Raw genomic sequence first — 57,671 nt, forward strand, 5'->3', positions numbered from 1 at the left:
TAGAACTAATTGTGGACGAATTCCCTTCCATTTGATACCACGCAAAGTTCCCAAAATACCACGAGCCATAATACATGAATTGTTTTTTAACCAAATTTCTTGTGATGACCATTTTTCAGATGATTTTAATTCACCAAAATCTTCAATGATGGCTTCATTATTTGTTAATTCAGCTTTTATATCATTCATTAACGAAACTGCTAAATCATCTGATGCAGATAATATAAGAATGAATTGGATACGCTTAAAGAGAATTAAATGTAGTGGAGTTAAAAATGATACAATTGTCGATTTACCGTGATTTCGAGGAACAGCATTGATTAATCGCTGTCCTTCTTTTTTCAATAATTCATCTAATTCTTTTAATAGTTCACGTTGAAAATCACCGAATTCACGCCAAAATATTTTCGGAAAGTAAGCTAAAGCAAAATATTCTGCATTAATTTCAGCGAGTTTCTTCCGTAAACCATTTTGACCAGTCAAATTATGCTTATGTTTAAGTAACAATTGCTTTATTTCATCATCATTGAAATGTTTTTTCAAATATTTGAGTAGCAGTTCTTTTTCTTTTTTATTCAAAATCTCACCTCCTATTTTTAAGGGTCTAAAAATACCACAAATTTTTTTAAAGCACATGTTGCAGGGACTTTTGTTCAGAATTAGAAGGTACCCCTACCCCTATTAATCAACACAAAAGAAAAAGGGCTTGTCTAAAAAGTCCATAAAAACAGAGCGAATGGAGAAAACAATGAGTTTTTCCATTCGCTCTGTTTCCTTATTTTTGAAATTGGTTTGGGAATTTGCGGCCCATTTCAGTATGTTGTGGGCCATTGCCACAATCCCGAATTCTGTTCGGACTTTATGAAGCCCCCGTAACAGAAATCGAGTGAAACGCAAATTGCCCTTGATGTTACCGAACACACTTTCGACATCCACTTTACGCTTCGCATAAAGAGCTGCCTTTTGTTCGTCACCAAGAGCTGCTTTGGCTTTCGCTTTCATTTCTTCATAAATCGTGTTCCAATATACTCGACGATTTCCTTTGGCTTTCGTACACCCATTCTTCAACGGGCAATCCGTACAATCTTCACACTCGTACACTTTCAAATCTTGTATGTATCCAGATGCATTTTTTCTTTTTTGATAATACTTGAATACGACTTTCCGATTGTTCGGACAGATAAAGCAATCGTCTTCTTCGATGTATTTCCAGTTTTGTACTTTTGATAAATCCTTTTTAAACTTTTTACTTTGTTCCTTCAAATAGGTTTGGTATGGGGCTAATAATTCAAAACGAGGTTCTTTTTCTTCGCCAATCGCATATAAATAGTTTTCTTCACTCGCATATCCTGCATCGGCAATGACATACTTGAGTTTCTTTTCCTTCGGCATCGATTCCAATAACTTTTCCATAAATGGTTGGAAACAGCGAGTATCTCCTGGATTTTGATAAATTTCAAATCCCACGATAAATTGATGTTGTGTGGCGAGTTGAACATTATAACCCGCCTTGAGTTGGCCGTTTTTCATATGGTCCTCTTTCATTCGCATAAAAGTGGCCTCATGGTCGGTTTTCGAGTAGCTATTTCGTTCACCTAGAATCTGTTTTTGTACTTTGTATTTTCGTAATCGTGGAAGATAATCCGTTTGAATCGTTTTCAGTTGTTTGGTGAGTTGGGATTTTTTAGAGCGAAGTTCTTTTTTTCTTTCTTTGTCTTCTTCCTGTTTATAATCTTTTTCCAAAGCTTCTATTCTCTCAGAAAGTTGTGCCGATGATTTTTCTAATTCTTCTTCTAATTGTTCTTCTTTTAATTCCTCCAAGGCGATTTGGTGCGCTTCTTGTAGAAACGATTGAATTTTGGCTCGTAGTTTCTGATCATATTTTTCTACGGATTTTCGCCATACAAACGTATATTTGTTGGCATTCGCTTCTATTTTCGTACCATCCACAAAAATATGGTCGAGGTCGATAAGTCCTTGTTCTACTAGTTGAAGGACAAATTGTTCAAATACAGAATCCATCATGTTTGACATACGAACACTACGAAAATCATTTATTGTGCGATGGTCAGGGGTTTGCAATCCCGCCAACCACATCATCGGAAGATTTTCTTTCACCATTTGCGCTATTTTCCGACTTGAATAAACATTTTGAGTGTACGCATATAAAATCACTTTCAATAACATTTTAGGGTGATAGGGTGCACGACCCCCACCAACATAATGAGTATACAACACTTCATCCGGAATCGATTCCACCATTTCATCCACTAAACGGGCGACATGATTTTCAGGAATATACATTTCGATATCTAAAATGCTCATGACTTGACGATTGCAATAAGGTTGGAAAACTAGTTTTTTGCGTTTCTTATTCTTTTGAACCTCTATTTTTTGAATACCCTCTAGAGTCATTTCTAATTGCGTGTTATAATTTTCTTGAATAGTCATTTGATTATTCATAAGAAATCGTCCTTTCTGTAGAATGTTTTTTGGTCAATTTCATTCTATAAAAAAGGACGATTTTTTTGTACCCTAAAAACAGAAAAAAGGGCTGAGCCCAAGGTCGATTCAATCGACTTTTCGGACAGCCCCTTTAATTTCAATTTCTTTTTTGCTCTGATTAATGTGCTTTTGCTAATACCAGTCATTCCTTCTACTTGTTTATATGAATGATTCTCTAATAACTTTAGAGCATGTTCTATTTGTTTTTTACTGTATTTATTTGGTCTACCTTCTCTAAAGTCTTCACGTTGTCTCGCAATTGCTTTTCCTTCTTGAGTACGCTCAACAATTAAATCTCTTTCAAATTCAGCAAAAGCACTCATCACATTAAATATCAATCTTCCTGTTGGTGTATTCTCTACCAAGCCCATGTTTAATACATGAACTTTAACTCCTTTATCAAACAGTTCTTTAACTGTTTGAATAGCATCTGTAGTAGATCTTGCAAACCTATCTAGCTTAGTTACAACTAAAGTATCTCCTTCTTTTAAGATGGATAATAATTCTTGAAACTTCGGTCTATCTGCTTTTGTTCCGGTGAACTTTTCAGAATATATTTTCTCACAACCTTCTCTTTCCAATAACTTAATTTGTGATTCTAAATCTTGATAAACAGTTGATACCCTCGCATAGCCATATTTCATGAGTGTAGCCTCCTATCAGTCCAATTTATGACACTAAGTTATGACACTTCTTTATATACTGATATTACTACACTCATGAATCGGTGTCAATACTTAAAAGTTATGACACCAATAAACCAAAAAAAATTTACTCATTCCCTTTATCTTCTTTTATTTCTTCTTGCTTTTCTTTTAACATTTCAAGCAATTCATTGTAATCCTCATCATTCGCTTTATTTTCTTCAATAACAAGCGTTTTACTGTTAAGACCAGCTTTTTCTAAGACATTCTGCAAAGCATTCAATTGTGCATAAACGGTCTTAGTATTGCTAATATTACCTTTCGCAATATCAACAATAACTTTAGATAACTCTCTTGAATTAATTCTTAGTGTTCTTAATGCTTCTTTTAGTGATTCATTCGCCAATTGATCTATATATTCTTGAGCTTCTTGACGCTTTAACAATTTATATATAGATGATCTATTTTTCCATCCACACTCATGAGCGATTTCCTCAACGGATTTACCGCCTTGATAATACAATTGAATTGCCTTCATTTCACGTTCATCAAGCATTTATTACACCCCCTTACACATGTGTAACATCGTGGACAGATTTTTAGTTATTTTCCATAATATCTTCTAATTCTTTTCTTGCAATTTCCATTAACTCATTAATGCTTTTGTCTAAACAATCATTATCAAATACCATACCAAAATATTTCGTCTTTCCATCTATTTCAACATTTCCTTTTAAACCAAAAGCGTTATTAAAGTTTTTTTATCTCATCATTGAGCATTTCTATTCGTTCTAAATAAAAATTATAATTTTTACCCATTATTTCACCCACTCTCTTTCACTCCCCTAATCAACCCAAAAAGTCACACACATTGCAACAATACTAGCCAAAACAATTGATGTATAATGCACTTTGTTCTTACTCAATGTTTCACCGATTAATCCCATTAGTCCAATTATCATCAGAAAAATTAATACTATCTGAAACGCTAACATCATCATTTATTCCCCCATATCATCATTTAATCAGGCTTATCATCTAATTGAATATCCCCATCTGAATAATAACTAACTGTTCCAGCATATTCCCAATCATTATTGCTATTTTTCTCTCTAATAAAATGAGCAACCGTCAAACATTCTTCATTTTGATTTAATATTGCATGTCTAAATTCCCATTGTTTAATTTCCATATTTTCACCCCATTAAAAAAGCACCTTGACGTAAATATCAAGATGCTTCTACATTTTCATTATTTTTCTTTTTCCCCATTTCTTGATAATATTCATCAACAGTCTTTTTTAATTCATCAGTTAATATATAAAGATAGAACACCTTCAAATTTCTAATTGAACGTGCTTTAGTTATGTATCTAAATCCTTTTAAGTTCAAATACTGACTTAATTTTTTGTTATAACAATAAAAGAATTTTACATTATCCACTACAATTCCCCTCCTAAAATTTCATTGAATTTACATTAAATCTAAACAAGCAAACTTCTCCATCTGAATTAACAATTTCTACATATTCTTCTTTTTCATTTTCTAATAAATTGCTTTCTAAAAAGTGAACACCTTTTAAGGTCAATCCAATTGCCAGTTCATTGTCTGATTCTCCGACAACTTCAATCATTCCGTCAGCTTCTAATACATCAAAATCAAATCTGTTTTCATCATAAAAGGATATATCAAACAATCTACAGCTCCACAAACCGTGTTTTCTTGCAACTGTGTAAATATATTTCAATATCTTCAATCTATTCTCTAACATATAATTTCCCTCCTAAAAATAAAACACACCCATCGTAATGATGAGTGTGTTAGTTTTTAAATTTCCATAAATTATCTTTTTATTGAAGCGACTTTCGTAATTCAAAATACTGTTCGATATTCTTTTTTGCATCTTGTAAGTAAATTTTAGTTAAAATAACAACATTTTTAAAGCTGTAATCTTTGTTCTTGGCAACAACTAAAACATTATGAACATCTGTAATAGCAGATTGCAAATGATTATGTAATTCAGCTAAACCTTCAACACTACTATCAGGGAAACCGTAAAAATCAAAAAAGCTACCATTTAAAGCATCTTCTAATCTAAGTATCTCTGATACGTATATATTGAATTCAATTTTATTAGAAATTAATTCTGTGAATAATTTCGCAAAATTTTCATAAGTATCTTTGATAAAATCAAACTTTTCATCTGAATATTTCAAAAACTCCTCTTTACCTATTTCATTTTCTTTAATTATTTGATCAAAGAATTTGAATTCATCTTGCCACTCGATTAATATGCTATCACCAACAATTTCATCGTATTGTATTTTCATAGGCTTATATTTACAATTATCATCAATCCATTGAACTCTACATAATGGAAAACCAAAATTTACTTGACGTATATTACTGTACAACAATAGATATATAACTTCATATGGCTTATTACCAAATTTAATTATTGTTTTTTCTTTTGCATAGTCAATATATTTTAGTTCTTCGGTCAAAGTTTCTATCAAATTCTTCAATTCATCTTTTTTAGTACTATCAACAAGTATTTTTACACTTAACCTCTTTGCACTTTGAGAGATATCTTCCATCTCAATAACTTTATATTTAATCTCATTATTCATTTTTTTAATATTCATCATTATTCCCTCCATGTTCCCATAGATAAAAAGCACCCCAGAGGATGCTTTTAGTTGGTTATAATCCCATCTTTTTTAAAATGTGAATTTCTCCAGCTTTTCCTTTCATTTCTTCCCATGAAGTAAATTGAGTTGTCTCTGAGATATATTTGTTAAATTCCTTTTCATCTAAATTTTTAAAATCTTCTTGATTTTCAACTTTAAAAGGACTTTTTTCAAAAAACTCTTCAATTGTACTAAATTTTGTGTACTTCTTCATAAATGAAGGATTAAACAGCTCAGAAAAACCTATTTCCTTACCTGACTCATATTCTTCAAGATTTTTTTGCATTTTATTTAATGTTTTTTCTAAATTTCTAAACCCTTTAATTTCCAAGATATTTCACCTCCTCCCACCTACCATAATTCGGCAGAAGGAGACGAATTCCTTCTAAATTATGTATTATATTACAAATTTTTAACCATTACCCAACCTTGCCCATAAATTTCTTTATCTCTTTTTCTCTTTCCTTCCTAATTCTTTTAACACTTTCACTCGGCAGCCATTTTTTCTCTTTGTTCTGTATCACTTGCCTAATCTTGTGAACACTAATCATATTCAATTTCAAATCCTTTATTTGCTGAATCGTTTCAGCCCCAAGCATTTCGCAACATTTCAAGAACAACAAAGTATCGCTATGCCTTGTTTCCTCGAATTTCTCTAAGCAATATTCAACTAACTCTTTCACCGTTTTGAATTCTTTCTCAATATTCACCATTCAACCATTCCCCTTTCTCATTTTCATCTTCATATATCGCTTCCCATTCAGCTTCACATTGACCACATTCCACCTCTAAAGCCTTCTCATACTCAATTTCTAATCCACATTTGTTGCACTTGAAACAGTGCGGAATCTTTATGCTCATTGAGATATCACAACCTTTTTGATGTCGTACTGAATCCACTCGCCTTTTTCAAGTAGCTTTTTAGCCACATAAAAATAGAACCCATCATCAAAATCGGGTTCTTTTTTAGTGATTATGTATTCAATATATAAATCTCTATATGTATCATTGTCTTCAAAAAACTCATTAACGTTACTCAACCAGAACTCAGACAATTTAGATTCATCATATTCAAATTTCTCAAAAACATCTTCTCTTAATCGAATTGGCAATCCTTCTGCAAATATAAATCCTTTTTCATCGCAATAGAATCTTTCGTTGAAACTCATATTGATTGCTTTATCATTAACAAAATCTCTAAATTGTTCTTTTGTACTCTCTCTATTTGCTATATTATTCAAAACGAATTCTTTGATTTCATCTTCATCTGTTAAATCCTTTTCAACAAAAACAATCTCAACATCATTTTTCTCTAAAACATCCTTTGGATAACAAGCATATACATCCATTTCTTCTGGAACATCAATCTCTTCTAATGTCCATAGTGGCTTTTGTATATTCATCCAATATAATCTCGCAAATTTTACGAAATCTTTCTTAGCAATGTACTGAATTGCTTCATTATAGAAAGGTTCAATTTCTTCAAGCAACTCTCCAAAACATGTATCGTCAATCAAATATTGAACAAAATCTTCAACATTCTGTTCACATATATATTCAAATGCTTTCTCTTCATTTTCAGCGAAAAACACTAAAACATCTTTTTCATCATATATATCAACATAATACGCTTTATACAGTTTCATTTAATTCCTCCTATTCCATTTACTCTTTTAATCTTTTAATTTTGGGATTTTCGGTTTCTGCACTTGAACCCGATTAACATACTGACCAGTTGTTAATACATTTTTTAACTTTTCTTTCGTCTCATCATCTAGTTTTGAATAAATATCAAAACCATTTTTGCCATCCCCTAAAAACTCATTTTCTTCAATAACATTACTTTCATTTTCTTCTTCAACTTTCTCGCTAACTTCATTCACATCTATGGCATTTCGAACTTTCAACAACGCTTTAATATTTTCTAATTCTTCGAGAATCATTCGATTGTCTTCAAGCAATTGATTGATAAATTTAAACAACCCTTTAAAAAGCTGGTCATTTGCTCTTCTACTTTTTTGATATGTGATATAGTCAATTAACTCCAAGAACTCTTCTTTAGTCATTTCACTTACTTTCTTATCCATTTACTTCACCTCATCAATATTTTTTTAACGCACGAACAAAAAAGCAGACCTCAACAATTGAAGTCTGCTGCTCATGCGTAGGAGGAAACAAAATATGAGACTACAGTTATTGAGGACACTTCTGATGTCTCAAATGTCTATCCATATATTTATTGACCGTGAATAGACGAGGCACTATTTAATAGTGATGCGGTCAAGTAATTAATCCATGAAAAACAACGACACACCGAACAGTTCCTCGATTTTCTTTGCAACAATCTTTGATGGCTTTCGTTTTCCGTTCTCAATCATTGAATACATTGCTTGTGTAACTCCAATCCTTTCTGCTACATCTTTTTGCGTCATCTCTAGCAAAATTCTTATTTTCTTTATTCTTGACATCACCTCTCACCTACCCGTGTATTTATCGTAAAGTTATAGAATATAACCAAAAAAACAAGACAGTCGAACGCTCCGACTGTCTTAAAAGGAAAATGGAGGAATTAAACGACATCGTTACTGTCGCTTCTGCTATTCGTGGATTGGCAAAAGCAAAACAAGAATTAATTAATATTTATTGATACAATTAAATACCTTGATTAAATTGCTGATGAAATTGTTAAACAAAAAGTTGGTGGAACAAAAAGCACATACAAGTTATAAAATATAACCTGTCGTGCTTCCGTTACCCTTAAAGACTATTATCGTATTTCATAAAAAATAACCCCAAATCCCTTGCTACTATAAGGAATTTAGGGTATAATGATTTATTTACCTTTGCACAAAGTTACAAAAACTATTGAAAAATAATGATTTTTTGCACTTTTATTTTCGTTCAACTTTTTTCTGTTTCTGTCTCAATCGTTTTACCCTCTCACGTTCACGCTTCTTGGCACACTTTTCACAGTACTTTTTCGCTCGTTTCTTCTCAATCCGTTCGCCACACATTTCACATTGTTTCGTTCCCTTTAAGTTACGTTCTAAGTTTTTCAATATTATATCTCCAAAACTTGCCCAAAGAGTTGTTTTAAACGGACTATCTTTCAAATGTTTCACTAACACATCTGTTACATATTGCACATCGTCATTAACTTTCAATAATTCTTCTCTAATACGCTGATAAACGTACGGCATTTTATAAGATTCATGTTCTTCTTGATCGTTCATCAACTGCTTTTTGTTTTTGTTTAATTCCTCATATTTGCTAATAATCTCTTCATCTAATTTAACTCTTTTATTCTTCATTAGCATTTTGTAATCAAACTTACTTGCAATCTTCGTAAAATTAATTCTCTTGTCGCGGATAATTTCATGCAATCTGTTCACCGTACTATTATTGATTGGTTCAACTTCCTTTTTCTTCTTGAATGTGAGCGTTCTTTTTTTGCCGTCCTTCGTTATTTGAACTTTTTTTGTTTCTTCTTTTACATATTTAAAGAAATGTGGCATCTTACTCTTAGCATAGGATTTCAGTGTTTGTCTTACATCTTCAGGTGGTTCAGGCATAAATAAAGTTTTTGCATAATCAATCACAAAATTGTTATACATTGTTAGCCACTTAATCGCATCTAAATCCACTTTTTCACTGTTCCAAATCTTAGTTATGTCATTGCTAATAACTCCAATATTAGCCTTATAAGCTAATATTAAACTTTTATAAATATTCTCTGAATTGATCTCTTCTGCACCTGCTTTAGCCATTTCATAATACAAAGGAACAATGCCTTGCATATTTCTTTCTGCAACTTTTACCAATGTCTCATCTTGAATCACAAGAGCTTTATCACCATCATTATCAAATTGCAGCATTTTGCTAATTGGATCATGAATGCTTGTGTAAATTCCTTCCGTAATAAACCATTTTTTCTTTTCATCATCAATTACATTGTTTCTAATAGCATGTTCACGATAAAGGTGAGGGGAGCGCAGCACATCAACTTTACCTTTATCAAATAATCTGCAATAAACTTCACCGTTAGCAAGCAAGCCTTTTGGATTTTCTTTTCCTAAAAACAGTCTCTCACAAAATGCATATAAATCTGGGCAAAGAAAAGTGTATTTACCATTCACATTAAGTTTTCCGGCTCTAGCTTCTTTAACTAACTTTCTCTTTTTATCTTTAATAACTTGTCTTGAATGTGGATCATTCAATAATTCAGGGTAAATTAATAATGCTTGTTGAAACCAATTTTTCTTTTTATTTTCTTTTGTTGCACCCAATACTCTCAGCATTGTTTCTTTATCGCTACCCACATTCAAAATGTCTTGAATTGTATCTTCAGCAATCTTTTTTAACTCCTCATCAGTAATATCAGTTAGAGTCTGCAACATTTGATAATTTAATTTCCCTTCGCCAGATGTATCTTCTTCATTTAGCTTTGCTGCTTGGCAATTGTATTTAATAAATTTATCTTTATACTCTTGCCAATCGTTGTAATACTTCCACATTTTAAATTGGCTTTTAGTGAAAATTATTTGTATATCATCTTTAATAATATCCCATTCCTTACCGTAAATATCTTTTACAACAAATGAGCCATGTTCTTTTGCAAACTTATCAAAAGGGAAGGGGACTAATAGCCCCTTAATCCAAGGTAATCTAACCATGAATGATTTTTTACTTTTCTTAGGTAAAATCATTCCACAACCATCTGTGTGTTCAATGGGGATGCCCATTTCTTTTCTTGTAATTTCATATGTATCACGATCAATAAAATCTACTATACTATGTACTGTTGTTTCTAAATCATCAACAACAATTGACTTATGTATGTTAAAACCTTTCCATTCCTCTGTAGCACTGTTTGTTAAAGCTAAATATGCTTGGTATTTATTAATGTTAACTCCGCCTTTTGAATTAATTTCTTCTACACTCAAGCCACAAGTGAGCGAATTCTTATGTTTTTCCCATAAGGATTCACGAAGAAATACTGCTCTCTTCGTTCTAATCTGACCTGCGGAGCTACTAAAATATATGTATTTTTCATTGTTATGTAAAAATCCATTTTTGATTAAGTCTTCTAATATTTGAAAATAGTAGACTTGTACCACTATGATATCTTCTGATAATTCATTTTCTTTAATGCCTAGTGTTCTTGTTAATACGGATTCAAATAGACCAATTACTTTGTTTTCTTTGAGTGCGTCTTTTCTTAGGTGGCGGATATTTTTATTTTCTACAAAAGATTTATGTAATTCGTTTTTTAACTTTGCAATGCGTTGACTTATGTATTTTTTATAGTATTTATATCTTTCTTCATTATTCTTATATTTTTTATCAGAAAGCCTTTTTTTCAAAACATCCCTATGTCGATATAATTTCAAAAGCTTCTTATGTATTTTAATCTCGTTATCATTATAAAACGCAGAAGTATCAACTGAATAGATACGCACCAATTTTTCTAATTTTGCTGTCATACACATTCCTCCATTTTCTTATAATTTTTCTCACCCCAAAAGCCCAAACAACAACATCAACCGATTTTTGCTTTCTTCTTGTCGTTATCATTGCCATTCTGATTGCATTTGTCATTGTCATTGTTCATCTTCTCCTTTTGTTCACATTGTCTATTGTTTTCCTTTTATTTTCTTTGTGACTGATTGTTTCTTGAACATACTTTCATTTTGAAAAGTACGTTAATGTTATTGTTCATTTTGCATTGTCATAACGCAACTTTGCGTTATCCTGTTTCAACGACAAGAAGAAAGCGAATTATTTACCCTCATAGCCCATCACCTCCTTTCAAGTTTATTGTTGTGGGGGTGCTACCTAACCATCTTCTACAACTTTTGTTTCGTTCCTTACGTCACTCCACAAAAGTTGTAGAACCTGCCGATGCACCACCCCCACACCCCCTCACATCGGCAATTATTAACTTTAAGAATTAATCCAGAAACCCATTTACTGTAAATGATTTGCAAACAATCTGTCAAAGTGAAGAAAATTTCTATATATAATTCTATATAGAAAAATTCTTCACTTTTTCTCGGCTACATTCTCAAAAACTCCATCATCAACTAACATGAAATATTTGTATCCATTCTTTTTGAGAATGATTTTTATATTAAACTTTGAAAATATGGTTATAAATTCTGTTTTATGCTGTTCCCAGTTTTTATTAATAAAGTCCTTAAAAGGTTGACCTCCTACCTTTTTTGCTGTAAATTCTCTGTTCGGCTCACTCCGTAAATATTCATATACCCGTTCAGCCCACTTGTAACATTTTTCCTTTAACTTTTCATTCTGTTGCAACGGAACTTCAATAATGTTTTTATTTGGTATATGAAATACTTCTTGTAGCAGCTTGTTTGTTTTTGGTTTATTATGATATAATGTAACTGTTACTTTTGTGTCCGCATTAATGTTTCGAATGCTTGTTCTATGTATAATTTGCGAAAGATCGGCTTTAATTTGCTGTTCAAATAGCCTTTGCAATCTTGAATCAACAAACCATTGTTCTTTGTAGAGTTTCTCTTCTTCTTTATCAGTCACATCACGAACTAATCGTAAATCAATATCTGTTCCATACAGTGCAATAGCTTGCAATTTATATTGTTGCGGTGGTAATATAGGTAAATTCAAAAGGGCTATGTGATTGTATTTGTTTAAATCATTTTTTCCTATAAGATTGCGTATGTTAATGGCTAACTGATCATTTTCATTGATTTTCTCTTTGAAAAACCGTTCATATTGTTCTGATGTAATGGCACCGGATTGTATGTAAAAATTCGTATCTTCTTTGGATGGAATAGGCAAAACGTCTATTCCATTTTTTCTTTTCGATATGATATCAGATGCGATTTTTTCTTTGATTTCCTTATCTTTATCGTTTCTTGCTGAACTAGAAGTATTAATTTTGCACCATTCGATTGTCAACCGATCTTTGTAATTGTGATAATTTTTAACCTCTACAATGTCATATCCTCCATGACGATAAACTTCATTTGTATGTATTGCCGTTCCATCTAACACAAGTATGTTTCCAAATGAACCGTAATCTATGTATTTTGAGCAAAGGATGACTGTTTTCTTACCATTCCGATCAATTGCCCCAATATCATCTTCAAACAATAAACGCTTGAACCATTTGAATTTATTTAAATGCTCTATTTCTACACCATGAGTATTAAGTGAGTCTAAAATATATCGTAAGACGTTTTCAGTATCTGTCCCTTCGTATTTGCGGATTAGTTTTTTTGTTGTTTTGCCGACTGAATGGAGTAGTTCGTAGTTAATTAATTCGTTGATGAGCCCTCTTCCCTTCGCTTTGTAAAAGGAAATCAGTTTCCCATTGTCGGTGTTTTCTGCAAGCGCATCAAACCAATCCACCGAATTATTTTCAGACGATATATCAAATACTGCCGTGTCAAAGAAAATAGGCATTTCGTCTGCAATAATGGTTCTAGGTATGTATTTACGCTTCAGTTTTATGTCTGACGGTAATCTACCCCAATATGCTTTTTGTGCATATTTAGTGAAGAGTTCACGATTTCCGTAATCTAATGCAAGATCCCTAAAACGTTGCTGTGTAATGCAAAGCATTTGATACTCTTGAATCACGGGTTTGACGGTCTGTATATTTTCATCATCGACCGTAAGAATGGTCTTTGGAATATCGGTATATGTATAGATGTTCTGAACAAAAGCGTTCATCGTATCACCATTATTGAATACCAGCAAGAACGGATGTTTTTGATACGCATCTGTAATATTCATCTTTATGATCGCTTGTAAAGCCGTCGTTTTTCCTTGTCCGGGTGGTGAATTAAGCACCCGTTTTATGTATTTTATTTCGGATTCAGGATGTTTCTGTAAGTATGTATAAATTGCTTGGGATTGCTGCACAAAATCGTATATATGATTAAATGTTTCAAGAAACGCTTCTGGATGTAAATTATTAAGTTGACTCGAATCAATAAAAGGCTTTAAATCTTCTAATTCAAATGTCATATAATTCCCCCTTATTCTTTAAATAAAATTCAGTTTTTAATGCGGTTATCGTGCGTTTCGATATACTGACGATAAGCTATTAGATTTTCCTTTGACAAATTCATCTTTCCATTTTCGTATTGGCTAATGGCAGCACTCGTAATTCCGATTGCCGAAGCAATTTCTTTAATTCTTATTTTCTTTTCCTTTCTCCTGAGCATGTATAAATGGCGTTGTTTGATGTTCACGGTTCATTCCTCCTTTTGATTAATAAATTAAGCCTTTCGAGGGCAAAAAAGAGTTACCCTCGAAACGAAGGTCAAATATAGTTAAAGTCAAAGTATATGTATTAAATTGCTTTTTTCTTTGGTCTGCCACGTTTCTTTTTCTTTAGTGGCTGTTGATTCGTCTTATGTATAAGATCGTCAATGGTGAGTAATTTCTTTTCTAGTTGCGGTTTCTTGAAGTGTTCTGGGTGTTGCAATGGAGTTTTCATATTTTTCCATTCATTAAAAAATAGTCTGATCGAATTCTCCCAGTACGTTTGATTCATTACATTCCCCCTTTCATTTTTTAAAAAATTATTGTTGACACCTTCATTTTAATGATGTATCATTTAGTTAGATTAAAAATTCAATTTAAAATGGGTATTTATGCAAAAAAAGACATGAAGGTGTCGTTTCCATCTTAACATTTTATTGAATCTATGTCAATAGTTTTCTATATTTATATATTAAGAGATGCGTTTAAAGAACGTGTCTTTTTTATTTTTTCACAAGTCGTAATTTCGGTTTCATTCGCTCAATTTTAACTGGTTGCAGATACTCATCATATGTTGCTTTCACCATCGGTAATTTTCCTTCAAAAATCTCGTCAATCTTATCCAGCATTCGTTGTCTAAGTTCAGGATCACGGTCTTTTGCAATCATCACTGAATCGAATATCATTTCCCCGAACGTATCGTTCCATTCATCTTCAATTTTGTCTACAAAAACAGCATCTAAAAATGTATCACGGTCAATACGTTCTGGAAGATTGCGAATAGTATCTTGACTCCGTTTTGAATGGTCTAGCGTTAAAAGGCTCAAGAATTCATTCTTTGAGATAGTTGCATCGCTAATGAACATGTATTCGAGATATTTGCGAAAATCAATTGTGCAAAGTTCCACTGTCAATGCTTCAAGTGCCTGATAATGGAGATCATGAAGCGTTTCGAGTGCTTGCATAGTGCGTTTATTTTTCTTCGGCTTTGCTTTGATTTGCTCAATAAGTGTTTTCAATTCCCCGAGATCGTCAATCAGCTTGACACGCAATCGCTTAAATTGTCTATGTAGCTTCTTATATTGCGACCATATCCGTTTCAAATAAACAATCACATTGAAGATAGAATAAGAATCTGTATTTTCAGCGTAATATCGAACCATATGCCATTTTTGATCTCGTCCCTGCATTGTTTGTTCAAGCAGTTCATTAAATCCTTTCGGTGACATTTCCTTTTTGTTCATTAACAAAAGGTATGTCATCATTTTTTCGTAAATGGTTTCTTCCCATGCAAGGATTGTTTTGTTTCCGTGAAGTACATGCTGATGAAAGTTCGTAATATCGTCTTGAATTTTTGATTGGATAGTTAAAAGCTCATTTTTCAATTGAATAGAGTTCATTTAGATTCCCCCATTTTCTTTTTTCGTTTATACTCATCAATCAATGCTTGTCCGGCATGTTGTTTTAAAAATTCCACATACTCGTCAATATCATCCCATGCGATTAGAAAAAGGTTATCTGATTGCATTAAATCGCTTCCTCCTCAATTTATTTTTTACCAAATCAAACCACCAACCTCCTAAGCTCATACAATCAATGGCAACACCTCCTTAAAGTTTGACCATATTTGACGTTTAGATCTAATCGCATTATTATTTGACCTTCAAGTGATTTTTTAAAATTTCAAAAAAACAATTTAGTTGTCAAGGAATGATATATATTTTTTGAGTTTATTTTCATTGAACTTACCAGTTAATAAAGCATCGAAAAATTTATCAAGCAGTTCCAGTTTCAGTTCATTATTTTCTTCAATTAATTTCAAAAATTTATCTGTCCTGAAGATAAACTTTTCTTCCTCTTTAGAGACCTTTTCAACCTTTTCAAAGACATTTTCGCAATTTTTATATCGTTCAACTTCTCTTTGATGTATTTGCATTAACATACCTTCTAAACGTTCTAAATTTTTTAAATGTAATTCCGTCCTTTTATTAACAAGTTCTAAAACTCTAACTTTCTCTTCAATTTGTTCCTCTGTTTCATTTTGCAATTTCAATAGATGGCGATATAAATCCATTTGTGATTCATGATCCAAATCTTTTGTAAATATTTCTTCATCCAATTGATATTTTTCGGAAAGAACTTTTAACCATTTTTTCGGTATAGGTCTCTGACCTTTAAGCCACGAATTTAATTGCTGTTTGGATACTCCAAGCTCTTCAGCAAATAGTGTTTTCTCTACATTAAAAAAATCAATAATGAACTCCAACCCAGTATACATGGATATCCCTCATTTCGGTTTACGGTAAATCACTGTACCTTTATCTTACAATATGGTTTACGGTAAATCAATACTATTTTTAATTTTTTCAAAAAATTTTAATCAAATTTCATCATTCAAAAAATCATACAACAAATGCCTATTTTCCCTTCTCTTTTCAACTACAAAATTGCTATATAGCACAGTGTAGAAATAACCTTCAAACGTTTTCTTTATTTTTCCCATCTTTTTCGCAAATATGGTTGTTTTAAATGATTCGACAGCTATATCAATCAATTCATCTAACGGTCTATCAAATTTGCATTTTTTATATGCAATTTGAACACGTTGAAATAGATCGTATATATGCTTTGCTGAATTGAAGAACGGCTTGACTGTATCTACGAATTCTTTTGAAACGCTTGCTGGTACAAATGTTGCGTCTAGTTCTTTTGGTTGATTATCTGCTTGTTGACTTTCTGTATGTACGTTAGTACGTTTAGTATTTCTCATAACAGAGTGATCTTGATTCTTCTTGTTTTCAGTGGTGACATCAGCAGTGACAAGCTGCGGTGACATGTTGTTATTTAACGTTTTTTCACTTGGTATAGATAAATCTGTTTTCTGAATGACAATGATATTGATACCACGCTTCCCATTTGGTCTAGTAGTCGGAATTCTTTTAATAATTCCCATTTCTTCAAGTTGGTTCATGGCTCTAATGACTGTTCTACGACTTATATTTGCTATTTCAGCGATGTAATCGTATTTTGCAAAAGAAACCCCTATAACCTTAACAGAATGCGTGTATAGCGTTTTTAAGACGTTTACAGTCGATTCAGATAGCTTTGATTTGTTGTGATACAAAAAGGCTCTGACATGCTTGTTCATTTCTTCAACAGATTTAAATGATTGATATTGTTTGATCAAATCATAGCTAAATTGATTTTTCATTTCTCGTCTCCCTTTCTTTTGGGGACACAATTCCAACATCTAAAAAAGACAATACGAAATACACCTCGAAACGCTTGATTTTTTCGAGATTTTGAATTAATATGTAATTAGCTTATAATTTGGTTGATGGACGTTGGAAAAGCGTCCTTTTTTGTTTTGGTAATGGGTTACTACTCGAAGGGTAGTAACCCTATTTTTTTAATTAAAAACAGGCAAAACTCGGCTTAAAATAGGGGTTTATACTTATTAGTCCTCACATGCTACTTTTGTTTCAGTTGTCCAATCATGGACTTCTGGTTCGATTATTTCCCCATCAGACTTAACAAGTTTTAATTGTGCATCAACAAAAAGCAATTCATGCAATTGATTTTCCGCCATTCTTTTTGCTTCATCTTCATTTTTCGCTTTGACATTAACAGACACTGACAATTTCACTTCTCCAAAAACTTGAAATTGATTCATATAAAGATTCCTCCTTAGATTAGATTATTCAGCAAAGTTTAATGCTTCAAATGCCTGTTGTGCATCTTGAAGTATTTGCTCTTGAAATGATGTATCTTTCCCTTCACGCTTTGCTTGTTTAATGTCTTTGCGAATGTGCTGCATATGCGAAAACAGTGCATTTTTAATTGTGATAAGTTCATTTTCATTGATTTTGATTGTTTTCATCACGCTACCGCCTTTCTTTTAATTCTGCATTCTGCTCCTGCATAAAGATGCCAATCTGGAGCATCAGAACAAAATGTATTAATTACTTGATCATATGTGATTGTTTGATATTGACCGCCTGCAAAAACTTGAATAATGAATGAATCATTGAGCTCAATTAATTCCCCGATTTCTAATTCAAGAAATGCTTGTCCATTTTCGATGATTAATGTGCCGAGCGTGTAATTATCAAGAAATGCGTCAATTTTGCGGACAGTTTGTTTTATGTGATCGCTAAGAGTATCCATTATTTTTGATTACCTCCTTAAATATCTAAATTGTTTAGCGGTGAATGTTTTTGATATTTTCTTCCAATTTCTTGATCTGTGAAATCCAGATAAGCCTTTTGCGTAACTTCAACACTTGAATGTCCCAAAATCCGAGATAGCGAAACCCAGTCTCCACCATTTAATAGGTAATATTTAGAAAAATTATTTCTTAGCTGATGCGGATGTATTTCAACGCTAACTTTTCTTCCAGCTTCACGTAGCGCACGTTCAAAATTTCTGACGTCTAGTTGAGTTCCTCTTGTTGTTGGAAAAAGATATGGACTATCAGAAAAACGATCTCGATATTTCATCCAACGTTTTAAATCTGTAGACATTTTGTATGAAAAATACACGTACCGTTGTTGCTTGTTCTTTGGATTTTCGATTAGTATTGATTTTGTATCAAAATCAACATGTTCAGGGCGCAATGCACAGCATTCGCTTGCACGAATTCCTGTGTCAAGTATTAACCTTGTTTGAATCCATGTACGATAGCCGTGAAATGTTGTAATGTCCATTGCGTTAAGTACCTTTTTTATCTCTTCTCTTGTCAGCAAAGGCTTTTTCTTCCGCTGCGGTTTAATATTCTCGATGTTTTCGCACGGATTAACTTTTATTTCACGTTCTCGATACAAAAAGTTGAAAAATACTTTGATATTTCTTAAATAATTCGCAATGGTTGTATCACTAATTTTTTTCCCTGCATCATTTCGTCTGTCGGGATAATTGATTTCTTTGCTTTTTTCATTTGCGACAACCGTATATTTTCCACGCTCCCGTAAATATCTAATGTATTGCCGAATATGAACCGACTTCACCTTGTCAATACTCGTGATTTTACATTCACGTTCAAGGAAAATAAGGAACAGTTGTAAAGTTTGCTGATAACTGGCAAGTGTTTTTCGAGATAAATTTTTTGAATCACAATACAGTAGGAAATTATCTAAATGCATTTGAAGATCATTCAAAATAAAAAACACCTCCAGATTTTATTGTTGGTCAATAAAATCTGAAAGTGTTTTTATTAGTTGATATTTAATTCTGAATTTATAGGTATAGTTAAGAAATTTATTGGTCAGTGCCATCAGTATGGAATATTTTTACTATACCTTCAAACCCTTGATACACTTACTCTCAACTCGCCTTATGCTCCAATCTCAATTTATCTGCCACCATTGCAATAAATTCCGAGTTCGTCGGTTTGGCTTTTGACATGCTGACTGTGTAGCCAAACAGCGATGAGATAGATTCAATGTTGCCGCGGCTCCATGCTACTTCAATAGCATGGCGGATAGCACGTTCCACACGGCTTGCCGTTGTGTTAAATTTTTTCGCAATATCTGGATAAAGCACTTTTGTAATCGATCCTAACAGCTCGATATCATTATAAACCATGGAAATCGCTTCTCTTAAATATAAATATCCTTTGATGTGCGCAGGAACCCCGATTTCATGAATAATGCTTGTAATACTAGCGTCTAGATTGTCATTTTTATTTTCAGAAACAGCAGAGCCAGATTTATGTAAAGATATATTTTTCATTAGAGGCGAAGGCTTTCCACTCACTTGACGAATATTTCCAGCCAGCTGTTCCATATCGAACGGTTTTAAAATAAAATAAGCAGCCCCTAGGTCGACCGCTTTTTTCGTTACATCCTCCTGGCCAAAAGCAGTTAACATGATTACGTTCGGCTTTTTCGCTTTGTTTAGCTCCTTGAGCTTTTGCAGTACTGCTAATCCATCTAAATGGGGCATAATGATATCCAAAACAAGGACGTCCGGGCTTTTTTCATTCAAAATATTTAAACATTCCTGACCATTGTAAGCAACGCCGATTACTTCCATATCCTCCTGGCTGGATAAATATTCATCCAAAAGGGCAACAAGCTCTCGATTATCATCAACGATACATACTTTAATTTTTTCCACACGCACTCCTCCCAATCCTCTTTACAAAATTATACATTGTTTGATCTACAAGATATTTTCGACAACTTTACAGAGAATCCTTTTCCTTTTTTAAAAAAAGTGAAAAATTATGTGTTTTTTCAAAGTTCTTCTTATTATGAATAAAGTTTTCGATTTCAAGCAAAATTCTCCTCTAACAAACATAAACAGCGTTTTTGTAATAAATATGTATGTCGAATTAAATAAGTTTATACATAAATTTTCGCTTGATTGAGCCAGTACACTTCCCTTGCTTTTAAAGCAAACAGCCCACTTCACAAAATTCCTTTATGTGAACGTGACGTTTTTCGCAAAAGGATTTATGTCAGATCGCTGCATCATGTAATAAGAAAAAGCGAGTGTGTTAACTCGCTTTTTGCTGCTTTTCGTCCATACTAATCCCTGCGTCTTGCAGCATCCATTCAATGTGAACACCGTAACCAGATGTCGGATCATTGACAAATACATGAGTCACAGCGCCAACCAGTTTTCCATCTTGAATGATTGGACTGCCGCTCATTCCTTGAACAATGCCTCCTGTTTTCTTAAGCAATTCCTTATCTGTCACTTTTATGACCATGCCTTTTGTTGCAGGAAACTTTTGATTAACGGTACTGACAATTTCTACATCAAATGCTTCCACTTTATTTTGATCTACCACTGTTAAAATTTGTGCAGGACCTTCTTTCACTTGATGTGAAAAAGCAACTGGTATCGGTTTGTCCATAATTCCGTTTTTCACTTCTTGATTCAGCCTGCCAAATATGCCGAATGGACTGTTTTTTGAAATAGAGCCGATCACTTCATGTTTTTCTGAAAATCTTGCTAATTTTTCACCTGGACTTCCGCCTCTTCCTTTTTCAATCGACGTTACCGTAGACCGGACAATTTTTCCGTTTTCAACCACAATCGGTTTTTTTGTATCCATATCTGATATAACGTGCCCAAGAGCACCGTATTTTTTTGATTTCGGATCATAAAACGTCATCGTTCCAATGCCTGCTGCAGAATCCCGTATATAGAGACCGATACGATACGTTTTGTCGCTTTTGTCTTTGACTGGTGTCAATTTCGTGTTGAGAACTTTGTTGTTGCGTTTTACTTCGATCGCTAAAGGGCGGCCTGTTCTTCCTGCTTCTTGTATAAATGGAATAATATCACTCATTTTTTCTATTTTTGTCCCATTAATTTTTGTTATCATATCGCCGACTTCTACACCTGCCGATTCACCCGGTGATTTTTTTCCGGCTTCAGTTTCAATTTGGTGAAAGCCGACTACTAAAACACCAAGTGTATTTAACTTAACACCGATCGATTGGCCTCCAGGAATTACCTTTAATTCCGGGAGAACTTTGACATTCACGTTTTTAACCGGCATGCCTTTTATTTCATAGAGAATTTGTCCATCTCCAGATTTCGTGCCTTTTAGCTGCAATTCGTCCCCGCTTTCCGACACTTTGAAAGCGTTTTGAACATCCTGAACTTGAGCTTGAGCTGGAATAACATTTTTTTCTATTGTATAAACGTCATGTTCAAAAATGGTGATTGTTTTCGGAATGTGTAAATATTGTCGCACCTCTTTTGAAAAGCCTAAACTGATTAAAGAAACAAGGAGAATCGTACCAATTATTTTTCTGATGTATTCTAAAGTCATTTCTTCACTCTCCTCGCTCCTAACCCACACCATATGACTATTTCACATGGCTACATCTAATAATTTTTCCTTGAGCGAGGTCATTTATAACTTTTTCTTAAAGAAATTATTTCCGCTAGGAGGATTTCACCGATATAGCCAGATCCAACAGCTCTTTTGCATGCTGCTTCGACAATTCCGTCACTTCTGCTCCAGCAATCATCCGGCCGATTTCTGCAATTTTTTCTTTTTCAGAAAGCGGAATAACCTTTGTTTTCGTTCTTCCCTCTTTGCTTACTTCCTTAGCAATTAATAGATGGTTGTCAGCCATCGCTGCAACTTGAGGAAGATGCGTGATGCATAGCACTTGAGAGTTAATCGACACCTGATAAATTTTTTCTCCGATCGCTTGGGCGACACGGCCGCTTACACCAGTATCCACCTCGTCAAATATGATGGAAGTAATTCCTTGATGCTTGGAAAAAATCGTTTTTAAGGCAAGCATGATTCTTGATAATTCCCCGCCGGAAGCAATTTTCGCAAGAGGCTTAAGAGGTTCGCCTGGATTGGTGGAAATGTAAAATTCCACAAAATCCATGCCGTCACTTCCAAATTTCGCTGGAATTCCATCGATCAAAGCGGAATCTTGGGCCTCTTTCTGCGAAAATTGAACCTTAAATGTAGTTTTATCCATGTACAGCTGTTTTAATTCAGATGTGATTTGAGCAGTTAGCTTGTTTGCGTATTTTTTTCTTATTGCTGTTAAATGTTGGGATTTTGTCAGCAGTTCTTCGACGACAGATTTAAGCTCATTTCTAAGCGTTTGAATATGGCTATCACGGTTTTCAATCGTATCGATCTCTTTTTCAATTTCATCTCTATATTGCAAAATGTCTTTGATTGTTTGCCCGTACTTTCGTTTTAACCGATGAATGACATGGAGGCGGTCCTCTATCATATTTAACCGATCAGGATTAAATTCCATGCGTTCTAATTCATTTCTAAGCTGAAACGTTAAATCCTCTACAACGTAAAAACTGTTCGACAGCGTTTCGGACATTTCTTTTAACTGTTTATTAAATTCTGCTGCTTCTTCTAAATGATTCATGGCAAGTCGTAAAAAATCAAGCCCGCGCTGCTCTCCCTGCAGCGATTCATAGCTATTTTTCAAGGCTTCATAAATTTTTTCAAAATTTAACATTTCCTGCCGTTCTTCCTGAAGCTTTATATCTTCATCCATTTTTAAATCGGCATCGTCAATTTCCTTTAATTGAAACTTCAATAAATCCAATCGATGCGCCATCTGCTGCTCATTTTCTGAAAGGGCTTTTAACCGCTTTGTTAAGTCCGTGTATTTTTTATAAAACTTTACGTATGCATCCTTTGCTTTTTTCACTTCTTCGCCGCCATATTCGTCGAGAAGATGAAGATGCTTTTGCTCGTCCATCAGCTCTTGATGATCGTGCTGTCCATGTATATCGACTAATGTGCTCCCAATATCCCGGAGAATTCCGATTGTGACAAGCTTTCCATTAATTCTGCAAATGCTTTTTCCGTTAGCGGAGATATTCCGGTTTAAAACAATCATGCCTTCACTAGCATCTATTCCTAATTCATGGCACTTTTTCAAGCACGGATGGTCCTCTTCTTCCAATATAAACAACCCTTCCAATTCAGCGCGCTTTTCACCGGCTCGGACAAATTCAGAAGAACCGCGTCCTCCTACAAGAAGAGATATTGCATCAATAATGATCGATTTCCCAGCACCTGTTTCTCCCGTCAGCACTGTCAGCCCTTTTTCAAAAGAAAGAGATAGGGATTCAATAATGGCAAAATTTTTAATCGACAATTCCGCTAACATCGCATTTTCACCCCAAACTTGTTAAAGCATGTCCAAAAATTTTTCCGTCAACGTTTTGGTGTCTTCATTCTTCCTGCATATAATTAAAATCGTGTCATCGCCGCAAATTGTCCCTAATATTTCTTCCCAGTCCAAATTATCAATTAATGCACCGATTGCATGAGCATTTCCCGGCATTGTTTTCATCACAAGCAAATGTCCGGCAGAATCGATTTTAACAAATGCATCCATCAATGCTCTTTTCAGCTTTTGATGGGGATTGAAGCGCTGATCTGCGGGCAGGCTGTATTTATAACGTCCATCAGATGTCGGAACCTTCACTAAATGGAGCTCTTTGATGTCGCGGGATACGGTTGCTTGGGTGACATTAAAACCTAAATTTTTCAGCATTTCAACTAGTTCATCCTGCGTTTCGATTTCGTAATTTGTGACAAGCTCTCTAATTTTAATAAGACGCTGTCCTTTTGTCATTAGCGACCACCCCTATTCTCTTTCCTGTTATGATATCTCATAGAAAAACAGGAATAACTTGTATTCGTTATCCCTGTCTCTTTATTTTTAACGTCGAATGAGCGTTTTTCACAATTTCTTCAATTGTTTCCGTAAATTTTATGTCACCTTTTTCTTTTGCCCCTCCCCAATACAAATGGAGCAAAAACTCTATATTCCCGTTGCTGCCAGTGATCGGAGAGTACGATAAATGTAAGCAATCAAATCCTTCACTGATTGCAAAGGCCGTTATGTCATGCAAAACTTCCTCATGAACCCGAGCATCCTTCACAATTCCTTTTTTCCCGACTTTTTCTTTTCCTGCTTCAAATTGCGGCTTAATTAGCGCTACGCATTCACCAGTGGGCACCAAAATGGTTTTTAAAACAGGGAGGATCAATTTTAAAGAGATAAACGATACATCAATGGTAGCAAATTCCGGAAGCCCCTTTTGAAAATCCTCCGGCTTTACATAACGGAAGTTTGTCCGTTCCATCACGATGACACGTTCATCTTGACGCAGCTTCCAATCCAATTGATTATACCCGACATCCACCGCATAACATAATTTTGCGCCGTTCTGCAAGGCGCAGTCGGTAAATCCTCCCGTAGAAGAGCCGACATCTACCATAATTTTTCCTGCCACACTGATTTCAAATTGTTTCAACGCCTTTTCCAGCTTTAAACCGCCTCTTGAAACATAAGGGATCGCATCTCCCTTTACAGTTAACGGGATGTCGCGATCAATTTTTTCGCCAGGCTTATCCAATCGTTTTTCATTTGAATAAACAAGCCCGGCCATAACGGCCCTTTTTGCTTTTTCTCTCGTTTCTGCAAGTCCTCTTTCTACAAGCAATACATCTAAACGTTCCTTTTTACCCATATTTGATTCCTTTTTCTTTTTTTGGTATTACTTCGAGCACATTTTTGATTATTCCTTCTTTTGTTAATCCAATCTCTTCTAACAGTTTTTCCACGCTTCCATGCTCGATAAAGCGATCTGGAATTCCCATTCTTTTCATTGTAAGATTTGTAAAGCCATGCTTTTCAGCAAATTCTAATACCGAGCTGCCAAAACCGCCTTCAAGAACTGCTTCCTCTACTGTTAAAATCGGTATTCCTTCGTTGAAAATCTCAAGAAGCATTTTCTCATCAAGCGGCTTTAAAAAGCGGGCATTGACGACTCGAACGGAAACATTATTTTTGGCAAGTGCTTTCGCTGCATCCAATGCCATTTTAATCGTCGTTCCAAATGTTAAAATGACAGCATCTTTACCTTGTAAAAGAACTTCCCACGTACCGATCGGAATTTCTTTCAGCTCAGGATCAAGAGGCACACCCAATCCTGTTCCTCTCGGATAGCGAAGAGCGATCGGCCCTTCATCGTACTTCAGAGCCGTATAAACCATATGCTGTCCTTCATTTTCGTCTTTCGCCATCATTAATACAATGTTTGGTATATGGCGCAAAAAAGCGATGTCAAATACTCCCTGATGGGTTTCTCCGTCAGCTCCGACGAGTCCTGCGCGGTCAATTCCGAAAAACACATTTAAGTTTTGTCGGCAAATGTCATGAACCATTTGGTCATAACCGCGCTGCAAAAAGGTTGAATAGATTGCCAAAAACGGCTTCATATTGGCAGCAGCAAGTCCTCCTGCAAGCGTCACCGCATGCTGCTCGGCAATACCGACATCAAACATTCTGTCCGGAAATTCTTCTCGGAATTTTTCAAGTTTCGAACCAACCGGCATGGCTGGTGTAATTGCAACAATTCTTTCATCGTTTCTCGCTAATTTTCGAACTGTTTCACTTACTAATTCACTCCAAGACGGAGCCGATATTTTCGGTTTAACAAAATCGCCTGTTTCAATTTTATACGGGCCTGTTCCATGCCATGTTCCAACCTTGTCTTTTTCGGCAGGCAAATAGCCCTTTCCTTTTTTCGTGATAACATGCAGCAAAACAGGGCCTTTTGTTTTTTTGGCATAACTAATGTTTTCCATCAATGCCTGAAAATCATGTCCGTCAATCGGTCCAAAATAGGTAAAGCCAAGCTCCTCAAAAAACATGCCCGAAACGAATAAATATTTCAGACTGTCTTTAAGCCGTTCTGCTGTTGAGGCAAGCTTTCCTCCGACAGCTGGAATTTTTTTCAACAAGTATTCCAACTCTTCTTTTACCCAGTGATATTTGCCTGTTGTTCTTAATCTTCCAAGTATATGATGAAGAGCACCGACGTTTGGAGCAATAGACATTTCATTATCGTTTAACACAACAATAATATCCTTTTGTTCATGGCCGATGTGATTCAATGCTTCAAGCGCCATGCCTCCGGTTAAAGCACCGTCGCCGATAATCGGCACAATATATTCATCCGTTCCTTTTAAATCGCGGGCAATAACCATTCCCATTGCCGCAGAAAGTGAAGTTGAACTGTGCCCCGTTTCCCAAACATCGTGCTCGCTTTCTGAACGCTTCGGAAAACCGGACAATCCTTTATACTGCCTCAACGTATCAAACTCTTTCGCCCTGCCTGTCAAAATTTTATGAACGTACGCCTGGTGACCTACATCCCAAATAAATTTATCTTTCGGGCTGTCAAACATTTTATGTAAAGATATTGTCAGCTCAACTACTCCTAAATTTGGTCCAATATGTCCGCCGGTCACTGACAGCTTTTCAATTAAAAATTGGCGAATTTCCGCGCTCAATTGCTCCAGTTCTTTTATTGAAAACTTTTTCAGAAATTTTGGATTTTCGATGGACAATAGATCCAAAACGGATCACTCACTTTCGCTTTTTAGATATGCTTGCTTTTTTATGATTCTTTCCTTTTTTCTCTTTCATCAAAACAATATTAAATCTTTTTTCAAAAAAATAAAATATCTTTCCGACATAAAAAATAATCGGAGTTGAAAAACGGATTGCAAACGCCTTTCCAAACGCTTTTCCTCCGACAGTAAGAGCGGCTACAATGCTTGTGAATACGATTGAAATCGTAAACTCAAGCGCCGAAGTTTGACGGTCGGCAAACGTCACCGCCAGCTGCACTACGACAACAGCCGAGGCTGTTCCGCTGATTATGCCGGAAATATCGCCAATAACATCGTTGCAAAAGTTCGAAAAGCGATCGGCATTTCGGATAATTTGAATGGCATGCTTGGCACCGCTCACACGCTTTGACGCCATCGCATGAAACGGAACCTCATCTGCTGATGTGGCAGCAATGCCGAGCATATCAAAAAAAATGCCGATTAAAACGATCACAAAAACGATCATCATACCGGCAGCCCATCCGACGCCTTCCAGGAGAACAGTTGATACAATTGAAAAAAGAGCCGCTAACACGAATGTGATAACGGCAATTCCTAAACTCCATCGTATTGAATATCGAATTAGCTCTTTCATCATGAAATGCATAACACCTGATTTCTATGTAAAAACTATATATAACGAAATGGAGTGGTCATATATAGAGTAAACATTACGGCTTAGGTCCAGTAGGTTTTCCCAGTCAAGTACCAGGCGTTGCCGCCCCGGCGGTTTCCCTTTAAACCTGACTTAGCGCTGTCGCCAAACGCTAGACTGGATTGCCACTTAGTCCGTACTACAATCCTCTATATATGTCATGTGAACAGTCTAGGAGTTTTCCTCAAACAGCCTTTAGCCGGTTCCTAGCCTCTTTTGCAGAGCCGATTTCATATGTCAAATAAGAAACTCTTTCATTGGCCATATGAAAAAGTTCCTTGTTTCCATAATCCCCTCGGCCTCCACTCAAGGCAGGCTACGCTGTCCGCGCCTCATTGCACTATGAAGCGCGTAGACAGGTTCATACCCATTTTGCACATAAAATGGGCCTCCGCGGAAAGAGGGTCAACGCCCACATGCCATTGTGGATCGCCCTCTAACCTTAACCCCCAGCATCAACCCAAGGCTGGGCGCCTCAAGCCAACACCAGGAACTTCATCGATGTGCCCTTTAGCGGATTTTTAGGCCCGCCTTCAGAACCGGAGGGCTGACTAGAATACTGCACCACTCCATCATGTTTTCTGACAGAATTATATCATATAAGAGTGTTTTCCTCAACTTGTTGGAGAATGCACACATTCAAATGCGAATCCCGTTCCTCATTTTGTCGACCCGTTGGAGGTGCACTGAATTTTCATCGTTTAATGTTCGCGCTCACCAATTAAATCACAAAACGATAATAGAAGCTCATTGTTTATGGAGCATGTTTGCAAAATAGCCTTTGATGTTTCAATATGCTCCGACAATTTTTTCTTTGCGCCTTCCAAAGACAGTACGGACAAATACGTTGTTTTTTTATTCTCTTCATCGGAACCAACAGGCTTTCCGATCTTTTCTTCGTCTCCTTCAACATCTAATATGTCATCTTTAATTTGGAAGGCAATGCCTATATGGTATGCGAATTCCTTTAATTTATTTATTTCTTCAATCGACGCCTCAGCAATGATGGCACCTGCAATAATACTGAAAGCCAGAAGCTTTGCTGTTTTATGCTCATGAATATATTCAAGCTGTTTTAAAGTTAATTGTTTGTTTTCTCCTTCCATGTCGGCAACTTGTCCGCCAACCATTCCTTCTGCACCAGCCGCCTTTGAAAGCTCTGAAATGAGCGTCAATTTTACGCGATCTGAAAGCTCTTCAGCATCAGCAATCAGCCGAAAGCTTTCAGTCAGTAATCCGTCACCTGCCAGCACGGCTATGGCTTCTCCATATACTTTATGATTGGTCGGCTTTCCTCTTCTAAAATCATCATTGTCCATGCATGGAAGGTCATCATGAATGAGCGAATACGTATGAATCAATTCCACCGCACATGCGACCGGGTAGCCAATTTTCTCTTCTTTTCCATACGAATGGAGAACGGCAAGCAAGAGCATAGGGCGCAGACGTTTCCCGCCGGCATTTAAGGAATAAATCATCGATTCTTTAATAATTTTCGGGGCATTTAATCTTTCAATATATGTGGGAAGAACGGAATCAATGGCAGCTTTGCGCGTTTTTAAGTATTCCGGAAAAGACATCACTTTTGTTCTTCCTCCTGTGCTTGGAAAGGTTTGATCGTTCCATCTTCATCAAGAATAAAATCCAATTGCTTTTCAGCTTGCGTTAATTTTTCATGGCAAAGCTTTGAAAGCTTCATTCCTTCTTGAAAATATTGGATCGCCTGTTCTAATGGAACATCTCCGTCTTCTAATTTTAAAACAATTGCTTCCAGCTCTTTCATCGCTTCTTCAAACGTTAATTCTTTTTGATCATTCATGATCTTCTCTCCTCAATTTCAGATACTTCACAATGGATGGTCCCGTCCTGCAATTTAATTTGAATAAAATCCCCTTCAGCCGTTTGTTTTACGCTCTTTACCAGCTTATCTTGTTTATACACAAGGCTGTATCCACGTTCCATAATCTTTAATGGGCTGAGCGCATCAAGTTTAGAAGCCAATGCTTGAAAGCGATTCAGCTTCTGTTGATATAAAGCTGTCATCTCGCGCAGCATTTTTTTGTCCAGATCCTTCATTCTTGTCTTCGCCCGCTCAATTTGGTCATATGGAAGTTCGTTTTTAAGACGATTCGTCAATAACAAGTATCGGTTCGTTTGATCGTTTAAGTAACGTTTTCCTGCTTTTTTAAAACGTTCGAATAAAATGTCCAGCTCCTGTTCTTTTTGCATATAAAGCTTTTTCGGATATTTGAATGCATATGAGTTGGTTAAGCGGAAAAGCTTGAGCTTTTCCTTTTTGATCCGTTCCTTTAAAGCGTTCGTCATTCTAATGTTCCGTTCCCGGATCTTTTCGATTAAATCCGTTATATTAGGAACAGCCAGCTCTGCTGCTCCGGTTGGAGTCGGCGCCCGAAGATCGGCGACAAAATCTGCGATTGTATAATCTGTTTCATGGCCTACAGCAGATATAACGGGTATTTTTGATTTAAAAATTTCCCTTGCCACCACCTCTTCATTGAAAGCCCACAACTCTTCAATCGACCCGCCTCCTCTTCCAACAATGAGGACATCGAAATAACCGAGGGAGTTGGCAAGCTGTATTTTATTCACAATCGATTTTCCCGCTTGTACACCTTGAACAATTGCGGGAATAACCACCACTTTTGCCACAGGGTATCTTCGTTTGATCGTTGTGATGATATCCCTGACGGCTGCACCTGTCGGCGATGTGATCACACCGATCGTCTTTGGAAAGGCAGGAATCGTTTTTTTATGCTTGACATCGAACAGCCCTTCTTGCTCCAATTTTTTTTTCAGCTGCTCGAATGCAAGATAAAGCCCTCCTACTCCATCAGGCTCCATTTCCTTTGCATAAATTTGGTATATTCCTCCGGGCTGGTAAATGGTAATTTCACCGCGTACCAATACGTTCATCCCGTCCTCTGGGCGAAATGGAAGAGAACGGTTAAAACTTGAAAACATAACCGCCTGTATTCTGGCATGCTCGTCCTTTAACGTAAAATAAATATGTCCGCTGTCATGAATTTTTACGTTTGATAATTCGCCTTTTACCCAAATATCGCGCAAATGTGGATCAACATCAAATTTTCGCTTAAGGTATTTTGTTAACGCCGAAACGGTTACAAATTTTTTGTTACTCATGAACAACTCCTTTAAAGCAAGTTTATGGACGTACCCGCTTCTTTGCGGATTTAACCGTATTATAAACCAGCATCGTAATCGTCATTGGACCTACTCCGCCGGGAACAGGAGTAATGGCGCTTGCTTTTTCTTTTGCCTCATCAAATTTTACATCGCCTACAAGTTTTCCGTTCTCAAGTCTATTGACGCCAACATCTATTACGACTGCACCTTCTTTAATATGATCAGCACCTATGAAATGAGGACGCCCGACAGCAACGATTAAAATATCTCCTTGGATCGTATGCTCCCGCAAATTTTTCGTTTTCGAATGGCAATATGTAACCGTTGCATTTTCGTTTAGAAGCAATTGTCCGACCGGTTTTCCGACAATATTGCTTCTGCCAACAACGACAACATGCTTTCCGGCAATTTCGATATTTGCAGATTTGATCATTTCAACAATTCCGGCCGGTGTGCACGGCAAAAACGCATCCTGTCCCGTCATCATGCGTCCAACATTAATCGGATGAAAGCCATCCACATCTTTTTCTGGAGAAATTTTTTCAATGACTGCTGTTTCATCAATATGGTCAGGTAACGGAAGCTGAACAAGAATTCCGTCATAACGATCGTCCTGATTATATTTTTCTATCACTTCAAGCAGTTCTTCTTGTGAAATCGACTCCTCCAAATGTTCCAGCTTAAAAGAAACGCCGATTTCCTCCGAAGCTTTTTGCTTCCCCTTAATGTAAGAAAGGGAAGCAGGATTATTCCCAACTAAAATAATGGCAAGGCCGGGTGTTACCCCTTTTTCCTTTAATTGTTCCACTTCTTTTTTTAACTCGCTTCGCATTTCTTTTGCCAATTCTTTTCCGTCAATAATCGTCGCCACCATCTTTTTCCTCCTAAGCTTTTTTTTCTAACTCTTCTTTTATACTTGAGAGGACACCATTTACAAATTTGCTCGACTGAACATCTCCGAACATTTTAGCAAGTTCAATCGCTTCATCAATTGTTACATTGAACGGAATATCCGGTTCATATTTCATCTCATATACAGCTAAACGCAAAATGGCACGGTCAATGTTAGCCAATCTTTCCAATTTCCAATTGGTTAAATTCCTTTTTATCAATTCGTCAATTTCGTTTTGATGTTCAACCGTTCCGAGTACAAGCTTATTTAAAAATGGATCATGTTCATTACCGTCCAAAACATGATTGATGGCTTCCTCAGGAAGCGCTTCAGCCAAGTCAATTTGAAACAGTGCCTGCAATGCCTTTTTCCTAGCTGTTCTCCGTTTCATCTTTTTGCTCCTTTTTTCAAACTATGTCGAAATGTCATATATGAATCATATCATAACTGCCTCTTGTATCACATATGAAAGTTCATCCGAAAAGAAATTTCAGAATCTTTCTTATTATTCTTTATTTTAAACAAAAAAGGGGAGGATATCCTCCGCCTTTACATTTCCTCTTGAATTTCAGGCTCTTCCGTCTTCGTTTCAAACTGAATGCCCACTACATGAATGTTGATTTCGTTGATTTCAAGCGCCGTCATCGTTAAAAGCGTTTGACGAATGTTTTCTTGTACTTTCTGTGCAACAGCCGGAATGGAAACCCCGAAATTCATGACACAATATACATCAATGACAATGCCTTCTTCACCTAAGTCTACTTTTACGCCTTTACCATGATTTTTTTTGCCAAAGCGTTCAGCGACTCCTGAAGCGAAATTGCCGCGCATTTGGGCTACCCCTTCTATTTCAGATGCGGCAATTCCGGCGATGACTTCAATGACTTCCGGAGCGATTTCCACTTTTCCAAAGCTTGCTTCATGATTCATTTCCAATCCTGTATCTTTCAAATAGTACACCTCCAAAATTATGACATGATTTTATAATTTTCAAGAAATCTAGTGTTGAACTCCCCGCTGATAAATTTTTCATGATCCATTAATTTCAGGTGGAAAGGTATGGTTGTATGCACTCCTTCTATAACAAATTCACTTAAAGCTCTTTTCATTTTGGCTATCGCTTCTTCCCTTGTCGCTCCGTGTGTAATCAGCTTTGCGACCATTGAATCATAATATGGCGGAATGGAATAGCCAGGGTAGCAGGCAGAATCAATGCGGACACCCGGTCCGCCCGGAGGCAGGTACATTTCGATTTTACCAGCTGAAGGCATAAAATTCTTTTCCGGGTTTTCTGCGTTAATTCTACATTCGATCGCCCAGCCGTTAAATGTAATGTCTTTCTGTTCAAAGCTTAGTGGTTCGTTTGCTGCAATCTTGATCTGCTCTTTGATCAGGTCAATGCCTGTGACCATTTCAGTAACAGGATGCTCAACTTGAATGCGGGTATTCATTTCCATGAAATAAAATTGCTCATTTTTATAATCAAAAATGAATTCCACTGTACCTGCACCGGAATAACGCACCGCTTTGGCTGCTTTTACAGCCGCTTCCCCCATTTTATGTCGCATTTTATCAGATAGTGCAGGAGAAGGAGTTTCTTCCACCAGCTTTTGTAAGCGCCTTTGAATGCTGCAGTCCCTTTCACCTAAATGAACGACGTTTCCATGGTGATCGGCAAGAATTTGGATTTCAACATGGCGGAAATCTTCAATACATTTTTCAATGTAAACGCCTGGGTTTCCAAATGCTGTTTGCGCTTCCTGCTGAGTAATTTGGATCCCTTTCCGCAAGCTTTCTTCGTCATTCGCAACGCGTATTCCTTTTCCTCCGCCTCCGGCGGCTGCTTTAATAATGACTGGATAACCGATTTGATTTGCGATCTCAACTGCTTCCTCTTCGCTTTTAATGATCCCTTTTGACCCAGGCACAATCGGAACACCCGCCTGCCGCATTGTTTCCCTAGCAACATCTTTTTTTCCCATTTTTGTGATTGCTTCTGGACTAGGGCCTACAAAAACAATGTTGCAATCATTGCAAAGCTCGGCGAAATCAGCGTTTTCTGCCAAAAATCCGTAGCCTGGATGAATGGCTTCTGATCCAGTCAGCGTCGCTACACTCACGATGTTCGTAAAGTTTAAATAGCTGTCTTTAGATGCAGTCGGTCCTATGCAATACGCTTCATCTGCAAGCTGAACATGCAAGGAGTCTTTATCCGCCTCAGAATATATGGCGACTGTTTCGATCCCTAATTCCTTGCAGGCGCGTATGATTCTTACTGCAATTTCTCCTCTGTTTGCTATCAGCAATTTTTTAAACATTTTCTTTCCCTCACTCTGGTTTTACAAGGAATAATGGTTGTCCGTATTCAACAAGCTGACCGTTCTCAACTAAAATGTCGACAATTTCGCCTTTTACTTCCGCTTCAATCTCATTAAATAATTTCATTGCCTCTACAATGCAAACAACGGTATTCTCTTTTACTTTTGATCCTATTGTAACATAAGGATCTGCATCTGGGTTTGGAGCAGCATAAAATGTGCCGACCATCGGTGAAGTAATTTTATGTAAATTTTCTGTTTTCTGCTCGCTTTCTTCTTTCGGCAAATGCACCTCTTTTTTCGGCTGTTCTAAAGATTCAGCAGCTGGCTGCTTTGGCAAAGCTTGAATTTCAGAAGCATTGTTATAGACAACATGCTGATTAGCGCGAGCCGCAGTTTTTTTTAATTGGACCTTTGCCCCTTCGCTTTCATATGTAAATTCATCAATGGATGAATCATCGATCAATTTGATGATTTCCTTTATTTCTTTAAAATTTAACATGAAAAAACACTCCTTAAAATGAATTCCAATTTGCTAGATATTATCATCAAGTATTAAAAGTAGCTATCATTTATGATACGATAACTTTTTGCTAAAATTCAATAACTATTAAAAATATGAGCAAACAATTCAAAGCAGCTTTTTCTTCACATGAAAAAATCCCCGATTTTTTTCGGGGAGTCATGTTACTTTGCTATTTCAAATGTTACGGCAACATCTTGCATGGACTGGATTTCATCCTTCACCAATTGAATCAGTTCGTTTGCTTGCTGCGGGGAGTGTTCTTTCGCTTTTACGGTAATTCTCACCTTGTCTCCATCAGCGCGAACTAATGCATCCTCGTAGCCTTTTGTTTTGATAAGTGTTTCTAATACCTTCTCTTTCTCTGACAGCTTGGATAATTCGCGCATCTCCTCATATGCATTGTTTTTTTCCTCAGATGAGACATCATTGGACCCAATAATTGTCTCCAGCTCCTGCTTGCGTTCACTTCTTTCATCTTCCACTTCCATTCTCAGCGCAGTAAATAAATCATCGTCCGTTATTGTGGAGACTACCGATCCATCTTCTGAGCTGGACTGCTTGCTCGATTGTTCTTTTTCTTGCTGCTTCGCATCAGTTTTTTGTTGCTCTGTTTGTTCTTTATTATTGTCATTTCCGCTTTCTTTTTCATTCGAATTCGTCTCTGTATCCGTCAACACCACATCAGGGGAAGATCCTCCTTCAGGAGATGTAATGTAATAAACGGACAGCACAACAACTAAACTTAACATGGTTAATAACCAAACAGTTTGTTTTTTTAACATGTCAAGCATCCTCCTTTACTTTTTTGGCAATACGGCTACTCTATGACTATCGACATCAAGCACCCTTGTAACTGCATCGGTGATCATTTTTTTAATTTGAACGTTTTCAGCACCTTTTGCTACTACTAACACCCCGCGTATTTTCGGCTTTTCGGTTTTTACAACGATGGGCGATTCTTGATCCCCTTTTCGAATGATTACCACTTGTTCGTCAACAGATTTATCTTCCACCTGCCGCTTTCCGCCTTCACGGTCCGTCTCATCTGTCGTTTGGTTTTGAATCGAGCGATTTTTTTCCAACACACTTTCAGATGAAGAGTCAACATTGACAATAACTTCTACCTCACCTACGCCTGAAATGGACTGAAGCGCTCCTTTTAGCTCATTTGCATACTGCTGTTCATAACGTTCAATTGTTCCTTTTTCACTTGTTGTTTGTTTAAATGCGGGCTCAACATCCTCTTCTTCTGCAGCGGTGTTTATCGTTTCTACTGTTTTGCTTTCGCCGGATAAAAAACTGCCGATCAGCATAAAAGCGATTCCAAGCGTCAAAAGTATAAGCATGAATGGATAGGTGGCTGATTTTTTGAGCATATTTCGTCCGGGAAGAAGAGAGGCTAGTCGCTGCAAAAAATTTTTCCTATCATTCACTTAGGCCGCCTCCTTCCATTTCAATCGAAATTTTTTCTTTCGATACTCCCCATGTTTCAGCAAGCTGGGCAATTATTTCGTTTTCATTTGCGAGCATTTTTTTGTCTTCTTCGTTCATGTTGATTTCAACCGGTTTAACCGTTTCAACCGTGTGGGGAAGATCTTTTTCTTCCACGAAAACTGTAACTTGCTTTAAATCGTTTTCTGATTCAATCTTCTCTTTTGTTTCATCAACCGAAAGATGAATTTTTTGAACCTTTAAACCATAGTTTTCTACCAGCTCCTCTTCCGCTAAATTTTTCATTTGGACAGCCATTTGTTCTAAAATATATGCACGGTTGTTAGCTTGTATTTCATTTTTCTTAAATTCTATTGATTTTTTTATTGAATCTTCTTTTGCTTCCGAGTTCAGCAGCTCCTCGGATAACAAGTTCGGAAAATCATAGGAAAATATTTTTAAAATCGGCGTAAGAATGACAGACACTAATAATAAACTAACAACGACTTTTACATATTTTTGCATTGCGGATCTCGGCAGCAGCATATCTAAAATAATGGCAATAAAAATAAATAATATGATATTAGTGACCCATTCGGTGATGAATGACATATACCACCACTCCTATCGAACCATCATGGTGACATTGCTCGCTGCGATAATAACTGTAATGCTTAAAAAAAACATGAACGATACAAGGATCAGTGCCGCTAGTATATAGATGATGCTCTTGGAGATGATGTCTAAACAGGAGATAATCTCTCCCGGCCCTAAAGGCTGCAAAACGGCTGCGGCAAATTTATAGATGAAGGCAATCGCCAGTACTTTCATTGCCGGAAAAATGGTGATCAAAAAGAGAATGGCAACACCAATGACGCCAATTGTGTTTTTTAACAGCATCGATGCGCTGAAGAGCGTATCAGCCGCTTCCGTAAACATTTTTCCAAGCACAGGTATAAAGTTTCCCGTTATAAACTTTGTCGTCCGCAAGGCGATCCCGTCTGTCACAGCTGCCGTCGCCCCCTGGACAGAAATCACTCCTAAAAAAATGGTTAAGAAAATGCCTAAAAGCCAGATGCTAATGCTTCTGAACAGCTGAGCAAGCTGAGTAACTTTATATTGATCCGTCATCGTGCTGATTAAAAATAACAAAGAAGACAAAAACAGCAGAGGGAGAACAATTTTTTCAATCAACAAACCGCTTCCGTTCATCAAGAAAATGGTAATGGGGTGAAAAAATGCAGCCGAAGCAACTCCTCCAGATGACGCCATTAAAGCTATTAACATCGGAATTAAGGCTAGAAGAAAGCTTGTCATCCCGTTAATCGCATTCGTTGCATAGGAAATGGCTACGTGAAAACTGTTTAAAGCTAAAATGACAAGCACCATATAAACAATGGAATAAGCAACTTTGCTTACATTTTTTTCTTCAAAGGCGTTTTGTAAATGCTGGAGAAGAACGCTAAATATCGTTAAAATGATAATGGTTCCAAGAAGCTTTCCGTTTGCCAAGATTTCATGTAAAAGAAATTTCAAAATGCCAACGGCCCACTCTTTTATAGAAAATTGTTTTTCACCTTTAATAAAATCCATCAAGCTTCCCTTCTGGCTTTCCGGAAGAAGTCCTCCGTATGTCGTCATAATGTCATTCCAAAAATTTTTAATTTCCTCAATCCCAAGCTCGTCCATTTGTTCTGCCATATATTCTTGTTGAATCGCTTCTTCTTTTGGAGGATCTGCCGATGAATTTTGCTCTTGAGAGGCTTGTACCATGTTTGGCACAGCGAAAGCAAAAAACGCCAAAAAAAGGATGCCGCGAAAAAATGATGACTGAATCCCCATCACCCCCTTAAACTTATATATTTGGGAGAAGCTTAATCATCGTTTGTATAATCACCGTCATGATCGGAATTGCCATAGATAAGATTAAAATTTTCCCTGCCAATTCAATTTTGGATGCAATGGAGCCTTGTCCGGCATCTTTCGTAATTTGCGCACCAAATTCAGCAATATAGGCAATTCCGATGATTTTTAAAATGGTTTCGACATAAATCAAATCAATGCTTGCTTCATTCGCAATTCTTTCGACCATTCGAATCAATTCATAAATTTGATCCACTAAAAAAAGAAAAATGGAGACACCGGTAAAGACGATTAATAGAAAGGCAAAGGTCGGCTTTTGTTCTTTTATGACAAGAGCGAGCAAAGTTGCAATCAATCCTAGCCCGACAATTTGAAAAATTTCAATCTCCAAAACCTCCTATCCTTGAAAAAGAAAAACCGCTTTAATTTTTTGGAACAAATCGTTGACAATGGAAGCAACCATAAAAAGTATGTAAATAAATCCCAACAACGTAACCCATTGGGCGTACTCTTTCTTCCCCATTTGATCTAAAATGGTATGAAGAAACGCAACGATAATTCCGATTCCAGCGATTTGGAAAATTGTGTTGACGTCAACACCCATGTCCCTTTCTCCTCCCAGCTTATATCGCTACATCAAAAGAATGATAATGAGCAATCCCGCTAAAAATCCTAAGCTTTTCGTCATTTTTCCGTAATGCTCTTGATTAAACAGCGCTTCTTTTTCTTCTTTTTCCAAATGAGCCATTGTCAATTTAATATGCTTTTGCTGGCTGATTAAATCATGCTGCCCCAATGTTTCTCCAAATTGCTTTAAAACTTCCAATTCCCCTTCCTTCAGCGATGTATAAGGCCATATTTCAAGCAGACTGCTTTCCCATGCGCTTTTCACATCCATGTCGCCTTGCGATAATTTCTCAGAAAATAATGTAAATAGATTAGAAAGCGGAGGGGCTGCCTGTTTGGCAATATGAAGCGATGCATCCTGCAATGGTGTGTGGCCGTACATGATCTCAGCTTCCAAGCTTTGCAAAGAAACCTTTAATTGCCGCAATTGTCTTGTCCGCTCTGTCAATCTTTTAGCCGAATCAAACCCAATCCATGTTGTTGCTAATAAGATGAATAAAGACCCTAGCAATTTCATCGCTATTTCACACCTGCTTTATACACAATCTCTTTTTCTTTTTTTCCAAATATACGGGAAACCGTCCCTGGAGTACCTTTTTTCTCCAATTCCATGTATCGGTCAAAAATGCCTAATTGAATAAGTTCTCTTAAGGTCGGACGGTGCAGCAAATCTTCAAAGCATTCGCCATGAGCGCTCACAAACAGCTGAACACCGCTGTTCACAGCTTCCATTAATGCATCGGTATCTTCCTTACGCCCTATTTCATCAGCAATAATGATGTCAGGGCTCATCGAACGGATCAACATCATCATCCCTTCTGCTTTCGGGCATCCGTCCAATACATCAATGCGAAGACCAAAAGTAAATTGCGGAATTCCTTTTACACTGCCGGCTATTTCTGATCTTTCATCCACAATGCCGACCTTTTGAGGCGGGATCGTTTTAACCCCAGTACTTATGATCCGGGCAAAATCGCGCAGCAGAGTCGTTTTTCCTGATTGGGGAGGTCCAAAAATAAGCGTATTTAACCATTTTTTTTCATATACATAAGGAATATATTGCTCAGCTAGGCCTATTTTCTCCCTTGCTATCCGGATATTAAAAGATGTAACGTGCCGTATGGCTTTGACATTGCCGTTTTCTGTAATCACTTTTCCAGCAAGGCCGATCCGGTGCCCTCCTCCAATCGTAATAAAACCTCTCTTTAATTCTTCCTCCAGTGTGTAAATCGAATATTGGCTGATCTTGTTTAAAATCATCATCCCGTCTTCTTTTGTCGCCTCGTAGTGAAGAAAGTGCGGTTTGCCGAAAACGATGATTTCAATCGGCTTGTACAAACGTATGCGAATTTCTTCCATCTGTTCAAAAAAAGAAGAAGGAAGCTGCTTTAATTCATTTGCAATTGTTTCGGGAAAAATTGAGATGATTTCTTTCAATCTTCCTTCCCCCTTTAATACCTTATTTATTTTCAATGTATGCAAGCTTGGCCACTTTATGACTACCGTTTCTCTTATTCCTTTTTTTGCATTTATCATTTCAATAGAATTTGATAGAATTTTCTGATTTTAACAGTTATAATGGAGTTAGGGGGTGGTGAGTGAATGTTGGTTCAAATTTATGATGGACTTGTATGGCTTCTTGCGGCTTTTATTTATATTGTTATACCTTTTGCCGTTTTCAGTGAATTGAGGAAAAAGAAAAAAGCGTGGATGGATCATTAAAGGTGGACAAGCTGTAATTGAATCCTGTTCAAAAAAAGGCCAGGTTGGAAAGCTTGTGTATTCTGGTCTTTTATAAACGATTGCGAAAATAGCTATAAAATCTTTCTTTTCAAAAAAATAACCCACAGAAATCAGTTATGAATTCTGCGGGTCTTTTCGTTTTCTTTGACTTTTTTCATTATTTTTTTAAGAATAATTACGCACGGGAAACATAAGAACCGTCAGAAGTATTGACGATAATAACGTCCCCTTCATTAACGAAAAACGGCACTTGCACGACAAGCCCTGTTTCAAGCGTAGCCGGTTTAGAGCCGCCTGATGCAGTGTCCCCTTTAATGCCAGGTTCTGTTTCCGTAACAGTTAATTCAACCGTGTTCGGAAGCTCAATTCCGATTGTTTCGCCTTGATACATCATGATGTATACTTCCATATTTTCTTTCAAAAACTTCAACTCATATTCAATTTGTTTTGAAGTAAGCTCAATTTGTTCATACGATTCTGTGTCCATGAAAACGTGCTGATCGCCATTTGCATACAAATATTGCATTTTCCGGGTGTCAATTTGAGCACGTGCTACTTTTTCGCCAGCCCGAAACGTTTTTTCTTGGATGGCACCTGTCCGAAGGTTGCGCAATTTTGAACGAACGAACGCCGCCCCTTTACCAGGCTTTACATGCTGGAATTCAAGAACGCGCCAAATCCCCCCATCGACTTCAATCGTTAAACCTGTACGAAAATCATTTACAGAAATCATATTTGGTCCTCCTATTACATTTTCTTTAACAACATTGATTGGGGCACTCGCTAGAGAATGATGAGCTCTTTCTTCGAATGAGTCAACACTTCATTTCCGTGCTCAGTGATCAAAATATCATCCTCAATTCTTACCCCGCCTTTTCCTGGAAGGTATATACCAGGTTCAACCGTGACCACCATGCCTGGCTGAAGAACGGTATCAGAGCGAGCTGATAGTGTCGGCCCTTCATGGATTTCAAGTCCGATTCCATGTCCAGTTGAATGACCGAAATATTCGCCGTACCCTTTATCCTCAATGTAGGTACGTGTAACAGCATCCGCTTCCCTTCCAGTCATTCCAGACTTGATTTCGCGCACGCCTTTCTTTTGCGCTTCAAGCACGATGTTATAAATTTCTTTCATTTCATCTCCAGGATCTCCAACAGCAATTGTCCGCGTCATATCTGAACAGTATCCTTTATAATAGGCGCCAAAGTCAAACGTTACAAGCTCTCCCTTTTCAATTGGTTTTTCACTTGCTACACCATGGGGAAGGGCTGACCGATAGCCTGACGCGACAATCGTATCGAAAGATGAGGAAGCTGCTCCTTTTTTTCGCATAAAAAATTCGAGCTCATTCGCTAGTTCAATCTCTCTCACACCTGGACGGATCATATGTAAAATGTGTGTAAAGGCAGCATCAACGATTTCAGCGGCTTCCTTTAATATCTTAATCTCTTCATCAGTCTTTATCAAGCGCAACTTTTCCACAATATTTGAGACAGGAACGAATTCAATCCCTTTTAAAACATCCTTGTACGATGTGTATGTTGAATAAGAAAGATGATCCTGCTCAAACCCGAGCGTTTTGATCCCCATTTTCTTCGCCTGCGCAGCGACTTCTTCAAAAATCGATCCTGAATGCTGCACAATTCTAAAATGCTTTACTTGTTTTTTTGACTGTTCTACATACCGGAAATCGGTAATAAAGCATGCATCCTCTTTTGCCACTAGTGCGACCCCGGCCGTACCTGTAAATCCCGTCAAATAGCGGCGGTTATATTCGTTTGTAATGAGCATGCCGTCAATATTTAACTGTTCCATTTGTGAACGAACTTTTTCAAGCTTCATGTGTTTCCTCCCTGATCAAATGTAGTAAAGATAAAGCTGCCAATTGATAGCCGTAAAACCCTAAGCCAATTATTTGCCCTTGTGTCACCGGCGCTGTGACAGAATGATGCCGGAACGGTTCCCGTTGATTTGTATTGGAGATATGGACTTCAATTACCGGTTTTGAAATGCTGGCAATTGCATCCCGTATCGCATAGCTGTAATGAGTAAAAGCTCCTGGATTTAAAATCACTCCATCAAATTGTTGATCGGCTTCATAAAGCTTATCGATAATCTCTCCTTCATGATTCGATTGAAAAAAAGAAAATTGAACTTGTTTTTTTTCACCGAGAGATTTTAATTCATTTTCCAAATCTGCCAATGTTTTTTTTCCGTAAATATGAGGCTCCCTCACGCCTAAATAATTTAAATTCGGGCCATTGATCACAAGTATTCTCTCCATCGATTACACCTTTCTATCATGTATTAAAAAAGAATGTCCAGTATTATGAACATTCTACCATAAGATTCTTGATCTCTCATCATTTAGTTTATGATTGGATCTTGTGACCCTGACACAGTTCTATAATCTCATCATTTAGTTTATGATTGACGCTCCCCATATTCGTAGGAAATGGAATACCCGACAAAAACGCCAAACAGCACATACAAGCAGATGGAGGTGACAATGGTATTTGTACCAAGCCGACCGAGCGGATCGATTTTTAGAAAAGCCGGTCCCAGCCAGCAAAAAACAACGGCCCACAGCGCGACTCCGAAAACAATGCCTCCCCATATTGACCGAACTTTTTTGAACAGAACATAATATAAAAATGCAGTAAGTATAGAAATGATGCCTATGAAGGCAGCTCCCGCAAAATGCCCAGCGACTCCGTTCTTCCAATTATCAAAGGCAAATAACATGAGAGCTCGATTTGGCCCGATTTTCGTAAAGTTCAACACATACGCTAAATATCCTATCAAACTCCATAATACTCCGCCAGTAAAACCAATGACAACAATTTTCAGAAAAAAGGATCGGAATGGTTCTTTTTTCTTTTCCTTACCAGTAGAATTCTTTTTTTCGCTGTTAAGCATCCGTCCACCTCCCTTTTTTAATATGTCCACTTTTCTTTTCTTGATGAATTTTTCATGAAAAGTTTATTTTTTGTATAAAAAAATTTATTTCATTCATACTAAATAATGATAAAGTTTTTCACGCCGTCCTATTGGAAAAAAGACACATCCAACCTAGAGGTTTCATCTAATTTTTTGTAGAATAGTAATAAATAAAACTTTTCAATAGCTTTTTTATTATATAGATAGGCAGGTTGGTGCGTCATGAAAAACGAAAAGACTATGTATGGCGGGCAAGCGGTAATTGAAGGAGTTATGTTTGGAGGGAAGCATCATTTCGTCACAGCGATCAGGAGAAAAGACAATTCAATTGATTTTTTTCAATTGCCGCGAAAAAAACATCCTATATTATCCCGCTTCAAAAAAATTCCTTTTATTCGCGGAATTGCCGCCATTATTGAAGCAAGCGCAAACGGCTCCAAGCATTTAAGCTATTCTTCAGATCGATACGATGTTGATCCAGCCGATGATGAAAAATTATTGTCAGAAGAAAAAAAAGAGTCGAAGCTTTCACTCATTTTAGGAGCTGCTGCTGTCGGAGTGCTGTCATTTTTGCTTGGCAAATTTATCTTTACTTTAATTCCAGTGTTTATCGCAGAATGGTTCAGGCCGATCATCTCATCGGATGTGGGGCAAATTTTGCTCGAAGGCTTTTTTAAGCTTTTGCTGTTGCTTGCTTATATTTATTTCATCTCGATGACTCCTTTAGTAAAGCGTGTTTTTCAATACCATGGGGCTGAGCATAAAGTGATTAACGCCTATGAAAACGGGCTCGCTTTAACTGTTGAAAATGTACAAAAACAATCAAGACTTCATTATCGATGCGGTTCCAGTTTCATTTTGTTTACGGTTATTGTTGGAGTATTTGTGTATCTGCTCGTTCCGACAGACCCGCTTTGGCTTCGCGTTGTTGACCGAATCGCTCTTATACCGGTTGTTCTCGGCATTTCATTTGAAGTATTGCAGTTTACAAATAAGCTGCGGCATAAGCCTGTTTTAAAATATCTTGGTTATCCAGGACTATGGCTTCAGCTGCTGACGACAAAAGAACCTACAGACGATCAAGTGGAAGTAGCGATTGCAAGCTTTCAAAAGCTGCTTTTATTGGAAGAAGAGACGGAAAAAATGGAGCGTATTGGTTGATTTGATAAACGAGAGCTTTTCTTTTTCTTGAAAACGACTGATGGAGGTGGCCTTTAGATGAACCGTTTTCCCGTCCATCCCGTATTCGCCGTTATCGCTACTTTAGGAGGTTTAGGGCTTATTTATATGCTCTTTTTCAATCCAAAGACTTTTTTCAAATTGTTTATTTGGGCGGTTGTCATCGGGATCATCATCCTCATTTATCGCTTAGTGATGAAAAAACGTACAAATAATGAGTATTCACAGTTTTTAAAAGCTGCGAAAAGATCGAAAAAAAGATTTAAAGATAAAAAGATACATTATGCTCAAAAGCACGTACTCCACAAAAAAAACAAAACGGCTATCTCTGCTAAAAGGCGGAGAGAAAACAATCATTTGACAGTCATCGAAGGTAAAAAAGGAAAAAAGAAAAATAGAGCTCTTTTCTAATAGGACCACTTTTTTAAAAAGGTTTCCGTTTTTTCTTTGCCGAGCTGAATTAATTCCTGTTTCTTCTCATTCGTAATTTTAAATTCCGTCGTTAAAATATTTTCAACCGGAATAAAAACGATGCTGCGTTCATGCCTTGTGGCAATATGCCTTGCATCGTGCGCTTCCTTCATCGTTTCAAATAACGCGTGAAACATTGATAAAGCGTTTTTTATTTCATTTCTTGGCCTTTCCTCTATATGCGCGCTAAGCTGAAAACCGAGGATCGGTCTTTTTTTTATTTTTCCATCAAAAAGCCAAATCGGGAAATTGCTGAGCACTCCTCCATCGACAACAATACTGACGCCATCCTTCGTCCATAGTTTGACAGGTTCAAAAAAATACGGGAGGCATGAGCTCATTCTGACTGCCTTTGCAACAGAAAATCTATTAGGATTGATTCCATATTTGCTTAAATCGTCCGGCAATACAACAATTTTTCCGTTCGTAAGGTCGGAGGCAATCACACGAAGCTTTCCTTTCGGCAAATCTGCAAATGTTGAAACTCCTTTTGCTTTTAATTTTTCTTCCATCCATTCTTCTAAAAATTGTCCTTTATATAGTCCCATCCGCCAATAAACACTGATCCATTTCATGAGCATAAATGACATAATTCCTTTTCTTTTATCTAAAAACTTTCGCAGCTCTAAGCTGTCCATCAAAGAAAGGATTTCATCACTTTTGTAGCCGGCTGCAATGAGAGCGGCAATGATCGAACCGGCGCTCGTGCCAGCAACCCTGGCGAATTCAAATCCTTTTTCCTCCAAGGCCTTGTATGCTCCAATAAAAGCGAAGCCTTTGATCCCTCCACCAGAAAAAACACCGTCAATTTTCAAAGCATTCCCTCCTTACTATTCCGTTACTACATTTTAAGAAGGGAAAACGATGTTTAGAAGTTTGTTTTCAATAAATCGAGTAGGAGGGAGCGATTAACTCCCGTCCTCTCACACCACCGTACGTACGGTTCCGTATACGGCGGTTCAATTAAGATAATTGACGCAAGTCTTTATAACTTCCGTGAATAGCTGTTCTCTTTATGCCAGTGGTCACTCCACCCTCCAAGAGATCTCCCACGGGATTCACCGCTTCCTCCCTCAAGTGAGGTACTACGTTTTCTGTGTTCATCATGACTCACTGAATGCCAAGGGCTATTCTCTCTTAATTGTTCGGTCCTTCTTAGTTGTTCTAGACCAACTAATACTATGACCTCTGCTGACTTCTGACTGTTCAGCTATCTATCACTAGATAGGTTACCAAGGTTACTTGGCGTGCCAGCCAGACCTCCCCGGGTAAGAGTGTAATCTTTCCTTCCATCCATCTGCTTCATTTACTCTGTATCACCTTCGGCAGAAAGGGCTTTGTTTTGTCTTGCAAACTCACCCAGTGATACCTAGCCTCATATGAAGTTCGTGTTCCTCAGACCGGAAGTTTGCCGCTCGCTTCCTTCAGATTCCGCGTCACCACGGACACCCTTGCGTTAAGCTAACTGCTACTTCTGCCTTCGCAGCTCGGGACTTTCACCCTATAGATTACACCCATGCCGGGCGCACAAGAATAAAGCAGCAGAACAAGTCTGCCGCTTTATTATAATCCACATTTCAATTGGGCACCGCATTTTGTACAAGTATTGCAGCCGCCGATTTCTTGAACCTTTCCTTCCCGGCAAACAGGACATGTATTGCCGACTTCGTTGCCATATGTGACATCAGTTGAGCGCAAATCTTGAACAGTGTTCATTAACACAACTTTACCTTCATTTTCTTTCGTCGATTCCGGAATGTCGTCATTCAATACATTTTCTTCCGCTTTTAATGTCAGGACTTGGGTATCACGGCTTCCGTCTACATAAACAGTTCCGCCTTTTGCTCCACCCTTCCATAGGCGCTCATATACTTTTTGCACTTGATCAACTGTATAGCCTTTCGGCGCATTTACTGTTTTGGAAAGGCTTGAATCGACCCATCGTTGAATGATGCATTGCACATCGGCATGAGCTTCAGGCGACAAGTCCATCGCTGACACAAACCAATGCGGTAAATGATTCGGATCAGCTTCCGGATGTTCGTTTAAATATTCTTGAACGATATCCGCTTTTACTTCAATAAATTTGCCAAGACGCCCGCTTCGGTAGTACGAGAAGGAGAAATATGGCTCAAGACCTGTAGAAACGCCAACCATAGTGCCAGTTGATCCTGTCGGTGCTACCGTCAGCAAATGCGAGTTGCGAATACCATATTTTAAAATGTTTTCGCGAATATCTTCCGGCATTTTTTTCATATATCCTGTATTAATGAAGGCTTGTCTTAATTTTTGCGTCTCTTCCTCCGTTTCGCCGACTAGGAACGGGAAGCTGCCTTTTTCTTTTGCCAGTTCTATTGATGCCCGGTATGCGGTCGTTGCAATTACCTTAAACACTTCATCAACAAGCTTGTTGCCGTCCTCTGCTCCATATTCTTTTTCGCAGTAGATAAGCAAGTCCGCCAAACCCATAACGCCTAAGCCGATGCGCCGTTCACCCAGCGCTTGCTTTTTGTTTTCTTCGAGAAAATAAGGCGTAGCATCAATGACATTATCTTGCATTCTGACGCCGATTTCCACAGTTCGTTTGAGCTTTTCATAGTCAACAGCTTTCTTTTCCTTGTCGACCATCTTCGCCAAGTTTACTGCTGCTAAGTTGCAGACGGAATATGGTGCAAGAGGCTGTTCACCGCACGGATTTGTTGCAACAACCTTTTGACCGTATGCTCTTGCGTTCGTCATATCATTGGCATTGTCAATGAAGAAAATACCTGGCTCCGCTGAATAGGTTGCACAAATGTTAATCAGCTTCCAAAGCTCTCTTGCGCGAATTTTGCGGTACACGCGCACGCGATGCCCCATTTTCTCCCACTCGCGCACATCGCCAACTTTATGCCATTCTTCATTGTAAATCTTCATTTCTTCATCATTGTAGCTTTCTACATCTGGGAAGCGAAGCTCATACTCCCGATCTTCTTCCACTGCTTCCATAAACTCTTTCGTCAAGCAGACAGAAATGTTAGCGCCTGTTAAAAATTCCGGATTATGAACAGTATATGTTCCTCCGACTCGAAGCTTTAATTCCGCCTCTCTAATAACAGCGTCTGAAAAGCCTCCTTTGCCCGGAACATTTTTAAAGTTGACAATTCCTTGATACATGTCGCGCTCTTGCTGTGTAAGAGGAACAAATTTGAGCTTGTCTTCAGCCGCCTTCTTAATTCCTTCATCATTTGTATTTTCAATTAAGTAGCGCAAAATGCGCGGGTTTTGCATTTTGGAAACGATAAATTCAATGATGTCAGGATGCCAGTCGGCCAGCATAATCATTTGGGCTCCTCGCCGTGAGCCACCTTGTTCAACAAGATGGGTTAATTTTGCAATGTCATCCAGCCACGACACAGATCCTGATGATTTGCCGTTTACACCACGAGCTAATGTGTTTCTTGGTCTCAATGTTGAACCGTTCGTGCCGACACCGCCTCCGCGGCTCATAATTTCCATTACTTGTTTGCGGTGTTCAGAGATCCCTTCACGGGAATCTTTTACAAAGGGCATGACATAGCAGTTAAAATACGTCACTTCGGTTCCTGCTCCTGCGCCGTAAAGAACCCGGCCAGCCGGAATAAAATGCAGATTGACGAGCTCTTGATAAAATTTTTCAAACCATTCTTTTCTTTTTTCTTCTGTTTTTTCAACAGCAGCAAGACCTGTTGCATTTCTTTTGGCAATTTGTTCATAAAAAATTTCAAGCGGTTTTTCGATGACATCTAAAGAGCGAACGATGATTCCCGTCTCCCGTTCTTCAGGCTTTTCAAGAGTATGACGAAACTCTTCTTCGACCTGAACCTTTGCCTTTTTATTTTCCCAATCAATTTCTTTAATGTAGCCTAGCCCTCTTGCAGGAAATTTTGGATCTTCCTTGATCGTCAGCACTACAAAATCGCCTTCAGATAGCGTAATTTTTTCAGTGTCTTTAAATGAATACCTGTCCAGCATTACAAGGCGCGAAACACCTTTGTGCGTGATTTTCATATCTTCCGTAATCGGATGCACCTGCGGGAAAAGGCTGATATCTTTATTCAGCTTCTCCACATCAATTTTCATTTTCTCATTCAGCGCCACTGTCATATTCACAACTCCCTTAAAAATATCGTACTTGATATACGTTACCACATTTAGATGATATTATCAACGAAAAAATAACAATATATTGTGCTAAAGAACATTTGTTTGCTCTATATATTGTATGATATACGCTACATTATGAAAATGTCAAATGTAAAACTAACCAAAAAAAGAAGCAAGGAAAAGAAATTTAATGATCTTAGAATCATTCCGGCGGTATTTGAAGAAATTTGTCAGTTGCAGTTTTTGAAAACACATCGGCACCTTGATTTACAAGCAACGATCCATTTCATTTTGATCATACAAAAAACGGCATGTTCGCCGCTTCATCTTCTAAAATTCCATTCTTCTGTTTCATATTTCTCTTTAGCCAGTTTTTTCACATACTCTTCTTGTTCGCTAGACAATTGGTACGGTCTCAACTCAATATCAAGCCCGTATTCAAACCCTTTTTTAAAGGCGCTCCATGCCTCTTCCATTGTGACTGGAGTTTCTCTAAGGTCGTTGATCGCCACCGCTTTATTTTTAAAGTTTTTCTCTAATCTTTCCCTGACTCGCTCATTAGGATATTTAAACAAGTCGAACAGCAGCTTTTCATCTAAATCTAGCAATATCGAGCCGTGCTGCAGGATAACGCCTTTCTGGCGAGTTTGGGCACTCCCGGCAACTTTTCTTCCTTCAACTACCAGCTCATACCAAGACGGTGCATCAAAGCATACAGATGACCGCGGATTTTTCAAATGCTGTTTTTCTTCATCCGTTCTTGGAATTGCAAAATGAGCGTCTAAGCCTAACAAGCGAAATCCATGCAAAATTCCTTCCGAAATTACACGATAAGCCTCTGTCACGGTTTTGGGCATTCGCGGATGATCTTCGGATACGATGACGCTATATGTAAGCTCCTTGTCATGCAGCACGCCCCTTCCGCCTGTTGGTCTTCGTACAAAGCCAAGGCCGTGTCGTCTTACAGCATCCATATCAATTTCTTTTTCAACCTTTTGAAAATAGCCGATGGATAATGTCGGCGGATTCCATCCGTAAAAACGAATCGTCGGAGCGATTTTTCCTTCACTGTGCCAGTCCAATAAAGCTTCATCAAGAGCCATATTGTAAAAAGGGGATGAAAAGCCAGAATCAATATAATTCCATAATTCTTTTCCCATATCGCAACCCTCTTTATTTTATATTTGCTTTTTTAGTCTATCAAATGAAGAGGATATTGTTAAATAAAACGCCCGAAAAGAAATGACATTTCCATTCTTGTTTTATATAATAAATGTTGTCCAACATTCGTATGTATGTTCACATGAACTTCAAACAAATAAATTCAAACAAATAAAAAGGAGTCGAACAAGCGTGGAATGGTCATTGCTCATTCTTGCAGCTATTATCATTTATTTTTTGGCCACATTTTTATATCAAAAAAAGATTATGAAAGGATTAACGGAGGAAGAATTTAAAGCCGGCTATCGGAAAGCGCAGCTCATCGATGTGCGGGAGCCGAATGAATTTGAAGGTGGCCACATTTTAGGAGCAAGAAATATTCCCCTTTCCCAATTGAGACAGCGCTATAAAGAAATCCGCCCAGACAAACCGGTTTATTTATATTGCCAGTCAAGTGCAAGAAGCGGGCGAGCCGCACAAATGCTGAAGAAAAAAGGCTATCAGGAGCTCTATTATTTAAAGGGCGGCTTTAAAAAGTGGACTGGAAAAATTAAAAAAGGGAAATAAAATCAAGTATAAAAGATAAGGATTCGCAAAACGCGAATCCTTACTTTTTTTCATATTTTAATATCGGATTTCTTGCTGCGAGTGTTTCATCGAGCCTTTTGACGACTGTTGTATGAGGAGCTTCTTGAACGATTTCCGGTTCTTCCTCCGCTTCTTTAGCAATTTGAATCATCGCTTCGATAAAGGCATCCAATGTTTCCTTCGATTCCGTTTCAGTCGGTTCAATCATCATGCATTCTTCAACATTGAGCGGAAAATAAATTGTCGGCGGATGATACCCGAAATCGAGAAGCCTTTTTGCAATATCAAGCGCACGGACACCGAGCTTCTTTTGCCGTTTCGCAGATAAGACAAATTCGTGTTTACAAATGCGGTCATACGGCATTTCGTAATAAGGCGCTAATTTTTTCAGCATATAATTCGCATTTAATACCGCATTTTCAGAAACCGCCTTTAAACCGTCCGGACCCATGGAGCGGATGTATGTGTATGCCCGCACATTGATTCCAAAATTTCCATAAAATGATTTTACTCGTCCGATCGATTGCGGCCTGTCTTCGTCGAAACGAAATCCATTTTCATCCTTGACGAGCACAGGCTTCGGCAAAAAAGGAATTAACTCTTTTTTCACACCGACAGGTCCTGAACCGGGACCCCCTCCCCCGTGGGGGCCTGTAAACGTTTTATGAAGATTTAAATGAACGACATCAAAGCCCATATCCCCTGGTCTCGCTTTGCCTAAAATTGCATTTAAATTCGCTCCGTCATAATACAATTTTCCTCCAACTGAATGAACAATCTCCGCCATCTCTACAATATACTCTTCAAACAAACCGAGCGTATTGGGGTTTGTTAACATAAGAGCAGCTGTATTTTCTCCTACCACTCTCTTTAAGTCGTCTAAGTCGACAAGTCCGTTTTGATCAGATCGCACCGTGACAGTTTCAAAACCGGCAACGGTCGCTGAAGCAGGATTTGTTCCATGGGCTGAATCAGGTACAATCACTTGTGTTCGATGTTTTTCTCCATTTGCCTCATGGTAGGCGCGAATCATCATGAGCCCCGTCCACTCTCCGTGCGCCCCTGCAGACGGCTGCAATGTAACAGCATCCATACCTGTAATTTCTTTTAAATGTTCTGATAAATCATACATTAATTCCATTGCTCCTTGAACCGTCGCTTCATCCTGTAATGGATGAATATAAGAAAAGCCAGTTAATCTTGCCACATTTTCATTTATTTTCGGATTATATTTCATTGTACAGGAACCAAGCGGATAAAAACCGGAATCCACACCGTGGTTCCGCTTCGACAAAGCAGTATAATGGCGCATAATGTCAAGTTCTGATACTTCCGGCAGCTCGGCATCTTCTGCCCGCAAATAGTCACTAGGAATCAGCTGATCAATATTTTCCTCCGGTACGTCTAAATCAGGCAGGCTGTATCCGATCCGTCCCGGTTTTGATATTTCAAAAATTAACGGTTGATCCTTCATTGCCATCCCTCCAACTCGTTCACAAATAAATCGATTTCTTCTTTCGAACGAAGCTCTGTTACCGCTACAAGCATATGTTTTTCAAGTTCCGGATACGTTCTGCCAAGGTCGTAGCCGCCGATGATTCCCTTTTCGAGCAGCTTTTTATTGGCCAAAGAAACTGGTTTGGACAGCTTCACGACAAACTCATTAAACATTGGACCTTGAAACGGAATGGAAAAACCTTTCTTCTCAAACATCTTTTTCGCATAGTTTGCTTTTTGGATATTTTGATAAGCCATTTCTTTTACACCTGTTTTTCCAAGAGCAGTCATGGCAACAGAAGAGGCAAGAGCATTTAACGCTTGGTTGGAGCAAATGTTTGATGTAGCTTTATCCCTTCTGATATGCTGCTCCCTTGCCTGCAGAGTGAGAACAAAGCCTCGTTTCCCCTCTTCATCTACTGTTTGACCGACGAGTCGCCCAGGAATTTTTCTCATCAGCTCTTTTTTTACGGCGAAATATCCACAAGTTGGACCGCCAAAAGACATTGGAATTCCAAACGGTTGAACATCGCCTACTACGATATCCGCACCAAATGAACCAGGCGGTGAAAGCACACCTAAAGCAAGAGGATTGCTTGAAACGATCAATAAGCTTTTCTCGGAATGGGAGATCTCTTCGATTTGGTGAAGCGGTTCAAGTTGGCCGAAAAAATTTGGATGCTGTACAATGACTGATGCTACTTCGGCGTTCATCATTTCTTTTAATGCCTCTACATCGGTCACTCCGTTTCGGTAAGGGATTTCCACTACCTCAACGTTTTGTCCTTTTGCATAAGTTTTTAGCACATCTCTCATTTCAGGATGCACCGTTTGCGAAACGAGCACCTTTTTCTTTTTTGTTTGACCTGCAGCTAATAATGCAGCTTCTGCTAAAGCTGTCCCTCCGTCGTACATCGACGAGTTGGCGACATCCATTCCTGTCAATTCACAAATCATTGTTTGAAATTCGAATATTGCTTGGAGCTCGCCTTGAGAAATTTCTGGCTGGTATGGCGTATAAGCCGTATAAAACTCTGATCGGGAAATGACATGATCGACAATTGCCGGAATATAATGGTCATACACTCCAGCTCCCAAAAAGGAAACGTTTGTTTTTACATCTTTATTTTTGGCAGCAAGTTGAGATAGCTCGCGAAACAGCTCGGTTTCCGGTTTCTGAGCCTTTATGTTGTATTTTCCTTTATACCGTACACTTTCTGGAATGTCGGCAAACAGGTCATCGATCGATTCGACTCCGATCGCCTCCAACATCTCTTTTCGATCAGTTTCTGTCATCGGTAAATAGCGATGCTTCATCGAAAGCTTCTCCTTTCTTTATTTTCCATTTTTTGTTGGTCGTTTATAAAATGGAGTTGGTACTACTCTTGCTTTTAATCGTTTTGTCCGAACTTCCACCTCGATTTCATTCCCGATCTCCGAAAATTCTTTCTTGACGAGAGCGATCCCGATGCTTTTATTCAAAGTAGGAGAGTGCGTCCCTGATGTAACAACTCCAATTTGTTGATTTCCAGAAAACAATTTATAGCCTGAACGGGGAATGCCTTTTTCGATCATTTCCAAGCCGACCGCCAGCCTCGATACCCCTTGTTCTTTTTGTATTTGCAATACATCTTTTCCGATAAAATTCTCTTTTTTCGTAAGCTTCACTGCAAATCCGACTCCTGCTTCTATCGGAGTAATGTCTTCCGAAAGATCTTGACCGTACAACGGCAAAGCTGCTTCCAGCCGCAAAGTATCACGAGCGCCCAATCCGCATGGAACAACTTTTTCTTTATCTCCTGCTTGCAAAATCTTCTCCCATAAATAAACGGCGTCCTCACTTTGGCAATAGATTTCAAAGCCGTCTTCCCCGGTATAACCAGTTCGGGCAATGAGCGCTTTTTTACCTGCGATCTCAGCACTTTCAATAAATTCAAAAAATTTCAACTCAGATAAGTGTACGTCTGTTAAAGTTTGCAGCACCTTTTCCGCTTTCTGGCCTTGCAATGCAAGGAGAGCACAGCTTTCAGAAATATTTTGCAATTCAACATCTCCGTGTTTTTGAGACATGAGCCATTGAAAATCTTTTTGAATATTCGCTGCATTGACTACTAAAAGATATTTTTCCTCGTTTAGCCGATAAACGATTAAATCGTCTACACAGCCTCCATCTTCATAACACATAATTGTGTATTGAGCCTTTCCATCCCGAAGCTTTGAAACATCATTAGTTAATACCTTTTGCAAAAACTGAAGACTATCTTTCCCTTTTACAATGATTTCTCCCATATGAGAAACATCAAATAGACCTGCATTTGTGCGGACAGCGTAATGCTCCTCTTTAATGGAAGTAAATTGCACAGGTAATTCCCATCCTCCAAAATTGATCGTCTTTGCTCGATATTGTTTATACACTTCAAAAAGAGGAGTGCGTTTTAATTCATTCATCATTTCCCCTCCTGATCTATTTTTTGCATCTAATTTCTCTCAAAATTTTTCAGCTTAAAAAGCAGAAAAAAGGACAGAAAACGGCCTAGTATCGTCTTGTCTATTCCAATCGACAAGATTTTGCTACACCGTCTCTGTCCTTGCACCTGAAAGTTTACCTTATAAAGGCTTTCCCCTTTGGTGGTTTGCACAATATGCAAACACTCTCCAGAGCTGCGTCAAACAAGAGTCTTTTTGCCTGAGAGATTCACATATGCTTGCTCCTTCGGCGCCTCACAAAGGAGGTCTCTCCCCTTGCTCTCATCCGCACATATTTTCTTGTAAATTGTGAAAAAATAACAAATGACATATTCGACAAAAAGGAAAAAGATGAGTAGAAAACAAAAGAAAAAGACTTCAAACGTATTTTAATGGTATCATCTTTAAACGGTTTCAGCAATACCTTTCCCAAATAATTTTAAAAAATCATTGTTAATTGTTCGTGTTTATAAAAATTTATAATCAAAAAACGGGACGGTTTTTGAATTAGCGATAAAAAAAATGAACATTTCACTTTGAATATAAAAATAAAGGATAGGGTGTGGGCAATGAATATAAACATCCGCTATAAAACAACATGGGAAGAAGAATTTTTGCAAAGATTAAAGGAAGACGGTCCGTGGGCAAACTGGGAATTATACAAATTAGCTTATGAAGTTACGAATTATTTGTCCATTCCATCATTTGAAGGTTTAGTAGCTCCTTTGCATCTTGATCATGTAACCCCTCTTCCCCACCAATTGGAGGTCGCACAAACAGTAGTAGAAAAATTAAACGGAAAAGCAATATTAGCTGATGAAGTCGGTCTCGGCAAAACAATTGAAGCCGGATTAATATTAAAAGAATATATGATTCGCGGACTTGTCAAAAAAGTGCTCATCTTAGTTCCAGCTTCACTCGTCTCCCAATGGGTGAGGGAATTAAATGAAAAATTTTACATTCCTGCCGTTGAGCAAAAGAAAAGCTATGTTTGGGAGCAATGCGATGTTGTCGTATCTTCCCTTGATACAGCAAAAAGAAGCCCCCATAAAGAAATTATTCACGGATTGGATTATGACATGGTCATTATTGATGAAGCGCATAAATTAAAAAATAACAAAACAAAAAACTATGAGTTTGTTCAAAATTTAAAGAAAAAATTTTGTTTATTATTGACGGCAACGCCTATTCAAAATCGCATTGAAGAAATTTTCAACCTTGTTTCTCTTTTAAAACCTGGACATCTCGGCAATGAACAGCTCTTTCACGATATGTTTAAGAAAAAAGGACGGAATATTCGTGACGATGAGCATTTACGAGAACTTGTCAATAAAGTTATGATACGAAACCGCCGCATTGATACAGGAATTGAATGGTCAAAAAGACATGTGGAAACGATTTGGATTCAATTTTCGGAAGCTGAACAGGCTTTATATGATGCCATCAGTCAAATTCGGTCGTCATTCTCTATTCCGACAAGCAGTTTCTCCATTTTAACGCTTCAGCGTGAAGCATGTTCGAGCAGAGAAGCAGTGTACATAACATTAAAAAAAATGCTTGATAAAAAGGATGAAGCTCCACAATTGCCTGAAAAGATCATTCGCAATCTAATGGGCTATATCGATCAAGTAACAAAAAATTCGAAAGCAGAAAAAACGGTCGAACTCATTCAAAACATTAACGATAAAGTGATTATTTTTACCGAATACCGGGCAACACAATTATATTTACAATGGTTTTTAAAACAGCACGGCATAACATCTGTTCCGTTCCGCGGCGGATTTAAACGCGGCAAAAAGGATTGGATGAAGGATTTATTTAAAAATAGAGCGCAAGTACTGATCGCGACAGAGGCAGGAGGGGAAGGGATAAATTTGCAGTTTTGCAATCATATCATTAATTATGATCTGCCTTGGAACCCGATGCGTTTGGAGCAGCGAATCGGGCGCATCCACCGTCTCGGACAAGAACGAGATGTGTTCATTTATAACATGGCGACAAAAAATACAGTAGAGGAGCATATCTTAAAGCTATTATATGAAAAAATAAATCTGTTTGAACGTGTCATTGGGGAATTGGACAGTATTTTAGCAAAACTTGACCTCCGCAATATTCATGAACATATAGAAGATATTATGATTCAGTCGAGTTCGGAAGGAGAAATGAAAATTAAAATGGAAAATTTAGCGGCTATTCTTAACTTTGGTGAACAATTACAACAGGCCGAGAATAACTGATTTCTTTATTTTCATAGCTGCTTGCAAAATTTTTAAATAGGAGGCGGAATGATGCAGCAGGCTCAAATTTCCACATTTTTAAAACGCTTTTTTCAGGCGACCAATTGTCCAATTATTGAAGAAAAAAACGGATATTTTACCGTTCAATTAACTGTTGAAATGGATAAAGAATTAATGAACCGGCCTTTTTACTGGCATTATTTAGAAAAAACCGGCGGAACTCCAAATCCGATGAAACTTACTTTCATCACGGATTCAAAGGAGGCTCCGGAAGATGTAAAAGGTGAATGGATTCATTTCGGATCGCCGAGACTGCACCAAATTTTTGCGGCAACGAAGAAAATGTCTTCTTATATTCGGTTATATGAACAGACAGCAGCTTCCAAAGCAAACGTACCGCTGCACCCTTGGATTGGGATGAATGTAACGATTTCGTATATTTGTGACAAAAAGAAGGATCAAACTTATTCATTAGGACTGCATTTAATCAACGGAAGGATTGTTGAAAATTTTCAGGAGCAGCTAGAAAAAATTCATTTGACACCGAAAATTCCTGATTTTTGTTTTACCATTACGCCATTAATTACACCAAAAAGCGGATTAACTCGATTGAAGCATTACGTGATAAAAAAAATTGAAGAAGATGACCATCGGTGGGCGGAAGAAGCGAGAGAACGAATGAATGCCGATTTAGCATTGTTGGAGCATTTTTATGAAGATCTAGATGAAAAACCTTCTGTTTATTGGACAGAAAAGAAG

At 37.6% G+C, this 57,671-nt stretch carries 65 protein-coding genes and 1 riboswitch (2 of these 66 cut by a window edge); of the genes, 5 read left to right on the plus strand and 60 right to left on the minus strand.

All coding sequences use genetic code 11. The features are described 5' to 3' along the window. From terL to NSQ41_RS13000, 54 genes are all read right to left on the minus strand, one after another. Window positions 1-579, minus strand: the 5' portion of a protein-coding gene (gene terL, locus NSQ41_RS12735; RefSeq protein ID WP_339210059.1) for a phage terminase large subunit. The gene continues 1,017 nt to the left of window position 1, outside the view; the window shows 579 of its 1,596 coding nt (coding positions 1-579); the start codon lies at window positions 577-579; its stop codon lies beyond the left edge, outside the window. A gap of 102 nt (window positions 580-681) precedes the next feature. Continuing rightward, complete coding sequence (locus NSQ41_RS12740; RefSeq protein WP_339210060.1) at window positions 682-2,463, minus strand: IS1182 family transposase; 1,782 nt, start codon at window positions 2,461-2,463, stop codon at window positions 682-684. Between the two features lie 44 nt (window positions 2,464-2,507). Further along, window positions 2,508-3,149, minus strand: a complete 642-nt coding sequence (locus NSQ41_RS12745; protein WP_339210061.1) for a recombinase family protein — start codon at window positions 3,147-3,149, stop codon at window positions 2,508-2,510. Window positions 3,150-3,276: 127 nt separating this feature from the next. Further along, a complete protein-coding gene (locus tag NSQ41_RS12750; RefSeq protein ID WP_339210063.1) occupies window positions 3,277-3,705 on the minus strand; it encodes a hypothetical protein in 429 nt (142 codons plus the stop codon). A gap of 465 nt (window positions 3,706-4,170) precedes the next feature. After that, window positions 4,171-4,341, minus strand: a complete 171-nt coding sequence (locus NSQ41_RS12755) for a hypothetical protein (protein WP_339210064.1) — start codon at window positions 4,339-4,341, stop codon at window positions 4,171-4,173. A gap of 37 nt (window positions 4,342-4,378) precedes the next feature. Beyond that, window positions 4,379-4,591 carry a hypothetical protein gene (locus tag NSQ41_RS12760; protein WP_339210065.1) on the minus strand — a complete coding sequence of 71 codons (213 nt, stop codon included), beginning with the start codon at window positions 4,589-4,591 and terminating at the stop codon, window positions 4,379-4,381. 13 nt (window positions 4,592-4,604) lie between these two features. Then, entirely contained in the window at window positions 4,605-4,919 is a 315-nt protein-coding gene (locus NSQ41_RS12765) for a hypothetical protein (RefSeq protein ID WP_339210066.1), read from the minus strand. A gap of 79 nt (window positions 4,920-4,998) precedes the next feature. Next, the gene (locus tag NSQ41_RS12770; RefSeq protein ID WP_339210068.1) at window positions 4,999-5,793 is read right to left on the minus strand and encodes a hypothetical protein; all 795 of its coding nucleotides are present in this window, start codon (window positions 5,791-5,793) and stop codon (window positions 4,999-5,001) included. A gap of 58 nt (window positions 5,794-5,851) precedes the next feature. Continuing rightward, on the minus strand, window positions 5,852-6,169 hold the full coding sequence (locus NSQ41_RS12775) for a hypothetical protein (RefSeq protein ID WP_339210069.1): 318 nt from the start codon (window positions 6,167-6,169) through the stop codon (window positions 5,852-5,854). Between the two features lie 88 nt (window positions 6,170-6,257). Then, complete coding sequence (locus NSQ41_RS12780) at window positions 6,258-6,551, minus strand: hypothetical protein (RefSeq protein WP_339210071.1); 294 nt, start codon at window positions 6,549-6,551, stop codon at window positions 6,258-6,260. Then, entirely contained in the window at window positions 6,538-6,699 is a 162-nt protein-coding gene (locus NSQ41_RS12785) for a hypothetical protein (RefSeq protein WP_339210073.1), read from the minus strand. Before NSQ41_RS12785 ends, NSQ41_RS12780 begins: the two co-directional genes overlap by 14 nt. After that, window positions 6,696-7,484 (minus strand): hypothetical protein, encoded by a 789-nt coding sequence (locus tag NSQ41_RS12790; protein ID WP_339210075.1) that lies wholly within the window; start codon window positions 7,482-7,484, stop codon window positions 6,696-6,698. The genes NSQ41_RS12785 and NSQ41_RS12790 overlap by 4 nt, the downstream gene beginning before the upstream one ends. A 27-nt stretch (window positions 7,485-7,511) precedes the next feature. Then, on the minus strand, window positions 7,512-7,925 hold the full coding sequence (locus NSQ41_RS12795; RefSeq protein WP_339210076.1) for a hypothetical protein: 414 nt from the start codon (window positions 7,923-7,925) through the stop codon (window positions 7,512-7,514). Window positions 7,926-8,126: 201 nt separating this feature from the next. Beyond that, a complete protein-coding gene (locus NSQ41_RS12800) occupies window positions 8,127-8,306 on the minus strand; it encodes a helix-turn-helix transcriptional regulator (RefSeq protein WP_339210077.1) in 180 nt (59 codons plus the stop codon). A gap of 423 nt (window positions 8,307-8,729) precedes the next feature. Further along, complete coding sequence (locus tag NSQ41_RS12805; RefSeq protein WP_339210079.1) at window positions 8,730-11,321, minus strand: TraR/DksA C4-type zinc finger protein; 2,592 nt, start codon at window positions 11,319-11,321, stop codon at window positions 8,730-8,732. Further along, window positions 11,278-11,442, minus strand: coding sequence for a hypothetical protein (locus tag NSQ41_RS12810; RefSeq protein ID WP_339210081.1), 165 nt, complete (start codon window positions 11,440-11,442; stop codon window positions 11,278-11,280). Before NSQ41_RS12810 ends, NSQ41_RS12805 begins: the two co-directional genes overlap by 44 nt. 438 nt (window positions 11,443-11,880) lie before the next feature. Beyond that, window positions 11,881-13,854, minus strand: coding sequence for a hypothetical protein (locus NSQ41_RS12815; RefSeq protein ID WP_339210082.1), 1,974 nt, complete (start codon window positions 13,852-13,854; stop codon window positions 11,881-11,883). Window positions 13,855-13,883: 29 nt separating this feature from the next. After that, window positions 13,884-14,081 carry a helix-turn-helix transcriptional regulator gene (locus tag NSQ41_RS12820; RefSeq protein ID WP_339210084.1) on the minus strand — a complete coding sequence of 66 codons (198 nt, stop codon included), beginning with the start codon at window positions 14,079-14,081 and terminating at the stop codon, window positions 13,884-13,886. A 101-nt stretch (window positions 14,082-14,182) separates the two neighbouring features. Beyond that, on the minus strand, window positions 14,183-14,386 hold the full coding sequence (locus tag NSQ41_RS12825; protein ID WP_339210085.1) for a hypothetical protein: 204 nt from the start codon (window positions 14,384-14,386) through the stop codon (window positions 14,183-14,185). A 211-nt stretch (window positions 14,387-14,597) separates the two neighbouring features. Then, window positions 14,598-15,494: a hypothetical protein gene (locus tag NSQ41_RS12830; protein ID WP_339210087.1), complete on the minus strand. Its 897-nt coding sequence runs from the start codon at window positions 15,492-15,494 to the stop codon at window positions 14,598-14,600. Further along, complete coding sequence (locus NSQ41_RS12835; RefSeq protein WP_339210089.1) at window positions 15,491-15,622, minus strand: hypothetical protein; 132 nt, start codon at window positions 15,620-15,622, stop codon at window positions 15,491-15,493. Before NSQ41_RS12835 ends, NSQ41_RS12830 begins: the two co-directional genes overlap by 4 nt. A gap of 168 nt (window positions 15,623-15,790) precedes the next feature. Then, window positions 15,791-16,372, minus strand: coding sequence for a hypothetical protein (locus tag NSQ41_RS12840; RefSeq protein ID WP_339210090.1), 582 nt, complete (start codon window positions 16,370-16,372; stop codon window positions 15,791-15,793). Window positions 16,373-16,474: 102 nt separating this feature from the next. After that, a complete protein-coding gene (locus tag NSQ41_RS12845; protein WP_339210091.1) occupies window positions 16,475-17,305 on the minus strand; it encodes a helix-turn-helix domain-containing protein in 831 nt (276 codons plus the stop codon). Window positions 17,306-17,551: 246 nt separating this feature from the next. Then, window positions 17,552-17,767, minus strand: a complete 216-nt coding sequence (locus NSQ41_RS12850) for a hypothetical protein (protein WP_339210092.1) — start codon at window positions 17,765-17,767, stop codon at window positions 17,552-17,554. Between the two features lie 24 nt (window positions 17,768-17,791). Then, window positions 17,792-17,974: a hypothetical protein gene (locus NSQ41_RS12855; protein ID WP_339210094.1), complete on the minus strand. Its 183-nt coding sequence runs from the start codon at window positions 17,972-17,974 to the stop codon at window positions 17,792-17,794. Continuing rightward, complete coding sequence (locus NSQ41_RS12860; RefSeq protein ID WP_339210095.1) at window positions 17,974-18,261, minus strand: hypothetical protein; 288 nt, start codon at window positions 18,259-18,261, stop codon at window positions 17,974-17,976. The genes NSQ41_RS12855 and NSQ41_RS12860 overlap by 1 nt, the downstream gene beginning before the upstream one ends. A gap of 17 nt (window positions 18,262-18,278) precedes the next feature. Continuing rightward, entirely contained in the window at window positions 18,279-19,250 is a 972-nt protein-coding gene (locus NSQ41_RS12865) for a tyrosine-type recombinase/integrase (RefSeq protein ID WP_339210096.1), read from the minus strand. Window positions 19,251-19,416: 166 nt separating this feature from the next. Then, the gene (spo0A, locus tag NSQ41_RS12870; RefSeq protein ID WP_063388135.1) at window positions 19,417-20,211 is read right to left on the minus strand and encodes a sporulation transcription factor Spo0A; all 795 of its coding nucleotides are present in this window, start codon (window positions 20,209-20,211) and stop codon (window positions 19,417-19,419) included. Between the two features lie 382 nt (window positions 20,212-20,593). Beyond that, on the minus strand, window positions 20,594-21,883 hold the full coding sequence (gene spoIVB / locus NSQ41_RS12875) for a SpoIVB peptidase (RefSeq protein WP_339196799.1): 1,290 nt from the start codon (window positions 21,881-21,883) through the stop codon (window positions 20,594-20,596). Window positions 21,884-21,998: 115 nt separating this feature from the next. Next, complete coding sequence (recN, locus tag NSQ41_RS12880) at window positions 21,999-23,723, minus strand: DNA repair protein RecN (RefSeq protein ID WP_339196802.1); 1,725 nt, start codon at window positions 23,721-23,723, stop codon at window positions 21,999-22,001. Window positions 23,724-23,744: 21 nt separating this feature from the next. Continuing rightward, window positions 23,745-24,194, minus strand: coding sequence for a transcriptional regulator ArgR (gene argR, locus NSQ41_RS12885; protein WP_063388132.1), 450 nt, complete (start codon window positions 24,192-24,194; stop codon window positions 23,745-23,747). A gap of 67 nt (window positions 24,195-24,261) precedes the next feature. Then, entirely contained in the window at window positions 24,262-25,095 is an 834-nt protein-coding gene (locus tag NSQ41_RS12890; protein WP_063388131.1) for a TlyA family RNA methyltransferase, read from the minus strand. Then, on the minus strand, window positions 25,088-26,989 hold the full coding sequence (dxs, locus tag NSQ41_RS12895; RefSeq protein WP_063388130.1) for a 1-deoxy-D-xylulose-5-phosphate synthase: 1,902 nt from the start codon (window positions 26,987-26,989) through the stop codon (window positions 25,088-25,090). The genes NSQ41_RS12890 and dxs overlap by 8 nt, the downstream gene beginning before the upstream one ends. A 10-nt stretch (window positions 26,990-26,999) precedes the next feature. Beyond that, window positions 27,000-27,620: a hypothetical protein gene (locus NSQ41_RS12900; RefSeq protein ID WP_066247695.1), complete on the minus strand. Its 621-nt coding sequence runs from the start codon at window positions 27,618-27,620 to the stop codon at window positions 27,000-27,002. Between the two features lie 761 nt (window positions 27,621-28,381). Next, entirely contained in the window at window positions 28,382-29,260 is an 879-nt protein-coding gene (locus tag NSQ41_RS12905; protein ID WP_327873853.1) for a farnesyl diphosphate synthase, read from the minus strand. Next, on the minus strand, window positions 29,260-29,499 hold the full coding sequence (locus NSQ41_RS12910) for an exodeoxyribonuclease VII small subunit (RefSeq protein WP_063388128.1): 240 nt from the start codon (window positions 29,497-29,499) through the stop codon (window positions 29,260-29,262). Before NSQ41_RS12910 ends, NSQ41_RS12905 begins: the two co-directional genes overlap by 1 nt. Continuing rightward, entirely contained in the window at window positions 29,496-30,842 is a 1,347-nt protein-coding gene (xseA, locus tag NSQ41_RS12915) for an exodeoxyribonuclease VII large subunit (RefSeq protein WP_144596800.1), read from the minus strand. The genes NSQ41_RS12910 and xseA overlap by 4 nt, the downstream gene beginning before the upstream one ends. Window positions 30,843-30,864: 22 nt before the next feature. After that, the gene (gene folD / locus NSQ41_RS12920) at window positions 30,865-31,719 is read right to left on the minus strand and encodes a bifunctional methylenetetrahydrofolate dehydrogenase/methenyltetrahydrofolate cyclohydrolase FolD (protein ID WP_063388126.1); all 855 of its coding nucleotides are present in this window, start codon (window positions 31,717-31,719) and stop codon (window positions 30,865-30,867) included. A 10-nt stretch (window positions 31,720-31,729) separates the two neighbouring features. Continuing rightward, window positions 31,730-32,128: a transcription antitermination factor NusB gene (gene nusB / locus NSQ41_RS12925; protein WP_063388125.1), complete on the minus strand. Its 399-nt coding sequence runs from the start codon at window positions 32,126-32,128 to the stop codon at window positions 31,730-31,732. A 158-nt stretch (window positions 32,129-32,286) separates the two neighbouring features. Then, the gene (locus NSQ41_RS12930) at window positions 32,287-32,688 is read right to left on the minus strand and encodes an Asp23/Gls24 family envelope stress response protein (protein ID WP_063388124.1); all 402 of its coding nucleotides are present in this window, start codon (window positions 32,686-32,688) and stop codon (window positions 32,287-32,289) included. Window positions 32,689-32,705: 17 nt separating this feature from the next. Next, window positions 32,706-34,055 carry an acetyl-CoA carboxylase biotin carboxylase subunit gene (gene accC, locus NSQ41_RS12935; RefSeq protein ID WP_063388123.1) on the minus strand — a complete coding sequence of 450 codons (1,350 nt, stop codon included), beginning with the start codon at window positions 34,053-34,055 and terminating at the stop codon, window positions 32,706-32,708. 10 nt (window positions 34,056-34,065) lie between these two features. After that, window positions 34,066-34,557, minus strand: coding sequence for an acetyl-CoA carboxylase biotin carboxyl carrier protein (accB, locus tag NSQ41_RS12940; RefSeq protein WP_066247610.1), 492 nt, complete (start codon window positions 34,555-34,557; stop codon window positions 34,066-34,068). A 185-nt stretch (window positions 34,558-34,742) separates the two neighbouring features. Continuing rightward, complete coding sequence (locus tag NSQ41_RS12945; RefSeq protein ID WP_066247608.1) at window positions 34,743-35,363, minus strand: SpoIIIAH-like family protein; 621 nt, start codon at window positions 35,361-35,363, stop codon at window positions 34,743-34,745. Window positions 35,364-35,378: 15 nt separating this feature from the next. Then, a complete protein-coding gene (gene spoIIIAG / locus NSQ41_RS12950; protein WP_242009268.1) occupies window positions 35,379-36,014 on the minus strand; it encodes a stage III sporulation protein AG in 636 nt (211 codons plus the stop codon). After that, window positions 36,007-36,624: a stage III sporulation protein AF gene (spoIIIAF, locus tag NSQ41_RS12955; RefSeq protein ID WP_063388120.1), complete on the minus strand. Its 618-nt coding sequence runs from the start codon at window positions 36,622-36,624 to the stop codon at window positions 36,007-36,009. The genes spoIIIAG and spoIIIAF overlap by 8 nt, the downstream gene beginning before the upstream one ends. Before the next feature lie 12 nt (window positions 36,625-36,636). Beyond that, window positions 36,637-37,785, minus strand: a complete 1,149-nt coding sequence (gene spoIIIAE, locus NSQ41_RS12960) for a stage III sporulation protein AE (RefSeq protein WP_311067360.1) — start codon at window positions 37,783-37,785, stop codon at window positions 36,637-36,639. 82 nt (window positions 37,786-37,867) lie between these two features. Beyond that, complete coding sequence (gene spoIIIAD / locus NSQ41_RS12965) at window positions 37,868-38,266, minus strand: stage III sporulation protein AD (protein WP_094246193.1); 399 nt, start codon at window positions 38,264-38,266, stop codon at window positions 37,868-37,870. A 6-nt stretch (window positions 38,267-38,272) separates the two neighbouring features. Continuing rightward, window positions 38,273-38,479, minus strand: a complete 207-nt coding sequence (spoIIIAC, locus tag NSQ41_RS12970) for a stage III sporulation protein AC (protein ID WP_063388118.1) — start codon at window positions 38,477-38,479, stop codon at window positions 38,273-38,275. 27 nt (window positions 38,480-38,506) lie between these two features. Beyond that, window positions 38,507-39,019, minus strand: a complete 513-nt coding sequence (spoIIIAB, locus tag NSQ41_RS12975; RefSeq protein ID WP_066247606.1) for a stage III sporulation protein SpoIIIAB — start codon at window positions 39,017-39,019, stop codon at window positions 38,507-38,509. Window positions 39,020-39,021: 2 nt separating this feature from the next. Beyond that, complete coding sequence (gene spoIIIAA / locus NSQ41_RS12980) at window positions 39,022-39,939, minus strand: stage III sporulation protein AA (RefSeq protein WP_327873846.1); 918 nt, start codon at window positions 39,937-39,939, stop codon at window positions 39,022-39,024. 481 nt (window positions 39,940-40,420) lie between these two features. Further along, window positions 40,421-40,978, minus strand: a complete 558-nt coding sequence (efp, locus tag NSQ41_RS12985) for an elongation factor P (protein WP_063388115.1) — start codon at window positions 40,976-40,978, stop codon at window positions 40,421-40,423. 50 nt (window positions 40,979-41,028) lie between these two features. Continuing rightward, window positions 41,029-42,090, minus strand: a complete 1,062-nt coding sequence (locus tag NSQ41_RS12990; protein WP_094246194.1) for a Xaa-Pro peptidase family protein — start codon at window positions 42,088-42,090, stop codon at window positions 41,029-41,031. Then, the gene (gene aroQ, locus NSQ41_RS12995) at window positions 42,080-42,532 is read right to left on the minus strand and encodes a type II 3-dehydroquinate dehydratase (protein ID WP_063388113.1); all 453 of its coding nucleotides are present in this window, start codon (window positions 42,530-42,532) and stop codon (window positions 42,080-42,082) included. The genes NSQ41_RS12990 and aroQ overlap by 11 nt, the downstream gene beginning before the upstream one ends. A 140-nt stretch (window positions 42,533-42,672) precedes the next feature. Further along, window positions 42,673-43,167: a YqhR family membrane protein gene (locus NSQ41_RS13000; protein ID WP_063388112.1), complete on the minus strand. Its 495-nt coding sequence runs from the start codon at window positions 43,165-43,167 to the stop codon at window positions 42,673-42,675. Between the two features lie 243 nt (window positions 43,168-43,410). Here NSQ41_RS13000 and NSQ41_RS13005 point away from each other — a divergent pair, with 243 nt between their 5' ends. Then, on the plus strand, window positions 43,411-44,349 hold the full coding sequence (locus NSQ41_RS13005) for a DUF1385 domain-containing protein (RefSeq protein ID WP_066247604.1): 939 nt from the start codon (window positions 43,411-43,413) through the stop codon (window positions 44,347-44,349). A 57-nt stretch (window positions 44,350-44,406) separates the two neighbouring features. Further along, complete coding sequence (locus tag NSQ41_RS13010) at window positions 44,407-44,778, plus strand: SA1362 family protein (RefSeq protein WP_066247602.1); 372 nt, start codon at window positions 44,407-44,409, stop codon at window positions 44,776-44,778. On the opposite strand, the gene NSQ41_RS13015 is transcribed toward NSQ41_RS13010, so the two are convergent. The 3 genes from NSQ41_RS13015 to NSQ41_RS13025 all read right to left on the minus strand — a co-directional run bounded on the left by NSQ41_RS13015 (window position 44,775) and on the right by NSQ41_RS13025 (window position 50,123). Continuing rightward, a complete protein-coding gene (locus tag NSQ41_RS13015; RefSeq protein ID WP_066247600.1) occupies window positions 44,775-45,653 on the minus strand; it encodes a patatin-like phospholipase family protein in 879 nt (292 codons plus the stop codon). The two genes, NSQ41_RS13010 and NSQ41_RS13015, sit on opposite strands and share 4 nt — an antisense overlap. A 748-nt stretch (window positions 45,654-46,401) precedes the next feature. Further along, window positions 46,402-48,963 (minus strand): vitamin B12-dependent ribonucleotide reductase, encoded by a 2,562-nt coding sequence (locus NSQ41_RS13020; protein WP_063388108.1) that lies wholly within the window; start codon window positions 48,961-48,963, stop codon window positions 46,402-46,404. A 323-nt stretch (window positions 48,964-49,286) separates the two neighbouring features. Continuing rightward, complete coding sequence (locus NSQ41_RS13025) at window positions 49,287-50,123, minus strand: biotin/lipoate A/B protein ligase family protein (protein WP_339210099.1); 837 nt, start codon at window positions 50,121-50,123, stop codon at window positions 49,287-49,289. A 193-nt stretch (window positions 50,124-50,316) separates the two neighbouring features. On the opposite strand from NSQ41_RS13025, the gene NSQ41_RS13030 reads away from it, so the two are divergent. Next, window positions 50,317-50,691 carry a rhodanese-like domain-containing protein gene (locus NSQ41_RS13030; RefSeq protein ID WP_063388106.1) on the plus strand — a complete coding sequence of 125 codons (375 nt, stop codon included), beginning with the start codon at window positions 50,317-50,319 and terminating at the stop codon, window positions 50,689-50,691. Window positions 50,692-50,731: 40 nt separating this feature from the next. On the opposite strand, the gene gcvPB is transcribed toward NSQ41_RS13030, so the two are convergent. From gcvPB to gcvT, 3 genes are read right to left on the minus strand one after another with little or no spacing between them, the layout of a single operon-like run. After that, entirely contained in the window at window positions 50,732-52,192 is a 1,461-nt protein-coding gene (gene gcvPB / locus NSQ41_RS13035; protein ID WP_339210101.1) for an aminomethyl-transferring glycine dehydrogenase subunit GcvPB, read from the minus strand. Continuing rightward, window positions 52,183-53,526: an aminomethyl-transferring glycine dehydrogenase subunit GcvPA gene (gene gcvPA, locus NSQ41_RS13040; protein ID WP_339210103.1), complete on the minus strand. Its 1,344-nt coding sequence runs from the start codon at window positions 53,524-53,526 to the stop codon at window positions 52,183-52,185. The genes gcvPB and gcvPA overlap by 10 nt, the downstream gene beginning before the upstream one ends. Window positions 53,527-53,544: 18 nt before the next feature. Continuing rightward, window positions 53,545-54,660, minus strand: coding sequence for a glycine cleavage system aminomethyltransferase GcvT (gcvT, locus tag NSQ41_RS13045; RefSeq protein WP_082829399.1), 1,116 nt, complete (start codon window positions 54,658-54,660; stop codon window positions 53,545-53,547). Window positions 54,661-54,873: 213 nt separating this feature from the next. Further along, window positions 54,874-54,961: riboswitch (glycine riboswitch) on the minus strand. Window positions 54,962-55,244: 283 nt separating this feature from the next. On the opposite strand from gcvT, the gene NSQ41_RS13050 reads away from it, so the two are divergent. Both NSQ41_RS13050 and NSQ41_RS13055 read left to right on the plus strand, forming a co-directional pair. Beyond that, the gene (locus tag NSQ41_RS13050; protein WP_327863172.1) at window positions 55,245-56,912 is read left to right on the plus strand and encodes an SNF2-related protein; all 1,668 of its coding nucleotides are present in this window, start codon (window positions 55,245-55,247) and stop codon (window positions 56,910-56,912) included. 51 nt (window positions 56,913-56,963) lie between these two features. Beyond that, window positions 56,964-57,671, plus strand: partial view of a YqhG family protein gene (locus NSQ41_RS13055; protein WP_063388101.1) — the 5' portion only. It continues 90 nt past the right edge of the window; the window shows 708 of its 798 coding nt (coding positions 1-708); the start codon lies at window positions 56,964-56,966; its stop codon lies beyond the right edge, outside the window.

The sequence above is a fragment of the Aeribacillus sp. FSL K6-8210 genome, from assembly GCF_037963925.1.
In the GTDB taxonomy this organism is placed as follows: domain Bacteria; phylum Bacillota; class Bacilli; order Bacillales; family Aeribacillaceae; genus Aeribacillus; species Aeribacillus composti.

Bases quoted from the DNA above. Each gene is read 5' to 3' on its own strand.
- NSQ41_RS12740 (WP_339210060.1), bottom strand. From the start codon at position 2,463: ATGAATAATCAAATGACTATTCAAGAAAATTATAACACGCAATTAGAA.
- NSQ41_RS12745 (WP_339210061.1), bottom strand. From the start codon at position 3,149: ATGAAATATGGCTATGCGAGGGTATCAACTGTTTATCAAGATTTAGAA.
- NSQ41_RS12750 (WP_339210063.1), bottom strand. From the start codon at position 3,705: ATGCTTGATGAACGTGAAATGAAGGCAATTCAATTGTATTATCAAGGC.
- NSQ41_RS12755 (WP_339210064.1), bottom strand. From the start codon at position 4,341: ATGGAAATTAAACAATGGGAATTTAGACATGCAATATTAAATCAAAAT.
- NSQ41_RS12765 (WP_339210066.1), bottom strand. From the start codon at position 4,919: ATGTTAGAGAATAGATTGAAGATATTGAAATATATTTACACAGTTGCA.
- NSQ41_RS12770 (WP_339210068.1), bottom strand. From the start codon at position 5,793: ATGAATATTAAAAAAATGAATAATGAGATTAAATATAAAGTTATTGAG.
- NSQ41_RS12780 (WP_339210071.1), bottom strand. From the start codon at position 6,551: ATGGTGAATATTGAGAAAGAATTCAAAACGGTGAAAGAGTTAGTTGAA.
- NSQ41_RS12785 (WP_339210073.1), bottom strand. From the start codon at position 6,699: ATGAGCATAAAGATTCCGCACTGTTTCAAGTGCAACAAATGTGGATTA.
- NSQ41_RS12790 (WP_339210075.1), bottom strand. From the start codon at position 7,484: ATGAAACTGTATAAAGCGTATTATGTTGATATATATGATGAAAAAGAT.
- NSQ41_RS12795 (WP_339210076.1), bottom strand. From the start codon at position 7,925: ATGGATAAGAAAGTAAGTGAAATGACTAAAGAAGAGTTCTTGGAGTTA.
- NSQ41_RS12800 (WP_339210077.1), bottom strand. From the start codon at position 8,306: ATGTCAAGAATAAAGAAAATAAGAATTTTGCTAGAGATGACGCAAAAA.
- NSQ41_RS12805 (WP_339210079.1), bottom strand. From the start codon at position 11,321: ATGACAGCAAAATTAGAAAAATTGGTGCGTATCTATTCAGTTGATACT.
- NSQ41_RS12810 (WP_339210081.1), bottom strand. From the start codon at position 11,442: ATGACAATGACAAATGCAATCAGAATGGCAATGATAACGACAAGAAGA.
- NSQ41_RS12815 (WP_339210082.1), bottom strand. From the start codon at position 13,854: ATGACATTTGAATTAGAAGATTTAAAGCCTTTTATTGATTCGAGTCAA.
- NSQ41_RS12825 (WP_339210085.1), bottom strand. From the start codon at position 14,386: ATGAATCAAACGTACTGGGAGAATTCGATCAGACTATTTTTTAATGAA.
- NSQ41_RS12830 (WP_339210087.1), bottom strand. From the start codon at position 15,494: ATGAACTCTATTCAATTGAAAAATGAGCTTTTAACTATCCAATCAAAA.
- NSQ41_RS12835 (WP_339210089.1), bottom strand. From the start codon at position 15,622: ATGCAATCAGATAACCTTTTTCTAATCGCATGGGATGATATTGACGAG.
- NSQ41_RS12840 (WP_339210090.1), bottom strand. From the start codon at position 16,372: ATGTATACTGGGTTGGAGTTCATTATTGATTTTTTTAATGTAGAGAAA.
- NSQ41_RS12845 (WP_339210091.1), bottom strand. From the start codon at position 17,305: ATGAAAAATCAATTTAGCTATGATTTGATCAAACAATATCAATCATTT.
- NSQ41_RS12850 (WP_339210092.1), bottom strand. From the start codon at position 17,767: ATGAATCAATTTCAAGTTTTTGGAGAAGTGAAATTGTCAGTGTCTGTT.
- NSQ41_RS12855 (WP_339210094.1), bottom strand. From the start codon at position 17,974: ATGAAAACAATCAAAATCAATGAAAATGAACTTATCACAATTAAAAAT.
- NSQ41_RS12860 (WP_339210095.1), bottom strand. From the start codon at position 18,261: ATGGATACTCTTAGCGATCACATAAAACAAACTGTCCGCAAAATTGAC.
- spoIVB (WP_339196799.1), bottom strand. From the start codon at position 21,883: ATGACTTTAGAATACATCAGAAAAATAATTGGTACGATTCTCCTTGTT.
- recN (WP_339196802.1), bottom strand. From the start codon at position 23,723: ATGTTAGCGGAATTGTCGATTAAAAATTTTGCCATTATTGAATCCCTA.
- argR (WP_063388132.1), bottom strand. From the start codon at position 24,194: ATGACAAAAGGACAGCGTCTTATTAAAATTAGAGAGCTTGTCACAAAT.
- NSQ41_RS12890 (WP_063388131.1), bottom strand. From the start codon at position 25,095: ATGGGTAAAAAGGAACGTTTAGATGTATTGCTTGTAGAAAGAGGACTT.
- NSQ41_RS12900 (WP_066247695.1), bottom strand. From the start codon at position 27,620: ATGAAAGAGCTAATTCGATATTCAATACGATGGAGTTTAGGAATTGCC.
- NSQ41_RS12905 (WP_327873853.1), bottom strand. From the start codon at position 29,260: ATGTCTTTTCCGGAATACTTAAAAACGCGCAAAGCTGCCATTGATTCC.
- NSQ41_RS12910 (WP_063388128.1), bottom strand. From the start codon at position 29,499: ATGAATGATCAAAAAGAATTAACGTTTGAAGAAGCGATGAAAGAGCTG.
- xseA (WP_144596800.1), bottom strand. From the start codon at position 30,842: ATGAGTAACAAAAAATTTGTAACCGTTTCGGCGTTAACAAAATACCTT.
- folD (WP_063388126.1), bottom strand. From the start codon at position 31,719: ATGGTGGCGACGATTATTGACGGAAAAGAATTGGCAAAAGAAATGCGA.
- nusB (WP_063388125.1), bottom strand. From the start codon at position 32,128: ATGAAACGGAGAACAGCTAGGAAAAAGGCATTGCAGGCACTGTTTCAA.
- accC (WP_063388123.1), bottom strand. From the start codon at position 34,055: ATGTTTAAAAAATTGCTGATAGCAAACAGAGGAGAAATTGCAGTAAGA.
- accB (WP_066247610.1), bottom strand. From the start codon at position 34,557: ATGTTAAATTTTAAAGAAATAAAGGAAATCATCAAATTGATCGATGAT.
- NSQ41_RS12945 (WP_066247608.1), bottom strand. From the start codon at position 35,363: ATGTTAAAAAAACAAACTGTTTGGTTATTAACCATGTTAAGTTTAGTT.
- spoIIIAF (WP_063388120.1), bottom strand. From the start codon at position 36,624: ATGTCATTCATCACCGAATGGGTCACTAATATCATATTATTTATTTTT.
- spoIIIAE (WP_311067360.1), bottom strand. From the start codon at position 37,785: ATGGTACAAGCCTCTCAAGAGCAAAATTCATCGGCAGATCCTCCAAAA.
- spoIIIAC (WP_063388118.1), bottom strand. From the start codon at position 38,479: ATGGGTGTTGACGTCAACACAATTTTCCAAATCGCTGGAATCGGAATT.
- spoIIIAB (WP_066247606.1), bottom strand. From the start codon at position 39,019: ATGAAATTGCTAGGGTCTTTATTCATCTTATTAGCAACAACATGGATT.
- efp (WP_063388115.1), bottom strand. From the start codon at position 40,978: ATGATTTCTGTAAATGATTTTCGTACAGGTTTAACGATTGAAGTCGAT.
- NSQ41_RS12990 (WP_094246194.1), bottom strand. From the start codon at position 42,090: ATGAAGCTTGAAAAAGTTCGTTCACAAATGGAACAGTTAAATATTGAC.
- aroQ (WP_063388113.1), bottom strand. From the start codon at position 42,532: ATGGAGAGAATACTTGTGATCAATGGCCCGAATTTAAATTATTTAGGC.
- NSQ41_RS13000 (WP_063388112.1), bottom strand. From the start codon at position 43,167: ATGCTTAACAGCGAAAAAAAGAATTCTACTGGTAAGGAAAAGAAAAAA.
- NSQ41_RS13005 (WP_066247604.1), top strand. From the start codon at position 43,411: ATGAAAAACGAAAAGACTATGTATGGCGGGCAAGCGGTAATTGAAGGA.
- NSQ41_RS13010 (WP_066247602.1), top strand. From the start codon at position 44,407: ATGAACCGTTTTCCCGTCCATCCCGTATTCGCCGTTATCGCTACTTTA.
- NSQ41_RS13020 (WP_063388108.1), bottom strand. From the start codon at position 48,963: ATGACAGTGGCGCTGAATGAGAAAATGAAAATTGATGTGGAGAAGCTG.
- NSQ41_RS13025 (WP_339210099.1), bottom strand. From the start codon at position 50,123: ATGGGAAAAGAATTATGGAATTATATTGATTCTGGCTTTTCATCCCCT.
- gcvPB (WP_339210101.1), bottom strand. From the start codon at position 52,192: ATGGCAATGAAGGATCAACCGTTAATTTTTGAAATATCAAAACCGGGA.
- gcvPA (WP_339210103.1), bottom strand. From the start codon at position 53,526: ATGAAGCATCGCTATTTACCGATGACAGAAACTGATCGAAAAGAGATG.
- gcvT (WP_082829399.1), bottom strand. From the start codon at position 54,660: ATGATGAATGAATTAAAACGCACTCCTCTTTTTGAAGTGTATAAACAA.
- NSQ41_RS13050 (WP_327863172.1), top strand. From the start codon at position 55,245: ATGAATATAAACATCCGCTATAAAACAACATGGGAAGAAGAATTTTTG.